Here is a 57,671-nt window from a genome sequence, read left to right on the forward strand (position 1 = left end):
AAATCCCTGCAGACTCGGATATTCCACCAGCAGGACGTCGTCCCAGGACTCGGATTCGGGTCCGATCAGCGCAGCGCCGGAGGCACCGGCAAACACCACGCGTCCGCCGCAGGCTTGCAGGTAGGGGATGACCAGTGAGCCGTAGCGTCGGTAGGCCTCGCGGCCGCTGCAGGGGGCCTCATCCGGATGATCGGCGTAGTCGGCGCGCTCGCGGTAGCGCAGCAGGTTGAGCATGGTCACCGGTCCGGATGCACCAAACTGCCGGGTGAAGGTTTCCCATTGCATCTGACTAGGCCACAGATGGCTCATGGACACGTCTCCTGATCAGGTCTCGACCGGCACGGCTGGTACCGGCGGCTGGCATCGTAGCGCGACAGGCCCACGCGGAGGCTTCGCCTGAACGCGATCAATGAACGCGATCAAGCGCGATCAAAACTCGGCCGCCACGGACAGGCGCAGCGCGCGCGGCTCCACCGGATGGAAGTGAAAGTCGCTCACCCCGCCGGCGTTCGCCTCGCCCGACCCGCAGGCCTCATCGGCCAGGCAGGATTCGTAGAAGTAGGTGATGTCGTTGTCGCCGGAATCGAAGACGTTGAGCACGGTCAGGGTCGCGGTGTAGCGCTGCCACAGGCGGTAGCCGAGCTGCGCGTTGACCACGGTGGTGGCCTCCGAACGCGCGCTGTTGTCTTCGATCAGCGGGCCGCCGCCGAGGTGACGCAGGCGCAGACCAGCGCTCCAGCCACCCGTCTCCGGGACAGTCAGGCCCAAGGAGAACGTGTTCTCGATGGAGTTGGGAATGCGATCTTCGGGACCGGGCACGTCCAGCCGTGCATGGGCGTAGGCGTAATCGGCATCGAGGATCAGCCAGTTCAGCGGCGCCCAGTACGCCGACAGCTCGACGCCGCGGCGCTTGCTGGCAGCGCCCGCTTCGTTGTTGCCGGCGTCGCCGACATAGACCAGTTCGGAATCGAAATCCAGCCACCACAGCGCGGCGCTCAGGTGCAGGTTCGGTACCAAGGCGTTGTGCAGGCCCAGCTCGCCGCCACGCGCACGCACCAGCGGATCGACCGGGTCGGTGGGTGTCACGCCGTCGGCGGGATCGATGCGGGTCAGCACGCCGCGTGCGTCGTTGCTGTGAAAACCCTGTCCGTAGTTGAGGAACAGGCGGGTGTCGGCCCAGGGCCCGAAGATCAGCGCTGCCTTGGGGCTGAAGATGGCGTCATCGTCGTCACCGGAATTGGCGTCGAGGCCGGCGTCGACGTCGAAGCGGTAGACGTCGCCACGCACGCCGACCTCGGATCGCAGCCAATCGGTCCAGCGCTGGGTGCTGCTCAGATACACGCCGACGCTGGATTCGCGCACCGCGTCCTCGCGCACGGTGTCCAGCGGCGCGCGCGCGCGGGTCAGGTACAGGCCGACGCGGTCGATGTCGTCGTGGCGCAGCTGCACGCCCAGGCGCAGGTCGGCCTGCACGGCGGTGGGCAGCGCCCAGTGCCGGTGCGCGTTGAGGCCGTACACCCGGCGGTCGTCGAACTGGCGGAACTGATCGCCGTTGACCGCGTCGGCCAGGAAGTAGGTGAAGTTGGAATACAGGTCCATGCGGTAATCCAGCGCATAGGCCTGCGCCTGCCAGTGCGCGCCGTCGCTGGCGCCGCGCCATTCCAGATTGGCGCTGTAACGGTGGACCTCGCCACCATCGCTGGGATCGACGAAACCCAATCGGCCGATGCTGCCATCCTGCACCGCACGCAGCGGAATCTGGTCGGGGGCGGTGTAGTCGATGTCGTAGCCCATCAGCGACGCAGTGAATCCGCTGGCGGCATCTCCTTGGTTGTAGCGCAGGATGCCGGCGTACTTCTTCTGGTCGGATTCCAAGTCGTAGGGGCCATCGTAGCGGGTGGCCTGCAGGCCCATCAGCAGGCGTCCGTCGCCGAGCGTGGGCGAACCCGCGATCAGCCCGCTACGATAACCATTCTCGCCACCGGTGGCGCGCACCAGCGTGTGCGGCAGCTCGTCGACATAGCGCAGGTTCGCCGAACCGGCCGCCCCGAAGTCACCGACCTCGGCGTAGTACGGCCCCTTGCGATAATCCAGCGAGCCGATCAGCTCAGGGATGATGAAGTTGATGTCGGCATAGCCCTGGCCGTGACCATGGCTGCGCATGTTCACCGGCATGCCGTCGACCTCGGTGTAGAAGTCGGTGCCGTGATCGAGGTTGAAGCCGCGCAGGAAATACTGGTTGGCCTTGCCCTCGCCGCTGTGCTGGGTGGCGATCAGGCCGGGCACGAACTCCAACAGTTCACCGGAACGTGCGATCGGGCGCTGCGCCAACTGTTCGGCCTGCACCCGGCCCTGGGTGGCCGACGTCGGCAGTTCGTGCACGCCCAGACGTCCTTCCACCAACACCGGCTCCACCGTCACCGTCGGCAATCCGCCCGCGTGCGCGTCACTCACATGAGCCAACACGCTCAAGACGCTGGCCACGCAGATTGCGAATCGACGGCGTTGCATACGGGATCCCCGGTTCATGAAAATCCTGTGTACAGGTCGCGTCGTTGCGACGTCGGGGACGATCCGCTCATTCCGCCGCCGCCGCACCTGCAAACTGCTTGTCCCACGCCCGACGCTGCGCCTGTATACGTCGAATGACTTAGGCTCGGGGTTTGGTCCAAACCGGCGCTCACTTCAGACGATGCAGCCATGAAAGCAATCGAGATCATCCATCCCGGCGGCCCCGAGGTCCTGCGGCTTTGCGAGCGACCGCAGCCGGATCCGCGACCCGGCGAGGTGCTGATCCGCGTGACTGCCGCGGGCGTCAACCGACCCGACGTACTGCAGCGCGCCGGCCGTTACCCGCCGCCGCCCGACGCCTCGGACCTGCCCGGTCTGGAGGTGGCCGGCGAGATCGTCGGTGGTGACGTAGGCGACTCCGGCTTCGCCGTCGGCGACACCGTGTGTGCGCTGGTCAACGGCGGCGGCTACGCGCAGTTCTGCGCCGCCCCCATCGGCCAGTGCCTGCCGGTTCCTGCCGGGCTGAGCGCGGTGGAGGCGGCGTCGTTGCCGGAGACCTGCTTCACCGTGTGGAGCAACGTGTTCGACCGCGGGCAACTCGCAGCCGGCGAAACCCTGCTGGTGCAGGGCGGCAGCAGCGGCATCGGCGTCACCGCAATCCAGATGGCGCGCGCGCTCGGTCATCGCGTGTTCGCCACCGCCGGCAGCGCCGACAAGACACGCGCCTGCGAGGCGCTGGGCGCCGAGCGCGGCATCGACTACCGGCGCGAGGACTTCGCCGCAGTGGTCAAGCAACTGACCGAAGGCCGCGGCGTGGACGTGATTCTGGACATGGTCGCGGGCCCTTACGTGCCGCGCGAGCTGAGCTGCCTGGCCAACGACGGGCGCTTGGTGTTGATAGCCCTGCTCGGCGGCGCTCAGGCCGAGATTCCGCTCGGCGAGGTACTGGTGCGGCGCCTGCACCTGACCGGCTCGACGCTGCGACCGCGAAGCGCGGCCTTCAAGGCCGACATCGCCCGCCAGTTGCGGGCGCGCATCTGGCCACTCATCGAGTCGGGCGCGATCCGCCCGGTCATCCATCGCCAGTTCGCGCTGGAACACGCATCCGACGCCCACCGGTTGATGGAAAGCAGCACGCATATCGGCAAGATTGTGTTGAACGTGGAGCATTGATGAAAACGGTTTTCGATTTCCGACAGCGTTCGGTGCTGGTGGTGGGCGGCTCCAGCGGCATCGGCAACGGCATCGCCCAGGCGTTCCGCGCCGCCGGTGCCGACGTACAGGTCTGGGGCACACGCGCCAGCGCCGCGGACTACGCCGGCGAGGAGGGCTCGAATCTGGAGGGCCTGTCCTACACGCAGGTGAACCTGGCGCAGCCGGGGGCGGTGGAGACCGCGCCGGCCCCCGCGACGCTGGACGTGCTGGTGCAGGCGCAGGGCACGGTGTTGTACCGCCGCGGCGAGTTCGAGATGGACGGCTTTCGCAAGGTGATCGAGGTCAACCTCAACAGCGTCATGGCCTGCGCCATGAAGTTCCGGCCGTTGCTGGCGGCCAGCCAGGGCTCGATGATCGTGCTGGGTTCGCTGGCCTCGTTTCGTTCGGCTTTCGGCAACCCCGGCTACAGCGCCACCAAGTCAGGCGTGCTGGGTCTGGTGCGCAGCCTCGGCGAGGGCCTGATCCGTGAAGGCGTCCGCGTCAACGGCATTGCGCCGGGCTTCGTCGAAACCAAGATGACCGCCGTGACCATGGAAAACCCCAAGCGTCGCGATGCCGCGCTGGCCGCCATCCCTGCCGGCCGTTTCGGCAGCGCCGACGACATGGCCGGCGCCGCGCTGTTCCTGGCCTCGCCGCTGGCGTCCTACATCGTCGGCCAGATGCTGGTGGTGGATGGCGGGATGAGCTTGTCGGTGTAGCGCGACCTCAGGCCAGCGCCAGCGCCGAACCCGAGTGCGACAGGCGGCGCATGGCGTGATCCAGGCCTTCCAGGGTCATCGGGAACATGCGGTCCGCGCCGACCAGTTCCTGCACGATGCGTACGCTGGGCGAATACTCCCAGCGGTCCTCGTGGTCCGGATTGAGCCAGATGGTGCGCGGGAAGACGTTGAGCAGGCGCTTGAACCACACCGCGCCCGCCTCCTCGTTCCAGTGCTCGATGCTGCCGCCGGGCTGCAGGATCTCGTAGGGGCTCATGGACGCATCGCCGACGAAGATCACCTTGTAGTCGGGCGTGTACTTGTGCAGCACGTCGAACAGCGGGATGCGCTCGTTGTTGCGGCGCAGGTTGTCCTTCCACACGCTTTCGTAGAGGAAGTTGTGGAAGTAGAAATACTCGAGGTGCTTGAACTCGGTCTTGCAGGCGCTGAACAGCTCTTCGCAAACCTTGACGTGCGGATCCATGGAGCCGCCGACATCGAGGAACAGCAGCACCTTCACCGTGTTGCGCTTCTCGGCCACCATCTTCAGGTCCAGCCAGCCCGCATTGCGGGCGGTGCTGGCGATGGTGTCGTCGATGTCGAGCTGATCCTGCGCGCCCTCGCGTGCGAACTTGCGCAGCCGGCGCAGCGCGATCTTGATGTTGCGGGTGCCCAGTTCGATGGTGTCGTCGAGATTGCGGAATTCGCGCTTCTCCCAGATCTTCACCGCCTTCTTGTTGCCGCCCGCACCGCCGATGCGCACGCCTTCGGGGTTGTAGCCGCCGTGGCCGAAGGGGCTGGTGCCGCCGGTACCGATCCACTTGTTGCCGCCCTGATGGCGTTCTTTCTGCTCTTCAAGCCGTTTCTTGAGGGTCTCCATCAATTCGTCGAGCCCGCCGAGCGCCTTGATCTTTTCCTTTTCCTCGTCGGTGAGCAGCTTGTCGGCCTGCTTGCGCAGCCATTCTTCCGGAATGGACCCGAACAGCTCGCCGGTAACCGCCTCGATGCCCTTGAAGTAGGCCGCGAAGGCGCGGTCGAAACGATCATACTGAGACTCGTCCTTGACCAGGGTGGTGCGCGCCAGGTGATAGAAATCGTCCAGCGAGAACACCGCGACATGCTTGCTCAAGGCTTCGAGCAGCATCAGGAATTCCGACAGCGAGGTCTTGACCCCGGCTTCGCGGACGGTGAGAAAAAAGGTGAACAGCATGGGCAAACTCCGTCGATTGCCCCTTGATTCTACCCGCGCCGCCGGCTCGTCCACGCTCAGCGCACCGCCGTACCTGTCGGTGCTGCGTGGTTCGCGCACCCGGACGGTGGTGCGAAACCCTACGGATTCGGCAAGCTCGATGCCGCGCTGCCCCTGAGGCCGGCGGGCGCCAGCCGGTTCAGGGCGTCAGACCCAGATTCCGCCACAGGCGTCGGGTCGGCTCGCTCTGATTCAAGGTGTAGATGTGCAGGCCGGGTGCGCCGCCCGCGCGCAGGGATTCGCACAGTCGGGTCACCGTCTCGGTGCCGAAGTCCAGCAGCGCCGCCTTGTCGTCCTTGAGCTGTTCCAGACGCAGGCGGATCCAGCGCGGAATCTCCGCCCCGCAGGCCGCGGAAAAGCGCGTGAGCTGGGCGTGGTTGGTGATCGGCATGATGCCCGGCACGACGGGAAGAGTCAGGTTCGCGCGCACGCAGCGATCGACGAAATCGAAATAGGCGTCGGCGTTGAAAAAGTACTGCGTGATCGCCGCGTCTGCGCCGGCCTCGGCCTTGCGTCTGAACGCCTCGAAATCCGCCTCCGGACTGGCCGCCTGCGGATGCATTTCCGGATAGGCCGCCACCTCGATCCGGAAGTGATCGCCGTGCTGCTCGCGGACAAATGCGACCAGTTCGTTGGCATATCGAAAGGCGCCGGGCGCGTCGGAGCCCATTGACGTTGCCGGCAGATCGCCGCGCAGGGCGACGATGCGGCGCACACCCGCCTCGCGGTATTGCGTCAGCAGCGCCGCGATCCGCGCCCGCGTGGAGCCAACGCAGGTGAGGTGTGGCGCGGCCTCGATGCCGGTCTGATCCACGACTTTCATCAGCGTGTCGTAGGTGCCGTTCTGGTCCGAACCGCCGGCGCCGTAGGTGACGCTGAAGAACGAGGGCCGAAGCGTGGCCAGTTCGCCCAGCAACGCCGGCAGCTTGTCCCAGCCCGCGGGGGTGCGGGGGGGGAACAGTTCGAGGGAGCAGACGGGAGACGGGAGACGGGAGACGGGAGACGGCATTGTTAGACCTGGCTCGGATCCGAAAGCGACAATTTTTTGATCAGGGCGTTGAGGCGCGCAAACACTCTCTGGACGTGATCATCGAGCGCTTCATCGGCCGGTGCGAGGCCGAGTCGGACTGCAATGATGAGCTGGGTCTCGACTTCCGACACCGATCCCCGCGCAATGCTTAGAAAGTGCAGGTACTCCTTGCGCCGCGAGGTGCGCGCCGCGCCTTCCGCGATATTCGACGGCACGCTGACCGCGGCGCGACGCAACTGAGCCGTCAGGCCAAATCTTTCATCGGGCGGGAATCGAGCGGAGAAACGGTAAATCGCCTCGACCAAAGAAATCGCGTCGTGCCAAACGTCCAGCTGATGGTGGCCGCGGCCCACGTCTCCCGTCTCCCCGCTCTCGTCTCCCAGCCGGCTCAGTAGCGGTAATGATCCGGCTTGTACGGCCCTTCCACCGGCACGCCGAGGTACTCGGCCTGCTCGGCAGTGAGCGTGGTCAGCTTCACGCCGATCTGCTCCAGATGCAGCGCGGCGACTTCCTCATCCAGCTTCTTGGGCAGGCGGTACACGGTCTTCTCATAAGTGTCCTTGTTCTTCCACAGGTCCAGCGCGGCAAGGGTCTGGTTGGAGAAGCTGTTGGACATCACGAACGCCGGGTGACCGTGCGCACAGCCGAGGTTGATCAGGCGGCCCTCGGCCAGGATGTAGATGCTCCTGCCCGTGTCCTTGAACGTGTAGCGATCCACCTGCGGCTTGATCTGGTCGCGCTCGGCCTTACCGGCGGTGACCAGCGCGTTGAGGCGATCCATCTGGATCTCGTTGTCGAAGTGGCCGATGTTGCAGACCAGCGCGTTGTTCTTCATCGCGCGCATGTGTTCGAGCGTGATGATGTCGCGATTGCCGGTGGCGCTGACATAGATGTCGGCGAACGGCAGCGCGTCTTCGATGCGCTTGACCTCGAAGCCTTCCATCGCCGCCTGCAGGGCGTTGATGGGGTCGACCTCGGAGACAACCACGCGGGCGCCCAGGCCGCGCAGGCTGTGCGAGGAGCCCTTGCCCACATCGCCGTAGCCGGCCACGAACGCGACCTTGCCGGCGATCATCAGGTCGGTGGCACGCTTGATGCCGTCGGCCAGCGATTCGCGACAGCCGTAGAGGTTGTCGAACTTGGATTTGGTGACCGAGTCGTTGACGTTGATGGCCGGCACCAGCAGCTTGCCCTGCTCGAACATCTGGTACAGGCGGTGCACGCCGGTGGTGGTTTCTTCCGCCACCCCGCGCCACCCGGCCACCACGCGGGTCCAGAAGCCGGGGCGCTCTTTGGCGACTTTCTTGAGCAGGTCTTTGATGACCTTGACCTCATGATTGTCAGACGGCGTGTTGACCCAGGTGTCGCCCTGTTCCAGTTCGTAACCCTTGTGGATCAGCAGGGTCACGTCGCCGCCATCGTCGATCACGATCTCGGGACCGCTGAGGGTGCCGTCGGCCAGGGTGTGGGTGACCGCATCCAGGGTGCAGTCCCAGTACTCCTCCAGCGTCTCGCCTTTCCAGGCGAACACCGGCGTGCCGGCGGCGGCCACCGCGGCGGCGGCGTCGTCCTGGGTGGAAAAGATATTGCACGAGGCCCAGCGCACGCTGGCCCCCAGCGCGACCATCGTCTCCAGCAGCACCGCGGTTTCCTTGGTCATGTGCAGGGAACCGGTCAGGCGCACGTTCTTCAGCGGCTTGGACGGCGCGTACTTGGCGCGAATGCTCATCAGGCCGGGCATTTCCTCCTCGGCCATGCGCACGCGCTTGCGCCCGAATTCGGCCAGCGACAGGTCGCGGACTTTGTAGTCGGTAAAGGTTTGCGGTTTGAGGACGGCGTTCATGGGAATTTCTCGGTCGCGGTCGAAAAGAAGCGCCGGCAGCGGGCGCGAGCCACGAGTATATCCGCTTATGCGGATAAGAGGATAAGGGCACATCGGCGGCGCAAACCTGCTTTTGGCTGCGTCTTCACTGCATCGCCGTCGAGAGCTTCGCGCCATCTCCGCGCGGCGCGCCCTTGGCAGACCGCAGCGTCCGGCGTCCCTGCAGGAATAGGCAAAAGACGTCGAGGTTTCGGCAAGGGCTTGCCGGTCCTGGGCCCGCATCATGGGGTCCCAACCAGAGGAGTTCGAACATGGCCAAGATCGCCATCGTCACCGGTGCCAGCCGCGGTCTCGGCCGCAATACCGCCCTGAGCATTGCCCGCCGCGGCGGCGATGTCATCCTGACGTACCAGCAGCGCAGCGAGGAGGCCGAGTCCGCCGTTGCCGAAATCAAGGCCATGGGTCGCAAAGCGGTCGCCTTTCAGCTCGACGCCGGCAAGATCGCCGACTTCAAGCCCTTCGCCGAGCGCTTGCGCAAGGCGCTGCAGCAGACCTGGCAGCGTGACACCTTCGACCATCTGGTGAACAACGCCGGCCATGGCGATTACGCGCTGATCGAGAGCACGACCGAAGCGCAGTTCGACGGCTTGATCAACGTCCACTTCAAGGGCGTCTACTTTCTCACCCAGACGCTGCTGCCGCTGATCGCGGACGGCGGTCGCATCGTGAACCTGTCGTCTGGACTGACCCGGGTGTCGTATCCCGGTTACGCCGCCTATGCCTGCGCGAAGGCCGCGGTCGAATTGCTCAGCGTCTACATGGCCAAGGAGCTGGGTTCCCGCGGGATTGCGGTCAACACCGTCGCGCCTGGAGCCATCGAGACCGATTTCGGTGGCGGCGTGGTGCGCGACGACCCCGAGGTCAACCAGATCTTCGCCGGCATGACCGCGCTGGGCCGCGTCGGTTTGCCCGATGACATCGGGCCGATGATCGCGAGCCTGCTGTCGGAGGACAATCGTTGGATCAATGCCCAGCGGATCGAGGTGTCGGGCGGACAGGGCATCTGATCGGAACACCGGAATCGCGCCGCCGCGTCGCCAGCATGGCGGCGGCGCGAACTTGATGGGTTGATGCCGACGGGCGCGTCACTTCAGCGAGCAGTGAGATGGAAGGATATGCGAGCCGAAATTTCGCGCTCCTGCGGTATGGGGCGCTGTCGCCAGCGGCGGGCAGCGCTGGAGCGGGTCATGCGCGACGGAACTTCGAGACGACCCACGGCGAATCGCATGACACCATCGTATTTTGCGTATTCGGTGTGACCCCTTTGGCACTTGTACGCGATTTGCGGACGCCGTGCTGCAACAGCGTGGATAGACTCGAAGCCCTGAATGACAGTCAAGCCGACTGCTCTTTTGGGACATTCACAGCGAGGACTTCACCATGCCAAATCCCACGAACTTCATCGGCCAATGTATCCGGTACCGCGTCGATCCGGGCCAAGCCAATCTGGGTAACGGGCCGCTGGCGCCGATCACCGGTCAGACCACTGCTGCCAACGTGATGATTGGCAACGACCCGCGCAACCCGGCGGCGGGTGGAACCCCGTGGAGTTTCACCTTCCTCAAATACAACGCTGGCGAAGTCACCACTTGCGCCTTGAACGGCAACGTCATGACCGGCCCGTTCAGCGGTTGCTACGCCTTCACCTACAACGAAGCGGGCCAGCAAAAACTGGCCCACGTCGGGACCGCGCACAACGCGGAGGATCCAGGTTCAATCCGCGCCAAGCAGATTTGGCAGGGCATCGTCAGCGGCGGCGCCTCCAACATCAAGGGCGAGTCGCCGTTCAAGCACTTCCCGCACGCTGAGCAGGAGCGGGTCTCCCGAGAAAACCGCAGCCAGTTGCCCATCGTCTGCAGCTATTACGAAGGGGGTAATGCCTGGGCGATTCTGTTCGTGCCGGCCGTCGCCGGGGTGACCGTGATCCCCGGCGCATTGCGGATTGTAGCGGCTAAGCCGCTGCCACAACTGGCCTGGAATCTGGTCAAGGCGATGCGCGAGTTTCGCTAGCGGGCGGCGGCGCATTCCGCACCTCCCCGTTGCGTGCATCCAAGCGGCGTCGCCTGTCCTGGGCGGAGCCGCGAGCCGCAGCGCAATGGCTCTAAATCGTTCGCCGCTCGCCGTGGCAGGTGAACTACCACACCAGCGGCAGCTCCAGGATCTTGGCCACCGTGCCGCCGATCACCGGGACCCGCGCGTCAGCCGGTACGGAAAAATCGGGGTTGCGCTGCAGCCACTCCTGCAGCCCGATCACCGACAACGTCGAGGCCATGCAGGTCAGGTTCCGGCACAAGCGCTCGCTCGATGTTCGAGATGACGCCGAAGGTAGGCCGCGGTGTGGCTGTCGTCCGACTGCGCAAGCTGCTCGGGGGTCCCCGTCGCGACGATGGTGCCGCCCGCCTCACCGGCCCCCGGCCCGACATCGATGACCCAGTCGGCGCGCGCGATCACGCGCAGGTCGTGCTCGACGACGACGACGGTGTTGCCGCTCTCGACCAGCCCATCGAGCTGCGCGAACAGCCGATCGGCATCCACCGGATGCAGGCCAGTGGTGGGTTCGTCGAGCACGTAGAGCGTGTCGCCGCGCTGCGCGCGCTGCAGCTCGGTGGCGAGCTTGATGCGCTGGGCCTCGCCGCCGGAGAACTCCGTCGCGGGCTGCCCGAGGCGCAGATAGCCCAGTCCCAGATCGCGCAGCAGCGCCAGCGGCTTGCGCACGACCGGCTGGTCGGAGAACACCGATAGCGCCTCATCCACGGTCAGACGCAACACGTCGGCGATGGAGCGATCCTTCCAGCGCACCGACAGCGTGGCCTCGTTGTAGCGCGCGCCCTTGCAGGTGGGGCACGGCGCGAAGACGGAGGGCATGAACATCATCTCGACGCTCACGAAGCCTTCGCCCTCGCAGGTCGCACAGCGTCCCTTGCCGACGTTGAACGAGAATCGCCCGGCGTCGAAGCGCCTTGCGCGCGCCGCCGGTGTGGCCGCGAACAGGCGGCGCACCGGGTCGAGCAGGCCGGTGTAGGTCGCGAGGTTCGATCGCGGGGTGCGTCCGATCGGCTTCTGGTCCACCACGACGAGTCGGCGGATGCGGTCGATATCGCCGTCCAGTCGCCCGCGCGTGCGCTGCGCCGCCATGGCGGGGCCCTCGCCAGAATCAGCTCCCGTCTCCGCGTCCGCCGCCACGTCTTCGTGACCCAGATGATCGCGCACCAGGTCCACCAGCGCCCGGCTCACCAGGCGCGACTTGCCGGACCCCGACAGGCCGGTGACCACCGTGAAGACGCCGAGCGGAAACTGCACGTCGACATCGTGCAGGTTGTGGCGGGACACACCATGCAGTCCGAGGTGATGGGTCGCGCGGCGCCGCCCACCTGCCACGTCCGGTTGCACATCGAAGAGCACGCGCGCGGTCTGCGAGTCGGCAACGGCCCGCAGTCCTTCGGGCGGCCCGCTGTACAGCACGCGGCCGCCGTTCTCGCCGGCGCCGGGGCCGACATCGACGATCCAGTCGGCGCGCCGCATCGTGTCGAGGTCGTGCTCCACCACGAAGACGGAGTTGCCCCGTCCGCGCAACTGCTGCAGCGCTTCGATCAGCGCCTCGCCGTCGGCGGGGTGCAGGCCCGCGGACGGCTCGTCGAGCACGTAGACGACGCCGAAGAGTTGTGACTGGATCTGCGTGGCCAGTCGCAGGCGCTGCAGTTCTCCGGCGGAAAGGCTGGGCGTGGCGCGGTCCATCGAAAGATACCCGAGCCCGAGGCGTTCGAGCACCGCGATGCGGTCCACGACATTGCGTGCGATGCGCTGCGCCGCGACCCGCTTTTCCTCGGACAAGGCGGGCGTGCGATTCGAATCGAAAGCCTTCGTGTGGCCGGCGTGCCCGGCGGCCACTCGATCGTCGCGATCCCGGCGAGTGGCGGCGCGATCGACTTGGGAGCGACGGCCTTGCGCGGCGTCGTCGAAGCGGCCCTCGGCCGCGGGCGCGAGCAAGGTTGCGATCTCGTGCAGCGAGCGCTGGCTCAGGTCCCCGATGTCGAGACCCGCGAAGCGCACCGAAAGCGCCTCGGGCTTGAGACGCTTGCCCTCGCAGGACACGCAGCGCGTGCCACGCAGGAAGCGCGCGACGCGCCGCTTCATCAGCGCGCTCTGCGTGGTCGCAAAGGTGTGCAGCACGTACGCACGTGCGCCGGTGAACGTGCCCTGGTAGCTGGGCTCCATTTTCTGGCGGCGCGCGGTACGCACCTCGGCGAGCGTGAACCCGGCCCACACCGGCACGGTCGGCTGCTCGTCGGTGTACAGGATCCAGTCGCGGGTTTCCTTCGGCAGGCGATGCCAGGGAATCTCGATGTCCACGCCGCGCGAGGTGAGGATGTCGCGCAGATTCCCGCCGTGCCATCCCGGCGGCCACGCGGCGACCGCGCCGTCTGCGATCGAGCGCGACGGGTCCGGCACCAGCAGCGCCTCGCTCGTCTCGTAGACGTGGCCCAGGCCGTGGCACACCGGGCACGCGCCCTGGGGCGTGTTGGGCGAGAAGTCCTCCGCATACAGCATCGGCTGGTGCGGCGGGTACGTCCCGGCGCGTGAATACAGCATGCGGATGAGGCTCGACAGCGTGGTCACGCTGCCCACCGACGAGCGCACGCTCGGCGTGCCCCGCTGCTGTTGCAGGGCGACCGCGGGCGGAAGGCCCGTGATCGAATCGACGTCGGGAACACCGACCTGGTGGATCAGGCGGCGCGCGTAGGGCGATACCGAGTCGAAGTAGCGGCGTTGGGCTTCCGCGTAGATCGTCGAGAAGGCCAGCGAGGATTTGCCCGAACCCGAAACCCCGGAGAAGACGACGAGCGCCTCGCGCGGGATGTCCACGTCCACATCGCGCAGGTTGTGCTCGCGTGCGCCGCGAACCCTTACGAACCGGTCACTGGCGTCGTCGGTGCCCTTCACGATGGACACTGCACCCTCCTGCGATTTCACTGGCCGTTCGACAGTCCACGACGGCTGGTCTCGAACAAGAACCAGCTCCGCTTCTCGGTCTCGTCGATCCAGTTCTCGATCAGGCTCGCGGTGGCGATGTCGCGGTGCTCATCGCAGACTTCGTGCACTGCCCGCAAACGCGCCGCAAGAGTCAGGTTGTCGTCTCGCAGCTCGGCCAGCATATCGAGTGGTTCAACGAAGTCGGCATCGTTGTCCTGGATCCGCTGGAGCCGTCCGATGTGCCCGATCGACCGCAAGGTCGTACCGCCGACTTTCCGGATGCGCTCGGCAACGGGATCGGTCATCGAATAGAGCTGGTCCGCATGCTCGTCGAGCAGCAGATGGTAGTCGCGAAAATGCGGACCGCTCATATGCCAGTGGAAGTTCTTCGTCTTCAGATAAAGCGCGAATACATCGGCCAGGATGGCGTTCATGGCGCCGGCGATGTCCTTCGATGCTGCCGCTCCAAGGTCCGTTGGAGTGATCAGCGGCGCTTTCCTACGCTGCACGAGTTCGCTGCTCTTTTCTGAATCTCGCTTGGCCAGCAGCTTCAGCAACGCTCCCGCTGCGGGTCCCGAAGCGGCCGGGTTCTGGCCGGTCACCAGCTTGCCGTCCACTTGGACGTAGGGAGCCCAGTTGGCAGCCTTGCTGTAGATGCCACCCCGTTCCTTCAGCCGGTCTTCCAGCAGGAACGGCACGACCGCGGTCAAGCCCACCGCGTCTTCTTCTGCATTCGAGAACCCGGTCACGCGTTTGCCTTTGACCAGATACGCGCCGTCCTCTCCACGCGCGTTGACCAACGCCGCCGATGCGTGACACACCGCAGCGACGAGCTTGTCGGCCTTCACGAAGGCTTCAATCAGCGCGATGGACATTGCGTTGTCGGGCATGTCCCACATCGGGCCATGTCCGCCGGGATAGAAGACGGCGTCGAAATCGTCCGCAGACACGTCGGCCAGCTTTTTCGTGTTGGCCAGTTGAGCCCGAGCAGCGGTGTCTGTGCGGAAGCGCGTCGTTGATTCGGTCTGGTTTTCGGGTAGATCGCTTTTTGGATCGAGCGGCGGCTGGCCGCCCTTCGGCGAGGCGAGCGTGATCGTTGCGCCAGCATCCTTCAGCACGTAATAGGGAGCAGCGAACTCTTCCAGCCAGAAACCCGTTTTCTTTCCTGTGTCGCCGAGTTGGTCATGAGATGTGAGAACAATGAGAATCCTCATGGCAATGCTCCTTCATGTCTGAAAACCCAGCTTGAAAGGGCCGCATGCCGCCACCCCACGAGCTGACTCATTCGCATCTTGCTGCGCCGAACGCCTGAACCCGGCTGCCGTTTTGCCGTAGCGTTCAATCTCTAGACCCCGCGCACGTTCTGCTCGGCCGCGGCTTCCAGTGCTCCCATCAGCGGCTCGAACTCGGGACGTCCGTCGTAACGGATTCCCTGGATGAAAAAGGTCGGCGTGCCGTTCACGCCACTGCGGGCACCGCTGATGAAATCCTCGCGCACGCGGTCAAGGTAGAGGTCCTCGGCCAGAGCCCGGCGGACCCGCATGGGATCAACGCCGAGCGCGATGGCATACCTGACGAGGTGCGCCTCGTCGAGGGCGTGCTGGTGCGTGTATAGCGTGTCGTGCATTTCCCAGAACTTGTCCTGCGCGGCGGCGGCCTCGGCTGCCTCGGCGGCGTCCTGGGCGTGGGGGTGCATCTGCGCCAGCGGAAAGTGGCGAAAGACAACCCGCAGGCGATTCCCGAGCGCCCGCCGAAGCGCCTCTACGACCGGGTGCGCCATACCGCAATAGGGGCACTCGTAGTCGCCGTATTCCACCAGGGTCACGAGCGCCGTCGCCGGCCCCCGGATGTGATCGCGCTCAGTGACCGGCAGGGTGAGCCGGGGTGTGGGTAGTGTTCGCATTTGCCTTTTCCTCCTAGTGTGGGGTGAGGTCTTCCAGGGCCGCGAGAACGCCATCGGCCCCAGGGTTGATGCCGATCGGAGATACGTGGCTCCAGCGGATCGTTCCTGCCGCATCGATCACGAACAAGGCGCGTTCACAGATACCCTCGTGCGGGCGGTACACGCCGTAAGTGCGGGCGATGGCCCCTTTCGGCTCGAAGTCCGCGAGGAGCGGAAACCGCAGCTTGCGATCCTTCGCGAACGCGAGGTGGCACCAGACGCCATCCACCGAAATACCGAGTACCTCGGCGTGAAGACGGCGAAACTCGGGCAGCACCTCGTTGTACAGCACCATCTGGTCACCGCAGACAGGGCTCCAGTCGGCGGGGTAAAAAGCAAGGATGAGCGGCCGGCCGCGAAACTCTTTGAGGGAGACGAACTGATCGGGTGTGGTCGGCAACCGGAAATCAGGTGCGGGCGTTCCGGGCGCTAGGGCTTCGGCTGGATGTGTTGCGGCAAGACTGGCGTCGTCGTTACTCATGAGGGAATCCTCCTGGCTGTGAACGCGTTGGCCTTAGAGAGCGGCCAGAGAGGATCTTCCCGAGACCGGGATTCCTCGCTGGCCAGGGGCCTTTAGAACGCCGCCGCGCCAGCCTGCGCGACGTTCTGATCCTGCTCGCCCGAACCGCCGCTGACGCCGACGGCGCCGACCACGTGGCCGTTCTTCTTCAGCGGAATGCCGCCGGCAAAAATCATGATGCGGCCGTGATTGGAACCGTGGATGCCGAAGAACTGCTGGCCCGGCTGCGAGTTGTCCGCCAGATCCTTGGTGGCGATGTTGAAGGCGCGCGCGGTGAACGCCTTGTTGATCGAGATATCGACACTGCCGATCCACGCGCCGTCCATGCGCTCGTGCGCGATGAGATTGCCGCCGGCATCGACGACGGCGATGTTCATAGGCTGGCCGATTTCCGCGGCACGTTTTTCGGCGGCGGCCAGGATGTTCCTCGCGTCCTTCAGGGTGACCAGTGAGATTTCCATGAAATGAGACTCTGTGTGGTGTGGTCGTGAGATTCAGCCGGGAAGCTTGGAAGCGAGCACGTCGATCTTCTCGATGCTCGGCGGCTGCGAGAACAGATCGGGCGCCTGGGCCATCAGCGCCGCGGCGACTTTTCCGGACAGATGCGCCTGCCGGCCGGCGTCGTTGGGAAAGACATCGAAGATGGCGTAGCTCGAAGGTCCGAGCTTCACGCCGAACCAGGCGATGGTCGCCGGCTCTTCCATCACCAGCGGACGGCCCGCGAGCAGAAATTCCTCGACTTCCTTTTCCTTGCCGGGCTTGGCTTCCATGCGAACCCACAGTGCGGTCGTGACCATGATTGAACTCCAGTTGCGAGAGAGGGGATGAAACATTTTTGAAGCGCGCCGCGAGCGCGTCGTCGGCAACGGGGTGATTGCAGCGGACGTGCCACGCGGCGCCCACCTGAAATCAAGCACTTGCGACTTGGGCCGGCGCCGGGATTTCGCGAGCCAGCGATATCTCGTTGCCGTCCGCAACGAGATTTGGCGAGGACGCGCCGAACACGATCGCATCGGCGCGCTCGAACCAGACGAGCGCGTTCGCATCGACATCGGCGACCTGCACTTTTCGCGCGCGTACACAAAAAATTGACGCGGCACCCTCATGCACCGCCGCGGCCTGCCGCGCGGTTTGTCCGTATCCGCCGTGGTACACAATCAGAACATCGACGATCAGAACGTCAGCAATCGGAACATCAGCGACGATGAGTTCGGTCATGGCAACTCCTGTGTGCGCGGGCGTTCCTCGGCGCGGGTGGTGGACGAACGCGGCACTCGGCCGCTCGGCGCAGACAACCAGGGCTCGAGCAGCCGCGTCATGATCACCTAGCCGAGTATCGGCACCGCGATGCCGGTGGTGATCAGAATGAAAATCGGCGGCGGCAGGCTCACCGGGAGCTGCCGCAGCAGCCAGGACAGCAGCAGGACCTGGGGGTAGATCGCGAGCCAGGTCAGCAGCACCATGCGGTGCCGCGAAGGCGCTCGGGCGGGGTCGTGGTGGAAGTCCATGCGCAGTGCTACTGCACTGCGCATGCCAGTGGCCGCCTCGCGCCGAATCAAACACTGCAGCCACTTGCGCGCTCGGGCCGCTGCGAATTTTCGCGGACCTCGCGAAACCTCGTCGCGGATTCTCACTCAGTTGAGCGATGGTTCTCGTACTTCGTGATCAGCAAGTGGCATGAAGTGATCAACGGGCAGCTGGCTGAGTCGCCGGAGTAGGACCGGTGTGTGCCAGAAGCGGACGCTTAGAGACAGGTCTTCCGTCTATTCGCGTCCATTCTTCGTCGCAACTAGAGGCCGATTGGGATCACTACCGCTACCGGTGTTTGGATTATCTGCTGGACTGCGGTGTAGAGATCGACGTCGATTGGAAGATCGGGGGCTTGGATGGAGACGACCAGCGCATAACGGGCCTCACGCTCGAACCGCTGCTGTGCTTCCCGCGTCTTCCACCAACCACCGGTGGGGAATATCGCGATGTGTCCACGCGAGGCTAGGTCCACTGCACTGCATGTCAGCCGATCATGGTGGATTGAGCCGCGGAATCGCTTTCGCGATCCGAGTATCCATCCGCGATCGCCGCCGCCCGCCGGCTCGATGCCGGCCTCCGCGTCTGCTGCAAGCTGATTGATGCGCGCGCGGAAAGCTTGCAGCTTCTCGGTCGGTTTCTGGACCGCGAAGCGCAGGCCGTGGGAGGCATAGATGAAACGGCTGCTGCGGCCGCGCTCGCCAGGGTTTGGCTCGATGAAGTACGAGAGCGTGACTCTCAGTTCAACGTCCTGCTCCAGAAGGTCTTGCAGCGCATCCTGCGGCCAGGGCAGCTTGTGCAAGTGCATGTCGCGCGCGGTGATGTTGCCGCCTTTGGTCTTGCCATCTTCCTTGCGCTTTTCTTTGCGCCCGAAGGGTTGGAGCGTGCCCTGCACCAGCAGCGTCAGTGAATCCGCGCCGCTGTGGAGTGCGAGGTCGAGGTCCGGTTCACCCCAGCCGCAATGCCTGAGCCGGTGCTCCGTATCAGCCGGTGCGTCGCCTGGGTACTGCGCGAGAAGTTGCGGGGTCCACTTCGCGCTATGCACGGTGAGGGCGCGGACGGTCTCCGGCCACAGGTCCGGATAGCGCGCCATGACCTGCGCCGAGAAGCGCGAAGCGACGGCGGTCGCGGCACTGGTGGCACCGCTGGTGCTCAGGAGCCGCTGCGCTGGCTTGTGATGTGCGGTGAGCAGGCTGAGGCTGTCGAAGCGGCTGACCAGCGCCCCGTCATGGGCCAGATTGCCCCCTTCGAAAACGACGTCCGGTTTGAACGGCCTCTCTCGATGCCAGACGCTGGACGTGCTGCTGTACGGGCTGAGGCCTCCGGTGCTGGCGATCGGCGTGAACGCGGCGGTGTTCGGCTCGGTGATTTGGGTCTTGTGCGTGAGCGCACCCACGGTCAACGCGTTCCAGGCTTGAGCGGGGTCCTCGATGGATGTCGTCGAGTTGCACGCCGAGTATTCGTTGGGCTTCTGCTCCGGCACGTTGCCGCCGCTGACGATCATCAGGCGCGGCGATTCTCCGTTGCCTGACCAGTCGGAAGTCAGGGCATCGACCTCGGCCGACCACGCGGTAGGCCGGCCGCGCATGGTCGTTTTGGTGCTGGTGACAGCCAGCGAAAACAGGCGACGTCGGAACGGTGCATGAATCTCGGGGCGGCTGACGGCTTCAGCCGTCAAAGGCCCGAAGTGTTCCTCGCGATTGGCGTCGTCGTGTGGCATCAGCTTCACCGATTCGAGTCGGTGCCTCAACGCTACGGGTGCGCCGCTTTCCATCGGCACCGCGAGATCGCCCCACAGGGCAATCGCCGATTGCTCCGTGCCGTGACCATTCTCGTCCGCGGTTCCCCACGCCGGGTTGACGCTGTGCAGATCCGCTGGCGCCAGCGCCGGTGCCAGAAGCGGGTGAGCTTGCGTGCTGCCCGTGTCCAGCACGCAGACGTACGGGACCGTGTCATCCGGCGGAGGAAACTGGGTTCGCCCCAGCAGTTCCGTGGCCCACTCTCGCTGCTCGTCGGGCGCCAGGTGCATGAAGAAGTGCGGTGTCTCCGGGGCTCGTCGGAGTTCGGCGACCTGACCGAGCAGATGAACTGAACCACGAAGCTGCGCGATGGTTCCGCGAACCTGCAACACCGCGCGCTCGGGAAACTGCAGAGCCTTCTCACCGACCTGGAGTTGAGCGAGCCTAGCAATACGTTTGAATCGCTCGATGCGCGCATTCAAAACCGCGGCTCCAATCTGAGACGCGTCTCCCTTTGCTTCCGCGCGCGGCGTGCTGATCCAAGCCTCGAAGCGCGCGATCTCGTTATCCGGCGGCACCGGCGAGTCGTCGATCCACAGGTCCTCGATGACAGCCGTTCGAATTTCGCGGATAGCGTCGACCAGCTTGCGGTTGTCCCGAGGGTTGCCGTTCTTATCCGTCTTCTGGGCAACGTAGTCAGCGATTTTGCGCTCGAACAATTCGAGCTTGCCCTCGGGCACCCAGACAGCGGCCAAGGTCTCGGTACCTGACTGCCGGACGTTCAGCAGCTCGATGCCGGCCTGCCTCTGGTCGAGGCTATCGATGGCCAGTTCCACATCGGGGAAGCTGGCAAAACGCACCGTGAGGCCGAAGCCGCTTTCCCATCCCGCGGCCTGCTGCTCGGTTTTAATCTGGGCGAAGCTGGTAGCGGCCTGCTCGAGGCCAGCGCGGAGCTGCAAGGCCTGTCTGCCGCGCGGTTGCGCCGGGATCTCAATGTTTCGAGAGCCCGCGTTGTTGGCGCGGTAGGGCTCGGTCTTGGTGAGATTGTCAGGAAGGAGAAGGTGCGGCCGTGGATTCCTGGGCAGGGTCATGCCAGATCAGCCTTTGGCGCTGTTCTGTTTCCAGCCTGCGCGCATAACGCGACGCTCTTCCAACATGGCGATGACCTGCTTGATATCGACCTGAGCTTCCTCATTCATCAGCGCCTCTTTGAGCGCGTCCTCTGACGCCTTTGCAATTTCTGCATAGCTGAGGCCGGAGGCCTGGGTCGCCAGGCCTTTCCAAGCGACTCGCTTCGGTAGATGTCCCGCGAGGCGATGCCGCAGCAACGTCTGAGCTTGCTCGGTATCCGGTAGCCGGTAGTGCAACACGTCGTCGAAACGGCGCAGCAAGGCGGGGTCAAGGATGTCTGGATGGTTCGTTGCAGCCAGAACCAGACTCTGCGAGTGGTCCTGTTCCAGCATCTGGAGGAAGCTGTTGAGGATGCGCCGCGCCTCGCCCACATCATTGGGCATAGCGCGCTGAGAACCGATTGCGTCGAACTCGTCGAAGAAATAGACGCCGCGGGTCGCGGCAATGGCCTCAAAAACCTGCCGCAGCCTAGCGGCGGTCTCGCCCATGAATTTCGTAATCAGGATATCGAGCCGGATCAGGAACAGGGGCAGCCCCAGCTCACCGGCCAGGGCAGAGGCGGTCAGGGTCTTGCCGGTGCCAGGTGGGCCGACCAGCAGCAATTTCCGCCGCGGAGATAGACCGTGAGCGGCTATGCGGGTGATGTGACGCTGCTCTCGTACGACGCGATCAAGCTGCTTCCGCAGAGCGGCGTCGGCGACAAGATCCGCGAGACGATTCGCAGGGTACGATGCCAGCAACAATGCCGCGAGATCGCCGCGCGGCTGGTGCAGGGCAACGGTCTTGGAGGTGGACGGCGGACGCGACTTGGCAGCATCCACCAACGAGCGGATTTCTTCTGCGATCTTGCCGTGGCCCCGACGCGCCTCGACAGCGGCGAGCTGAAGCGCCACTGCGTAGAAGTGGGCGTCGTCGCCATCGCGATGGGACTGGACCAGGGCCTTAAATTGTTCAGCGTTCGACATGGGACTGAGGCCTTGAGACTGTGGGCACTATAGGCAGATGAACGCCTCGCTGCCATCGTAATCCGTAGCGGTTGAAAGTCGGGACTCGTCGTTGGAGAGCGATCAGCAATAACCGCAGTGTCATGAGGACTCTCCGCAGGTCCTTGCGGTACGAAAATAGTCACGGCGAGCCCTCTATGCGACTGATCTCCCGTGGATTGGACAACCAAGGACCGCAGACCCTAGATCGAGCGTTGCCGAAAAGTGAATGCCCGCTCGGGCTAGTATTGGCCTGTAACGACTTGAGCGGCGTCTGATCAGATCAGGATCGACGAAAGCCGGTGATCACGAACCACGACCGCGCGGATTCCTCGCCCAGCCCGCGGAACCACCCGCGGCTCAGGGCTCGATCCGGAGTTTCAGCGCCTTGACGCGCGACGCGAGCGTGGACGGCTTGAGCCCGAGCAATTCCGCGGCGCCGTCCGGGCCGTGGATGCGGCCCTTGGCGCGCTTGAGCGCGGCGCGGATATTGGCCCGCTCGCGGTCGCGCCATTCGGTTTCCGTGACGATGGTCTCGGCGTCCGGCTCGGGCCGTGCGCGCGGCGCGTCCGTCAGCGTCGCGCGCGCATCCGGCAGCACCTGATCCAGCCGCAGCGGGCCCGGTCCGCTGAGGATCACGGCACGCTCGACCAGATTGCCGAGTTCGCGGATGTTGCCGGGCCAACGGTAGCGCTGAAGCGCGGCGCACTGCGCAGCGCCGAGTCTGGGTTCCGGCATACCCAGGCGCCGCGCGGCCTGTTCGGCGAAGTGAGCGGCGAGCAGCGGGATGTCCTCGCTGCGCTCGCGGAGCGGTGGGATGGTGATGGGAAAAACGTTGAGCCGGTAATAAAGGTCTTCGCGAAACAGTCCCGCCTCGATCGCGGCGGGCAGATCGCGGTTGGTCGCGGCGATCACGCGCACGTTGACCTCGCGTGTCACGTCATCGCCCACGCGCTCGTACTGGCCTTCCTGCAGCACGCGCAGCAGTTTCGGCTGGAGTTCCAGCGGCAGATCGCCGACTTCATCGAGAAAGATCGTGCCGCCATGCGCGGCCTGGAAGCGCCCGAGCCGGTCGCGCAGCGCGCCAGTGAACGCGCCGCGCACGTGGCCGAAGAACTCGCTCTCGAACATGTCCTTGGGGATCGCGCTGCAATTGACCTTGATCAGCGCGCGGCCGGCACGCGCGCTGCGTTCGTGGATTTCCCGCGCGAGCAGTTCCTTGCCAGTGCCAGACTCGCCAAAGATCAGCACCGTGGCCTCGGTGCGCGCGACCTGCGCGATCTGCCCCAAAACCTTCCTGAGCGCCGCGGAACGGCCGATCGTGCCGCTCTGCGAAATCGCGGATTGGATCTCTTCGCGCAGGTAGAGGTTCTCGACTTCCAGTTCGCGCTTCTGGCGCTCGCGCTCCGCCAGCGCCGCGGTCGCGCGCTCGCGTTCCAGGTGCAGGCGCTCGCCGCGCAGCCAGATGCTGAGCTGCGTGCAGGCGGCGGAGAGCAGGAGATTGTCGGTATCGCAGGGAAAATCGTCGCGCTGCGAGGCCGCGATCACCACGCCCTGTTCGTCGATGGTCAGCGGGACCACACGCAGGTTGAGCGAACGCCCGTCCAGCGGACTGGCCGCGCGAACCCGGCCCTGCGCGTTCAGGATCGGCGCGAAGGCGATTCCGATTTCCCCCGCGCGGTCCGCAGCGTCGGCCTGCTCGGGTGCGCGCGCCGACTGCAACTCCGTACCGTCGGGATCGACAACCGATGCGAACGCAAGGTCGAGCCTGAGCGCAGAGACAATTAGTTCAAGGAAACTGCCGATCACCTTCGGCGGCGACGCGCCCACCCAGACCAGCGGCACCGCGCCGAGCGCGACCAAATCGCGCAGCGTATTGCGCAGACGCAGCAGCTCTGCGTCAGTCGCGCTCACGTTCCTCCTGCCGCTGCGCGCGCAGTTCGCGCAGGAACTGCTCGGGCGGCACGAAGAACGGATTGACCTGGAGCACGCCGCCCAGAATCACCATCGGGTGCGTGCGCAGCACGTCCATGATCAGACCGGCGCTGAACTTTGCGAGGTCGTAGCAGCACACCACCACGTCCCGGCCCGGTCGCAGCACGGTGTTGAAACGGCTTTCGTACTCGAGCAGCGCCTCGGTGCCGGGACGGTCCTGCAGCGCCCACTGCATGTCGCAGACCAGGCGCTGCAGCGGTTGCTCTGGCGCGTCGTTGAGCGCCGCGTCGAGCAGCGCGAGCATCCGCTCCTGATCGAACCCGCCGTCGGCAAAGTAGACCTCGTTCCAGTCGCCCAGGCGGAACTGACCCGAGTGCTGCGCCGACTCGGTCGGAATGGCCGCATCTTCCAGACGGTGCAGGTGGTCGTCGCGCAGCGCGGGATCGACGACGTGAAACGCGCGATCACCGCACTCGAAGCCGTCCTTCACGAAGGGCATCAGCACGCGATACGCCTCGTCGCGGCTGTTGTAGAACGCGCAGATGTGACGGTTCTCGCCGAGCGCGGTGCCGGCAATCCGTATGGTGTTTGCCTGCATGGAAGAGTTACCCCGCGTTGCCGGTGCGGGGACTATACGCCCGCTGTCCGGAGGCGTCCGTGAACGCCCGGCCGGGGGCCGAAAGCGATTTTTTTTACCTGGGCTGGTGGGCGCTCAGTGCCGTCGCCTTACTTACTGACTTCTGAGTAATGCCACTTACCTTCGGCCACGCTCACCACACCAGCGGCAGCTCCAGGATCTTGGCCACCGTGCCGCCGATCACCGGGACCCGCGCGTCAACGGGTACGGAAAAGTCCGGGATGCGTTGCAACCATTCCTGCAGCCCGATCACCAGTTCGTTGCGCCCCAGTACCTGGCCGGGGCAGCGGTGCGGGCCATTGCCGAAGGTCAGCACCTTGCCCACCTTGCGGTTCCAGTCCACGTCCATCGGCCGCTCGTAGATCGTCTCGTCCAGGTTGTAGAGCGCACTGGGCAGGGCCACCATCTGGCCGGCGCGCAGGCGCACGCCCAGGTAGTCCATGTCCATGCGCACCTGCCGCGCCATGGTCACCACCGGGAAGCGGCGGATCAGTTCCATCGCCGCGGTCGGGATCAGCTCGGGGTGGTCGACCAGCGCGCGGCGGTGTTCGGGGTGGCGGGCCAGGAACAGCATCACGAAGCTGAACAGGGACGACACCGTGTCGAGCCCCGCACCCAGGATATGAATGCAGGCACCCAGTGCCTCGGCGTCGGTGATCGGCCGTCCACCGATGTCGGCGTTGACCGCGCGGCTCAGCAGGTCTTCGCCCGGCTTGCCCTTGCGTGCCGCCAGGTGCGGCTGCAGGTAGGCGGCGATGCCGTTGATCGCCTGCACGCGGTGTGCCGGGTCCGGATCTCGGGTGGCGGCATCGGCCAGCGCGCCCAAATGTTCGCGATCCGTCAACGGCAGTTCCACCAGGTCCAGGAACACCGTCAGCGGCAGCACGTCGGCGAACTCGGTAATGAACTCGCAGCTCCCGCGTTCAACCAGCCCGCCCGCAAGGTCCGCGGCCAGTTGCTGCACCAGCGGCGTCTTGCCGCTGACGGTCTTGAATGCGAACCCGTGATTGAGAAACGTGCGGAACGGCTGGTGCTGCGGTGGGTCCAGCGTGAACGCACCCATCGGCACCTGGTCCGGCGCCGCCGGCACAAAGAAATGCCGAGAGCTGAAATGTTCGTGATCGGCGTAGAGATCGAACACGTCCTGCCCGCGCACTGCAATCCAGTGCCCGCCGTGGTGATGCGTCCACACCAGCGGATGCGGGGTGGTGCGCTGAAAATCCACGAACGCCTGGTGGTAGCGCTCGGCATCCGGCGTGGGGTTGTAGACGTCAAAGTCCACCACCCGCTCGGAAGGGACGTTGTCCGGCACCATCGTGTGTGCAAGGCCCATGTTCGGTTCTCCTCTTGTTGGTTTGGTCGTGCGTGCGGCTCCGAGTACGACCAGCCTGCACCGGCGCCGCTTCGATGAGTTGTTGTTTCGCGCAGAATAGTTGTCGAAACGCGCAAGCCGGCGCGAGCGACACCACGACGCGAGGAGTACGCACTTCACATGGCAGGGGCCCTGGTCAGAAGCATCATCCTGAGCGGTGCCGCCGAGAAGATCCGTGCCTGCGGCCGCCAGCCGGCGGCGGTTGCGCGCAAGGCCGGCATTCCAGCGGCGGCGCTGCAGGACCCGGATCTGCTGGTGAGCGGCCGCGCGGTGATGCGCTTCTTCGAGGCTGCCGCGCGGACCTGCCGCAACCGCAAATGGGGCCTGGAGCTGGCGCTGGATGCGCGCTTCGCCGCCATCGTCGGACCGCTATGGGTGCTGCTACGCAATGCCCGCAGCGTGCGCGAACTGTGCCGGGACATGGCGCGCCACTACGACCTCTACACCAACGCCGCACTGATGATCTGGGAGCCCGGTGTCCGCGGCGGCGTGCTCGGCTGGTCTCCCGCCAGCGGCCAGGCGGAAAGCGAAGTGCAGGTCGCGGAATTCGCCCTCGGCGTCATCCTCAATGAAATCCGTCTGCACGGCCCGCCCGGCTGGACCCCGCCCGCCGTCTGGTTCCGCCACGACGCACCGGACGATCTGCACCTGCACCGACGCCTGTTCGGCCCGCACCTGCACTTCAACGGCACCACCAACGCCCTGGAGATCGACGAGCCCATGCTGCAACGCCCGCTGCACGACGGCGTCGCCCGCAGTCGCGCCCTGGTGTTGGGGGTGCTGCGCCAGCAGGAGGACGTCGCCGCCACGCCGGTCACCCTGCAGGTGGAAAGCATCGTGCGCGCCCTGCTGCCCTTTGCCCCTTGCACCATCGCCAATGTCAGCCGTGCCCTGGGTCTGCCCACCCGCACCCTGCAGGCAAGGCTGAAAGCCGCCGACACCAGCTTCCGCGCCATCAAGGATGCCGTGCGCAGTGACCTTGCCGGCAAGTACGCAAGGCACTCCGAAATGAGCGCGACGCAGATCGCGGGCCTGCTCGGCTATGTGGAACTCGCATCCTTCAGCCGCGCGTTTCGGCGGTGGCAGGGGGAGGGATTTCGGAGCAGAAAGCGGGCCGGGCATTAGCGGGGCACGAGGGGGCCGAGCGTAGGTTGGCCGGACCTTCTCGCAGCAAATCCGTACGTGGCCGATGGAAAGGGGTCGCTTGCCGAATGCTTCGAGCCGATGGCGGTCGATGATCCCGGCAAGAAAGTGGAATTCAATCGCTCCATCGCGGAGGACAACGACTTCGTTTTTTCATCAGTACCGGCCGACCGACGTCAACGAGGCGTGGGCGGGCATCGGTCCCATCGGCTCTTGCGCCCCACGCGACCTGCCAATTAGCAGGTACCCGCGGCGCGGCGATCGCACTAGCTTGTCTGCGATCGCTGGGTCGAGGGGTGAGACATGCAACGGCGGCGTTCTCGAAAAACCCGCGCACGCGGGGACCGGACCGCGGTGCGGCCCGTGGCCCGGGTCAGCATTACGGTTCTGCTGGCGCCGGTGTTCGTATTGGCGGGTACCGACCAGGCCCGTGCCGCGCCCGCCGGCGGGCAGGTGCAGCACGGTGACGTGACGTGGTCTCAGAGCGGCGGCGAGTTCCAGATCGATCAGCAGTCGCACCTCGGCGTCGTCGACTGGCAGAGCTTTTCCATCGGACTCGATGAGCGGGTCCGTGTCCTGCAGCCGGATGCCGCGAGCGCGCTGCTCAGCCGGGTTCGCGGTGCCGATCCATCGGAACTGCTGGGCAGTCTGCAGGCCAACGGCCGTTTCTACCTGATCAACCCCAACGGCGTGGTCGTCGGCGCCGACGCGACGATCGACGTCGGCGAGTTTCTGGCCTCGACCCGCGACGTCACCGACCAGGACTTTCTTGACGGCGGCACGCTGCTGGTCGAGGGCGGCGGCAACGGCGCGGTGATCAACCTAGGCACCATCCGCGCCGCCAATGGCGACGTGGTGCTGGTCGGACACAGCGTCAGCAATCAAGGCGAGGTGTCCGCTGCCGAAGGCACGGCGGCATTCGCGGCCGGTGATCGCGTTCTGTTGAGCCCCGCCGGCACGGACCGCGTCACCGTGGAGCTGGCGATGCCCGAAGGCACCGCGGTCGGCGTGGATCAGGCCGGCGTGGTCGCAGCCGCCCAGGTGGAACTCGAAGCTGCCGGCGGCGACGTGTACGCGCTGGCGATCAATCATTCCGGCTTCACCCGTTCGACCGGCGTCGAGCACCGCGACGGCCGCGTGTTGCTTGTCGCCGACGGCGGCCGCATAGCGGTCGACGGCAGCATCCAGGCGCACGACGCGGACGGCGCGGGTGGCGATGTCCGCATCGGTGGTGGCGCGCGTGGCCGTGACCCCGACCTTCCAAACGCCGCCGAGGTTGAGGTCGTGGAGGGTGCGCGGATCGACACGGCCGCGCGCCGTGACGACGGCGACGCCGGCTCGCTGGTGGTGTGGTCCGAACAGCACACCGACTTCGCCGGCCAGGTCGATGGGCGTGCCACCGCGGGCCGCGGCGCGCAGGTCGAGGTCTCTTCCGCCAATGCCCTGCGCTATACCGGCCGCGCCGACCTGCGGGCGCCCGCGGGCGAGGCGGGCCGGCTGCTGCTGGACCCGCCGGACACCGAGATCTGCGACTGCCAGACACCGGGCGACAACCAGTTCCATTTCGCCGACATCGATGAGGCGCTGAGCCTGGGCGACCTCGAGATCGACGCCAGCATGGGTGGCGCCAACTTCGACGCGGACAGCATCCAGGTCAACGCGCCGCTGAGCTGGGCCACCGCCAGTACGCTGACCTTGCGGTCGGGTTTCGATATCGATGTCAATGCCGACATCTCCGGTGCCGACGGCGCGGTGGAATTCCTGCCGCGTGTGGCGCCGATGACGCCGGAAAGCGGCACCTTGCGGATCGATACCGCGGCCACGGTCTCGACCGGCACGCTGCGAATCGCCGCGAATGATCTGGACGCACAGCTCCCTCCATCGCTGGGGCCGCTGAGGATCGAAGGCGTCGTCGACACCGACACGCTGATCATCGACCGTGGCGACGGCCCCGGCGGTATCGGCAACATCTTCGACGGCGTCGACGCCATCGCGATCCAGAATGCCGGCAACGACATCGGCACCCTGGAACTCACCGGCAGCGGCGACATCGACGGACCGGTCCGCATCGTCGACGGCGCCGGCGGTCTGGTGCTGGCGGGCAATCTGGCCGAGGTGCGCGGCGCGATCGAAATCCTCACGCCCGGCACCCTGACCTTGAACGACGGCTTCGTGGCCAGCACGGCGGGCGACGCGGGACTGCCGGAGACGTTCGATCTGATCCTCGCTTCCGCAGGCGGAAGCTTCGTCAACCTGGCCGGTGCGGGTGCCCTGTCCACCCGCGATGCCGAGTCCGACCTCGACGGCCGCATCCTGGTGTACGCCGACGATCCGGCAACCAGCACGCTGGACGGCCTGGCGCTGCGGCCGGTGTACGACCGCGACCTGGCCGCCAACCCGCCGGCCGGGGTGACGGAAGCCGGAGACCGGGTGCTCTACGACCTGGCCCCGACCCTGACCATCACCTCCAACCTGGAACGAGCCATCGGCGAGTCCAATCCCGACCCGCTGCCGTTTCAGGTCAGCGGACTGGTCGGTGGCGATACGCTGGCCGACGCCATCACCGGCACGCCGCAGCTCGAGACCACCGCCGACGAGGGCTCCGCGGCAGGGCAATACCCCATCACCGTGACCCCGGGCACGGTGCAGGCCACCGATCTGAACTACGGGCTGAGCTTTACCAACGGCGTCCTCAACGTGGTGTCGGAACTGCTGGACGTCACCGCGGACGACTTCACCCGGTTCTTCGGCGACCCCAATCCCGCATTCACCGCCACCATCACCGGCTTCAACGACGGTGACGACGAAAGCCTGGTGTCCGGCCTGGAATTCATGGTTGCCGCCGACGCCACCAGCAACGTCGGCACCTACCAGATCACGCCTTTCGGGGCCACGGCCGCCGGCTATTCGGTGCAGTTCTTCCCCGGCACGCTGACCATCGATCCGCGCCTGCTGACCATCTCCGCCGACAGCGCAACGATGGTCTTTGGCGATGCCACGCCGTCGCTGGGCCTGAACTTCGACAACCTGGCGCCATTCCACTCTTCGGCCGCCATTGCCGGCGTGAGTCTGTCGGCGCCGAGCCACGGCGGTTTCCCGCTCGATCTCTCGCCGCCACCCGATGCGGGCCGGTACGCGGTGACCGTCACCGGCGGGGTCAATCCCAACTACGACATCACGCGCGTCGGCGGGACGCTGATCATCAACCCGCGGCCGGTCACCGCCATCGCCACCGATCGCACACGTGAATACGGCCTGGGCAACCCGACGCTGCTGTTCGGTATCGACAATGAGATCGGGACCGCGCCGCTCGACCGCAGCGGCATCGGGATCCAGACCGCGGCGGTGGCCGTTTCCGACGTCGGCACCTACCCGATCCAACTCACCGGCATGGCGGCGGATCCGAACTACCTGGTGAGTTTCCGGCCGGGCACGCTGACGGTCACGCCGGCGCCGCTGAGAGTCGACGTCGATGACGTCGAGCGCCAGTACGGCCTGGACAATCCAACCTTCACCGCCGACATCGACGGCCTGCGGGTCGGCGATTCGGCGGCAGAGGCGCTTGCCGGAATCACGTTCGACACGACGGCGGACCTTGGCTCCGGCGTGGGCTTCTACCCCATCACGGCCAGCACCGCGGCCACGTCCAATTATTCGCTCGATGTCCTCGGCGGCGTGCTGCGCATCCGGCCGGCGCCGCTGAGCTTCGTCGGCATCGCCCTGACCGAACGGCCTTACGGCGACCCCAACCCGGAAGCGTTCGACCTGGTCGTGGACGGCCTGCGCAATAACGATTTCGCCGACGAGGTGATCTTCGGAACCTTCTTCACCCTGGCCAATATCCGCTCGCCGGTCGGCAGCTACACGGTCACCCTGCGCGGAGCATCGGCCAGCAGCAACTATGTCCTGCCGCCGACCGGAGTCGCCAACGGCACGCTCAACGTGGTTCCGCGACCGGTCACGATCACGGCGCCGGACTTCACCCGCGAGTACGGCACGCCGAATCCGGTCGTCACCGTGACCGGCGACAACTTCCCGGATTTCGAAGACCTGGACCAAGCGTTCCCGAACCTGGAGGTGAGCGTCCCGGCGCTGGACAGCCCGGCCGATACGCGGCCGGTGGTGCCCTCCGATCCGGTGGGCAACCCCAACTACGACCCGACCTTCGTATCCGGCCTGGCCCACATCACGCCGGCGCCGATCTCCGTCTTCAGCGGCGAGTTTTCGCTGTTGTTCGGTGAGGCCGTGCCGTTTCTCGATGGCGCGGTGGGCGCTGAACAGATGCGGCTGGGCGAGGATCCGGCGATCCTGGGCCTGCGTTCGGAGTTGTCCGGCAGCGTGCCCGATGCCGGCACCTACAGCCTGGATTTCACCCTCACCAATCCCAACTACCGGATCGACAACGAAGCCCAGACGCTGACCGTCCTGCCGCGTCCGGTCACCGTCAGTTTCGGCCCGGACCTGGTGCGGCCCTACGGCGACGCCAACGACGAGCTCGCGGTGTTCGTCGACGCCCCGCAACGCGGCGACGCGGTGTTCGACATCATCGAGGTCTTCAGCGAAGGCGGACAATTCTCGCCGCCCGGGGACTACCCGGTCCGCGCCGAGGTGATCAATCCCAACTACGTGCTCGGGGAACAGGCCCTCGGTCAGATGACCATCGTGCCGCGCGTGATCGCACTCAAGCCCGAGAATTTCATCCGCACCTACGGCGACCTGTCCCGTCCCCTGCAGATCCTGATCGGCGAAAACGGCCTGGCGCCGGGCGACAGCATCGAGGACCTGGTCGGCGATGTGCGCATCATCACCGATGACGGCACGGCGAATCTTTCGGAGCTGCTGTCCAACCCCGGTGTCGACCGCGGCCTGGGCGCCGGCATCAACCTGTCCCTGGTCCAGCTCGATGGGCCGCTGATCGACAACTACGCCGTCAACAGCCTGCCCGGCTGGTTCGAGGTGCAGCCGCGGCCGGTGACGCTGACCGTCCTGGACGAAGTCAGCCGCAACGACTTCATCCCCACGTTCACGATCGGCGTGGACAATCTGGCGCCGGGCGACCTGCCGGGCCTGGCCTACCCGGACCTGGATTTCGAGATCATCACCCGTGATGGCGCCGCCGAGATCCAGTCGCTGGAGCCGGTGGAGATCCCCGACTTCCTCACCGACGCGCGCTTTCTTTCGACCTATCCGATCCGCACCACGGTCGACCTGACCGGGGCCGACGGCACGCTCAATTGCGATACGGGATGCACGCAGGTGTTCGATCAGGAAGCCACGCTTGCGACGCAGGCGCCGGAGAACCTGCCGGTGGCCATCACCGAGACCGCGAGCGAATCCGGGACGGGTCGGCCGACGACGGAGATCGAAACCACCTACCTGGCCCTGGCCGACGTCGAGACCGTGCAGCTGGCGATTCCCGCCGATGCCGAGGCCATCGGTCTGCTCGACACCATCGAGATCGGCGAATCGCTGGAACTGGAGTTCGATGACTCGGACCTGGTCCTGCTTCCCGACGGCAGCCTGGCCGTGCGCGACGAACTGCCCGACGACGACTTTCCGGCCTTCGAGGAAGTGCGCATCGTGGACAGCCAGCTGTTCTACGTGCGCCCGTCGGGCTACGACAACCCGAACTATGTGGTGACCGCGGTCAACAACGGCCGCATGACCGTCATCGAGGATCCCAACGTGGTCGCGGCCCTGCGCGAGGCCCAGGACGAGGCGCGCAGGCAGCACGAGATGCGACGCGCCTTCTACCGGCCCGAAGGCGGTGTCGGCGCCTATGGCATGCGCGAAGAAGAGCTGCCGGTGATGATCGATGCGATCAAGTGGTTTCTCCAGCGCGAGAGCGCCACCGCCGACATCATCAACGACACCCTCGGCACCGATCTCGATGGCGAGAGCTGGCTGTCGGTGACCTTGCGCCAGTCCTCCCTGTACGAGGAGGACCGCGAAAACATCACCGACGCCGACTGGGCGTACTTCCTGAGCGACGTCCATAGCGATCCCCTGAAGCAGGCGGCGATCGGGCCGGTGCTGATGGATTACTCGATGACCCTGCTGCAGAAAGACGCCGCCGACATGAACGCATCCGAGCTGGCCTATGCCCAGCGCTTCCAGGACGCCGCGCAGGTGACGACGCGGCGCTTCACGGAGAATCTGGAAGCCGCGTATGAGCGCGACGAAGCCGAACGCATCCGCAACCAGGAGCTGGCCGGCAACGTGCCGGTCTGGGAGTTGCCGGACTATCGCCAGATGATCCGCGAGGCCAGCCAGGACACCGTGACCCAGACTGTGGACACGGCCCTGATCGCCACGGTGACCACCTCGGGCGTCGTCGCCGGCACCGCCGCGTTCGCCACCATCGCGGCGACCGCGGGAACCATCCTGCCCTTTGCCACCGTGAGCATCGCCGCGACCAAGGCGGGCGCCATGATCGCGTCGGCCGCGATGATGACCGCCGGGACGGCCGTTGCCGGCGTCGCCGGCGCCGCGCTCGGTGTCGTCGCCGGGGCGGCCGCGATCGGCTACCAGATCTACGGCCTGGTCGACGACAACTACATGCGCCAGAAATTCAGCGCGCTCAAGGAAGGCGGTGGCGACGCCGCGCAGTTCACGGATCCGACGCCCGGCGGGATCCACGTCGAAGCGGACAACCCGGTGCAGGAACACCTGATGATGGCGACCCTGACCGAGATGTTCTACGGCCAGGGCGCGCAAATGGGTCCGGCGGCACTGGACTGGCGGCCATGAGGTCGCGGCGCGCATGGATTTGTGGGGTTGCCCTGACGCTGGTGGCGGTGGGCTTCGCCCCGTCATCGCCAGCGCAAGTCGCGAACGAACCCGATGTCTCCGCGCCGGCGCCTGCACCCGGGGCCCCGCCGGCGAGCGTTCCCGCGACCGAACCGCCGGAGCCGGTGGTGCTGTTGCCGGCCCTGCGGGGCATCCGGTTTCTGAGTGACGAGGCCGGCCTGGTCGAGGCATTGCCGACGCTGGACGACCCGCTGGACCGGACACGGGTCCCGGTTCTGGATCACCCGGAATTCGAGCTGGCCATGCAGGCCCACCTCGGCCAGGCGGTGACCGAGGCTTCGCTCGATGGCCTGCAACGGCAGGTGCAGGTCTTCCTGGCCGCGCAGGGGCTGCCGTTTTCCGTCGTCTATCTTCCGCCGCAGGACATCACCGGCGGGTTTCTTCAGGTGGTGGTGACCACCTCGGTGACCGATGACGAAGTGGCCGTCGAGGGTGCCCGCCATTTCGATGCCGGTAACTACCTTCGCTGGGTACGCCAGCGCCCGGGCGTGCCGCCGGACATCGCGGCGTTCAAGCAGGACATTGCCTGGATCAGCCGCAATCCCTACCGCGTGGCCGAACCGCGCATCCGCCCCGGGACACAGCCGGGAACCACGCAGCTGATGATGGCGGTGCGCGATCGCACCCCCTGGCGGGTCTACACGGCCTTCAGCAACACCGGAACCCGGGCCACCGACCGCGAGCGCTGGGCCGCCGGCTTCAATTGGGGCAACGCCTTCGGACGGGATCACGAGCTCAGCGTGAACCTTGCCGGATCGGTCGACGTCCACCGTTCGCGCAGCATCGCGCTGAGCTATCTGGTGCCACTGCCCTGGCGTCATCTGTTGCACCTGGACTGGTCCCTGTCCGAGTCCGCCGGCAAGGTGCCGGCGGGACTCGACCAGGAGGGAGGTGGCCGTCAGCTCGGGCTGAAATACGAGGTGCCGCTCGGCGGCGTCGCGTCCGGACACAGCCTGAGCGCCGGCGTCGAATTCAAGCGCAGCGACAACCTGCTGCTGCTGAACCTGGGCGCCGAAAACATTCCGCTGGTCGATGGCAGCACCGAGGTGTATCAGCTGCGCCTGGGTTATGACGGCCGCGCGGTTCACACCGCGAAGGGGGCGACCACCGATTTCGGCGTCAGTGCGGTCTACTCGCCAGGCGGACTGTCGGACCGCAATGAAGACCGCGCCTTCGCCAACAGCCGGGCCTTTGCCGCCGCCGACTACGAGTACGTCACGGCCAGGGCGCGGCACGTCAGGCCGTTCTGGCGCAACCGCTGGGAGTATTCCCTGCGCGGCAACCTGCAATGGACCGAGGACACGCTGATCGGCATCGAGCAGATGGTCGTCGGCGGGATGTCCACGGTCCGGGGTTACGAGGAGAACGAGGCCTTCGGCGACCGTGGCATCGTGCTCGGACAGGAGCTCGCGTTCCCCGCCGTTCGCCTTGCCGGGCTGGGCAGGGACGAATTGCGCCCATTCGCGTTCCACGAAGGCGGATGGACCGAGAGCGTGCGCAGGCTGCCGGGGGAACACAGCATGGCGCTGCACGCGGTCGGCCTGGGCTTGCGTTACCGCTACGGCCAGAATGTTTCGCTCAACGTCGCCGGCGGCTGGCCGTTGCGCAGGGCCGAGTCGGGAGCGGACACGGATGCCAAGGCGCACCTTTCACTCCAGCTCGGCTTTTGAGGGCGTCCCCAGCCGAGCGCACCGGCGATCTCGCTGCGGCCACGAGCGCACGAATCGCTCGACGGGTGTTGGGATTGGCACGGAGACCGGCGGGTGTCCGTGCCCCTAGACCAATCCCGTTCGCGATCATCCGGTGGGAAGCAGGGAGATTCGCCCGTACCACCGATTCCGGCTGTCGCTGTTTCGCGGCGCGATCTTTCAACGTTGCACGCCTTGCTGGCCCGCTGCGCACGCGCTGCGGTGGCGGACGTGACCGCCTCGAATGCCCTCATGCTGAGCGATCTGGGTCGGCTGATGCGCGCCGACAGCACGCTGTGGTTCGGCAGCACGCGAGTGTCGGGCGCGAACAAGGTTCGGCGGATCACGTCGGTGTATCGGCACGGCCGGATACTTGGGGACTCGACATTGCAATGTCTGTTGGAAGCGGTGGCGCAGGACGCGGGCGGGCCTCGGCGCGACGCGCGCTGTGGCGAGATCTGGATCGCACCCTTGCAACGACCGCTCCACGCCCCGGATGGCGACAATCTCCGCGGACCGCTGTTGCCGGACGGCTTGGCGCACGGGTTGACTGCAAGTCTGCGGGTCGCGCCCGGCTGCGCGGCGCACCTGCTGCTCGCGCGTCGCAAGGGCGCCCGGGCTTTTTCCGCGCGCGACATCGACCTGCTGTATCTGTTCATGGCGGGGACCATGCATTGGCATCGCGAACAGCTGCTCTGCGGCGGCTGGATAGAAGCGGACAAGCCGTTGACGGCGCGCCAACGCGATGTGCTGTCGCGCCTGCTGAGCGATGCCACCGAGCCCGAGATCGCTGCCAGCCTCGGCCTGACGCCAAGAACGACGCATCAGTACGCAACGGAGATCTTCCGGCGTTTCGGCGTTTCCGGGCGACGTGGACTGATGGCCCTGTTCCTGCGCTACCGGGAGCCGCCAGCACCACGCCCGGGTTGAGCTTGTCGCCTACGGCCCCTGCTAAAGTTCAGGCCACAGGCGCAAGGCAGGAGGGGGCGCTGCGCCGTCGGCGCGCACTGCGAGATGAGCATCCGCGACAGCGATCCCGGCTGCGGCTTGCGGGCTCCGCGCGCCGGCCATGTGCGGGTCGTGCTGCTCTGTGCTGCGCTGGCACCGGGCGGGGCGACCGGGCAGGACATGGCGCTCGACATCATCGAGCTGCCGCCGCGGGTACTGGAAACCTCGACCGCGCCACCGGTCATCGAGCCTGCGCCGACGCAGACCATCGTCGTCACCGCCCGCAAGCGCCCGGAACGCCTGCAGGAGGTGCCGATCTCGATGACCGTGCTGTCGGCATCGGATATCGCCGAGCGCCAGATCGACGACATCGACGACATCGCGGCGCAGGTCCCCGGGCTTGAGTTCGGCGAATTTTCGGGTAGCGGCCAGGTTTCGATCCGGGGCGTCGGATTCAACCTGATTTCAGGTATCGGCGAGAATTCGGTCGCAATCCACACCGACGGGGTCTACCTGCCGCGCCCCAGCGCCAGCAACCTGATGCACGACGATCTGGTCCGAATCGAGGTGCTGCGCGGGCCGCAGGGCACGCTGTACGGGCGCAACGCGACCGGCGGAGTCCTGAACCTGATTTCCAGGCCACCACCGGCCACGACCGAGCTGTCGGCCGGCATCCTGCACGGAAACTACGACCGCCGACGGGTCAAGCTGTCCGCAGGTTCGGGCATTGCCGACGGCCGGCTGCGCCTGCGCGCTTCGGCAACCTGGGATGACCAGCTCGACGATGTCTTCATCAATCTGGAGTTTCCCGGCCGGGATCTGGGTGCGCGGGAGCGGCGCGGCCTGCGCCTCAATGCTGATCTCGCACTGAGTGATGCCCTGCACATGAAGCTGCGCAGCTTTCGGATCGACGAGACCTCCAACGGCTACCACATCGAAGCCTACCGGCCGCCAGCGGGATCCTTGCTGGCACCGCCCGGCAGCTTTACCGCCGACCCCTACACCCATCGCAACAACGACCGCGGATTGACGCGCAAGACACTCACCGGGGGCTCCCTGAATCTGACCTACGATCTCTCCGAACAATGGTCGTTGACCGCGCTGAGCGGTTACACCCGTTTCGTCTTCGACAGCGACGGCGCGGACGCCGACGGAACGTCCCTCGACCTGTTCAGGACCGAGCGGCTGAACCGGGATCGCACCTTGTCGCAGGAGTTGATGCTGGCCTTCACCGGGCGCCGGCTGCAGTGGAGCGCGGGCGTTTTCTATCTTGACGAAGCCTTCGACCCGATCACGGACGCGCTGCTCGATCCGGTGGGTCTGACCGGGCTGGTTCCGGGTCCGCTTTCCGACCGGCTGGGTGCCGGGGTGGCCGAACTGGTGGAGTCCGCGCTGGCCCTGGAGCCCCTGGCGGGCCGGCTCGAGCTACGGTTGAACAATGCCGCGCTGGAGGACACCCGCAGCTTGGCTGTCTACAGCGACATGACCTACCTGGTGGTGGAGGGGTTGCGGCTCTACGCCGGCCTGCGATTCGTCGACGAACGCAAGGATCAGGTGCTGACCGTGCGGCAGGTGGTCGACGGCACCGACCTGGGCATCACCAACTGCCGGCAGCAGCGCAGCCAGCTCCACGCCAGACCGGTGACCGGCCGCTTCGGCGTGCAGTTTCTGCTCCATCCCGAAGTGATGACCTACGCGCATTACGCGCGCGGCTTCAAGGCCGGGGGCTTTGCGATCGCCTCCTGCGACGATCGCTATGCACCAGAGGAACTCGATGCCATCGAGCTCGGTTTCAAGATCACGTGGTTCGATCAGCGCCTGCGCGCCAACGGCGCGCTCTTTCACTACCGGTACACCAACCTGCAGGTCGAGGAAGTCAGCCTGCCCTTTGTCTTCGTCAACAACGCGCAGGCCCGCGTCAACGGCGCGGAACTCGAACTGCTGCTGATGCCGACACCGGCCTGGACCCTGTCGACGCATCTCGGGTGGCTGGACGCCGTGTATACCGACTTCGCCAACAGCGACAACGCCGAGTCGCTGCTGGGAGCGACGCTCTTGGCCCGGCCCATGGACCTGGCCGGCAACCGGCTCAACCGGTCGCCAGAATGGACGCTGGGTGCCGCAATCGAGCGTCGTCTGCTGCTGGCTTCCGGCGCAAGGCTGTCGCTGCGCCTGGACGCGGTCCACAAGCGCGAATATTTCCTGCGCGAGTTCAACACGCCGACGGATCGCCAGGCGCCGCACATGATCGTCAACGCGTTCATTAACTATCGATTTGCAAATGGCGGCGTGACGATCCGCGGTTTCATCAACAACGCCACCGACGAGGCGGTGCTCGGCGGCTTGCTGGGTGTGGCCGGTTTCAAGGCCGCGTCTTTCGGCACGCCGCGCACCTGGGGCGTTGGGGTGGATTATGCGTTCGGCTCGTGACCGTACACGGCCGCGAGAGCACCTGGAAGCCGTCGCAAGACCGGGCGCTATACTGAATCTGTGTTGGGCGCCTGATCGGGTGGGTCTGACGTGAGCCTGAGCATAACGAGATCGGATCTGGACCAACTGCGCCGGCTCTGGAGCGAGCTGGCCGAGTTCCCGGTTGCACACGCGCCTGCCGCGCTCGATCACGCGTTGTCGCGGCTCGGGTCCCTGGTCGGTGTCGAAAGAATCTGGTGGATCGGCACACAGCACACGCCGATCGATCCGGAAAACCCGTGGCGGGGCTGGAATGTCCTGATGGTTCATTACCTCGACAACACCGACGACGATCAGGCGACGGTGAACCGGCTCGTGGAACGCGCACGTAACAATCAGCCGCCCCGATTCCACGCACTGCGCGCCGGCATCGATGAGCGCTGTCACGTCGAGCGGCCGGGCGACCTGATGCTCGAACGGCAGTGGTATGACGACTGGTACTACAACGAGATTCTCCGCCCTGCCGGGCAGGACGCGCAGATGGTCGGAACCTACAAGGTGGATGCGATGCTCGCCGGTCATGTCGGGATGGATCGCGCTACCGGCGCGAGACACTTCAGCGATCGGGACCGGGACCTGCTGCACGTGTTTCTGGCCGGTGCGCCGGCCCTGCAACAGGATCTTTTCCGCCTGCAGGGTGCCTGCGCCGACCAGGCCGCCCTGGCGCCACGCGTTCGCGAAGTGCTCAGGCTGTTGCTGACCGATTTGAGCGAAAAGCAGATCGCCGCCGAACTCGGCCTGACAGTGCGTACGACCCACCAGTACGTCACCAGCGTATTCCGGCATTTCGGAGTATCGGGCCGGCGCGGGTTGATGTCCCGGTTCCTGCGGCACGATGTGGGCAATCACCATCGCCGATGACGCTGTCGACCTTGCCCACGCCAGGCTTGCAAAGCCTTGGGGCTGGTTGATCCTGACCTCGATGTAACCGGGGCATGGTGCATCGCTCTTCGATTGTTGCCGAGCGTTCTTCGGCGATGACGCTCTCCACCAGTCCGAGCCGAAGTTTTTGCCGCGCCCAGGGCGTCAATGCCGCGGCCCGACCGAAGCGTTGGACGCCACGATGGCCGACTATCGCGACGGCACGGCAAGTCGTGCGGTCGTGGACCACAACGAGTCGGCGCGCAGTCCGGCGATCCGGCGCCGACGCGTGCCATGACCTCAGCAGCCGCCCTGATGCACTTGGCAGCCGTAACGCGCGAAAGTCCGGGGTCACACGTTGGAGCGCTCGTTCGTGTCCCGGACCACACGCCGCCGTCTTCGCTTCGTCATCCTCGGTGCCGGCATGTCCGGCATCCTGGCGGCTATCCGCCTGCGCCAGGCGGGCCATGACGACATCACGCTGTACGAGAAAACCGATCGCCTCGGCGGCACCTGGCGCGAGAACACCTATCCGGGCATTGCCTGTGACGTGCCGGCGCATCTGTACACCTATTCCTTCGAGCCCAACGCTGGCTGGTCGCGCATGCTGGCGCCGGGCAGCGAGATCCTGCAGTACTTCGAGCGCACCGCCGACCGCTACGGCATCCGCCCGCTGATCCGCTTCGGCGAGGAGGTGACGGCCTGCGTCTTCGATGAAGGTCGCTGGCAGCTGCAGACCGCGCGCGGCACGCGCGACGAGGCCGACGTGGTGATCGCCGCCACCGGCGTGCTGCATCACCCGCGCATGCCGGAGTTGCCCGGCATCGAACGTTTCGGCGGGGCATATTTCCACAGCGCGCGCTGGGATCATGGCGTGCCGCTCGATGGGCGGCGCGTCGGCGTGATCGGCACCGGCTCCACCGCCATCCAGATCACCTCGGCGCTGTCGCGGCGCGCATCGAAGTACAGCCTGTTCCAGCGCACCGCGCAGTGGATCTTCCCGATGGAGAATCCCGCTTACAGCACCGAGGAGAAACAGGTGTTCGCCCGAGAACCGGAAAGGCTCGGCGCGCTGCGCGAGGAGCTCAACCGGATGATGATCGACGTCATCGCCGATGCGGTGATCGACGCCGAATCTGCGGGCGTGAAGAATCTTGCCGACGCCTGCCTGCAGAACCTGGAACAGGGCGTGCGCGACCCGCTGCTCCGTGAGAAGCTGCGGCCAACCTACCGCGCCGGCTGCAAGCGCCTGATCCTGTCGCCGGATTTCTACGAGGCGATCCAGCAGCCGATGGCGGAACTGGTCACCGAGTCCATCGAAGGGGTCGAGCCGGCGGGCGTGCGGACCCGGGACGGATGCCTGCACCAACTCGATGTGCTCATCGCCGCGACCGGCTTTGTCGCCGACCGCTTCGTGCGGCCCACCGTGGTGCGGGGCCGCAACGGCGTGGACCTCGATGAAGTCTGGGCCGCCAAGCCTGCCGCCTACCTGTCGGTGGCCATCCCGGACTTTCCCAATTTGTTCCTGCTCAACGGACCCAACGGACCGGTGGGCAATTTCTCGTTGATCCAGGTCGCCGAGTTTCAGCTCGACTACATCCTGCAACTGGTCGAACACCTGCGCGACGGCAGCCTGCGCGAAATCCGCGTCAGGCCGGAAGTCGCCACCGCTTACGAGGAACGTCGTGTGGAAGCGGCGCGCAAGACCATCTGGTCGACCGGCTGCAACAGTTGGTATCTCGATGCCCAGGGCGTGCCTGCGAGCTGGCCGTGGACGTTTTCGAAGTTCGCGCAAACCATGGCGCGGCCCGAGATGACCGCGTTCGAAGACGTTGCCTGAGGCGTAGGTTTATTGATTGAGCGTGTCGGAACCGAAACAGAATTCACGTATTGCCCGCGCGCGATATTGGTCGGTCCATCCGGCGCGCAGACCTCACTACCGGAGCACAAGATGAAAGACCCCGTCGAGCAATCCAACCAGATCGTCGCCGCCTACAACGCCAAGGACTTCGCCAGGATGCGGACGCTGGTGCATCCGTCGCTGGACTTCTCCCACGTCAATCGGGGCTTCTCCTTCAACAAGAGCGAGGATCTGTTCGGCGTGCTCGAAATGTTCGCGGCGCAACTGATGCCGGACCGGCGCATGAGCGAGCCTGAGCGGGTCATTGCGCATCAGGATACGGTGGTGCGCGTCGCCCGATGGGGCGGAACCGCCCAGGCCGACATCCCCGGCTTCGGCAGTGCCGGCGACAAGGTCGAACTGACCCTGTGCAGCATCATGCGCTTCGATGCGCAAGGGCTGCTGGTGGAGTGGAAGGATTACGGCTGATCGTCCCGTTGCCTGGAAGCACGCTCAGGGTGCGCGCGAACGGAGATCGCATTGAGTTCAGTCCAAGACATTCTCGGCACCTATCTGCATTTTCAGGACGGCGGTCGGGCGGATGCCATACCCGTGTCGGATTCGTTCTGGCAGGAGCTCGCCGCAGGCGCGCATCCGCAACTGGATCGGGGACGGCTGATGTCCGCGTTCACCTTCTCCGAGCCGTGGTCGATGTGGGAGCGGCATCCTGCAGGCGAGGAACTGGTGATGCTGCTCTCCGGTGCCGCGACCGTCGTGCTCGATGAGGCTGGCGAGCAGCGCAGCGTCCTTCTCGACAGCCCGGGTTCTTACGTGCTGGTGCCTCGGAATATCTGGCACACGGCGCACACGGCCGTGCCCACCACGATGCTGTTCCTGACCCCAGGCGCCGGTACCGAACACCGTCCGGTGGAGGCGTGACCGCTGCTGGCGCGATGGTGATGCAGGTGTGTCGTGCGGGGCTATCAATCAAGCGCAGACGGCGGTCGCGGGCCGCCCTACGCCTCGTCCGGTGGACGGATCGTGACCGTCGTCATCGCATTCGCATGCGAACCTCAAATCTCTCACGACCCGTAGGGCGGGCCGTGCCCGCCGAATGCAGGACATGCCGATACATTCCCGGCCCGTTTTGGTGATCTGCGCGTGCAGGATCGACCGGGCGTTCGACCGGCAGTCCGCGTAGCGCTCAGCGCAGCGCTTGCAGCAGATAGGGCTTGAGCAGGGCGACCGCTTCTTTCTCCAGCGCGCCGGAACGCAGCCAGTCGGGCGCCTCGACCACCGCGCGATGCGTGAGCGCCTCGATGCTGGTTTCCAGAACCAGCGCGACGGTGCGCGTCCGTGTTCGTGAAATGCCGGGCAATTTTCTGCGCAGAACGGCTTCGATCATGGCCTGCAGCCGGCTGCTCACGTCCGGCGCCTGGCCGAGAATCTGTTCTGTCGGCACCTGTTCGAACAGGACCTTGTGCAGCGGTGGATTCAGTCGGTGTGCTTCGATGCCCGCGCGGACCAGCGCACGCAGGGTGGTGTCCAGAGGCGAGCCTTCATGTTCGGCGAGTGCGGTCTCGACCAGGTACAGCACCTCGTCGACGTGTTGACGGATGAGCGCGGCGACCAGAGACGCCTTGTTCGGAAAGTATTGATACAGCGTGCCGATGCTGACCCCGGCGCGGGCGGCGATGGCGTCGGTGCTCGCCCGCTCATAGCCACTGGACACCAAAACCTGAGCCGTCGCCTCCAGCAGGGTATCCACGGTCATGCGCGAGCGTTTCTGGACGGGCTGTTTTCTAGGTGCGAAGCGGGCCTGTAGGGCACTCACGGACGGTCTCCTGAAATGCGAGTTCTCAATCTGAGGAATCCCTCGCATTCTACTTGGACCGGAATCGGTTGCAGCAGGCGCTTCGATGAAACGAGTTGACGTGGTGTTCGAGTCTGGCGGCGTGCGCTGCGAGGCCTGGCTGTACCTGCCGCACACGCAAGGCCCGCATCCCTGCGTCGTGGTGGCCCATGGCATCGGCGCCATCCGGCAGGTCCGGCTTTCGGCCTACGCCGAGCGGTTCACCGCCGCCGGCTACGCCATGCTCAGTTTCGACTATCGGCACTGGGGCGCCAGCGCTGGAAGTCCCCGTTTTCTGTGCTCGGTACGCAAGCAGTTGCAGGACATCAGCGCGGCCATCGCGTGTGCCGCCGCACGGCCCGAGATCGATGACGGCCGGATCGCATTGTTCGGGACCTCGTTCGGCGGTGGGCATGCCATCGTGATTGGTGCACGTCATCGGGGGCTTGCCGCGGTGGTGTCGCAGTGCACGGTATCGGATTGCCTGGCCGTGGCGATGCACACACCTTTCACGCAGATCATGCAATGGGTGGCTGCAGCGCTGCTCGATCAGGCTCGCGCGGTTCTGGGCATGTCGCCGAAGTACATCAAGCTCGCCGGCGCGCCGGGCGAGACGGCGATGATGACCCGGCTCGGTGCCGAGGAAGCCTATGGGCGCATGCTCGACGGCCCGTCGCCGTGGCGCAATCAGATCGCCGCTAGGCTGATGCTCACCTTGCCGCTCTATCGGCCGATCCGCTACGCAAGAAAAGTCAGGTCGCCCCTGCTGATGGTGGTGTGCGAGCGCGACGAGATCTGTCCGGCTGCGCTCGCGCACGAGGTGGCAAGGCGGGCACCGAACGGATCTGCCGCGTCGTTCGACGCCAGCCACTTCGAGATCTACTTCGGAGAGCTCTTCGAAGCCGCGACGCGCACCATGCTGCAGTTTTTCGATCAGCACCTCGGCCGGCACAGCGACGCTGAGCGCAGCGGGCCGCTCGCATCTCTCGAGGCGCTTCGTGCGGCGGAGGGAACTCCGGGATGACGACGGCGCAGGTGTACTTCCCGCAGCTCCTGGCGATGGTCGCGCTGTCGTTCGCGGTCGCGCTTTGGATCCTGATCACGCGCGTCAGCGATCTGGTGTCCCGGCGCAAACCCGTCTCCTATTACGAGAACTGGGACGGGGCGGGGGCGTCGGTTGCCGTCATGCGCCCGACGCGGCAGCTTGCCAATCTGTTCGAGTTCCCGGTGCTGTTCTACACCGCCGTCGTTTTCATCATCGTGCTTGGTGTCAGCGACGCATGGCTGCCTGCGCTGAGTACGCTGTACGTGGTGTTCCGGTGGGCGCATGCCCTGGCCCACCTCGGGTTCAATCGCCTGTGGGTGCGCACCCCGATCTTCATGCTCGGGCAGTTCGTGCTGTTGGCGATCTGGCTGCGCCTGGGATGGGTGATTTACAACTGAGAGAGGGTAGGGCGGCGAGTCGGGAGGGCCGCACAGCTCGGAGGGGTGACGCAGACGGCGGGCACGGCCCGCCCTGCGCCTCGTCCGGCGAGCGGACATGACCGCCGCCATCGCTGCTAGCGAATCTCGAACCCCTCGTAGCCCTTGGCTGCAATATCGAAGCACAACTGGCGATAGGTGCCGAAGCCGCCGATGTAGGGCGTGAACACGCGCGGCTTGCCGGGGATGTTGGCGCCCATGTACCAGGAGTCGGTCTTCGGAAACAGCGTGGCGTCGGCCAGTTCCTTGACGTGGGCGCCCCAGTGGTCCTCGGCCTGCGGTGTCGGCTCGATGCTGTGCGCACCGCGCGCCCCCAGGTCCTTCAGGCAGGTGCTGATCCACTCCACGTGCTGCTCGATGGAAGTGGGCATGTTGCCCAGCACCGACGGGCTGCCCGGCCCGGTGATCATGAACAGGTTGGGAAAGCCGACACTGGCGATTCCCAGATACGTCTGCGGACCCTGCGCCCACTTTTCCGCCAGCGCCTGGCCGCCGCGGCCGCGGATGCCCAGCCGGTTGAGCGGGCCGGTCATGGCGTCGAAGCCGGTGGCAAAGACCAGGGCGTCCAGCGCGTGCAGGGTTCCATCCTGCATGCGGATGCCGGCGGCCTCGATGCGTTCGATGGCGATTTCACGCAGGTCCACCAGCGCCACCTTGTCGCGATTGAAGGTCTCGAAGTAGCCCTGGTCCAGCGGCAGGCGCTTGGTGCCGATGGGATAGCCCTGGGGAATCAGTTTGCGCGCGGTGTCGGGGTTGCGGACGATGCTGCGGATCTTGTCGCGCACGAAGTCGGCCGCCATGTCGTTGGCGCGCGCATCGGCGAGCAGATCGTTGTAGCTGCCGAACATCCACTCGAAGCTGCCCTTTTCCCAGTCCGCCTCGAACTGCGCGCGGCGCTCGGCTTCGCTGACCTGTAGCGCGCCGACGTCCTTGAAGTCGTAGGGCTGGCCGATGGCGGCCCAGCGGCAGCGTTCGCGGATCTGCTGGATGTTGGCCTTGAGCTCGGCCACTTCCTGCGACGAGAGCTTGCGGTTGCCGGCCGGCACGCTGAAGTTGGGTGTGCGCTGAAACACCGTCAGATGCTGTGCCTGTCCGGCGATGATGGGAATGGACTGGATGCCCGACGAACCGGTGCCGATCACGCCCACGCGCAGGCCGGAAAAGTCCACGCCTTCGTGTGGCCAGCGGCCGGTGTGATACCAGCGGCCGGCAAAGTCTTCCAGCCCCGCAATCTTCGGCACCTGCGCGGCCGACAGACAGCCGACGGCGGTGATGACATAGCGCGCGCTTACGGACTCGCCGGTGTCGGTTTCAACCTACCAGCGGCCGGCGGTTTCGTCGTAGCGCACGCCGGTGACGCAGGTGTTGAAATCGAAGGCCGGGCGCAGGTCGAAGCGATCCGCCACGTGTTCCAAGTAGCGCAGGATCTCGGCCTGCTCGGGGAAGCGGCAGCTCCATGTCCATTCCTGTTCGAGCTCCGGGGAAAAGGTGAACGAATAGACCCAGCTTTCCGAGTCCGAACTGGCGCCCGGATAGCGGTTCCAGTACCAGGTGCCACCGACGCCGCTGCCCTGCTCGAAGCCGCGATGGCTCAGGCCGAGCTCGCGCAGGCGATAGGTCATGTACAGCCCGGCAAAGCCGGCGCCGATGACCACGGCATCGACCTCGCGCAGTTTGTTGCCGGCAGGCGCCTGGATGCTGGCGGACATGGGCGATCTCCTCGAATGATTGTCGGAAGAATCTATGCTTCAATGTCCTACAAGTAAATTAACAATGTAGGACATTGGGAATCGCCCTCATGGCCTCCACCGTCGCCGCCAAGCGTCGTCCCCAACGCACCGCAACCCCGGCGCCATCGGCGCGCACGCGCCACGCGGCCCGTGGCACGCGGCAGCGCTCGCCGGACGCGGTGGTGCAGACGGTCAAGCAAGGCATCCTCACCGGCCACTATCTGCCGGGTGCCCGGCTCACCGAAGCCGATCTGTGCAGCACCTTCGGTCTCAGCCGTGGCCCGGTGCGAGAAGCGATGACCCGCCTGGCCGCCGAAGGCGTGGTGATGGCCGGCCCAGCCCGCGGGCTCTACATCCGCCGCCTGCGGCGCCAGGAAGCGCTGGACCACATCGAGGTGCTGCAGGCCCTGATCGAACTGGCCGCACGGCTCGCCTGCACACGCTGCAAGTACGAACCCAGTCGCGGCCGGCTGCGCGAGGCCCATGCGCGGCTCGCGGCCAGCCTGGCGCGGGGCGATTCGCAGCGCCGCTCGATCGAGCGCACGCGCTTCTACGAGGTGTTGTTCGAGGTGGCCGGCAACCCCGAACTGGCGCGCCTGCACCCGGCCATCACCGGCCAGATCCTGCGCGCTCAGGTCTATCCCTTCCTGACCGCCGAGGATCGCAGCAGCCAGTACGCCGACTACGCACCGCTGTGCCAGGCGATCTTGGACGGTGATGTGCGCGCCGCGGTGCGCATCGTCGGATCGCACCTCGGTCGCAGCCGCAAGCACGCACTGCATCTGCCGGATGCGGCATTCGAGTCCGCGGCAGTGCTCTGAAAGGCAGGGTGCGGATTCGCCGCCTGTCGACCATTGAATGTCGTCTCAGGCGATCGGCGAATCGCGCCCCTGTGTGCTTACATGCGCGCTCCGCAATGCGGGCGGCGGCAATGAGCCACAGGCGGACATTGAGCCTTGGCCTACTGGCGACGAAATAGTTGGTCCGAGCTTCATTTGAAAGCAAGAAGGCGGACTTGTATCCCTCCGCTTCAGCGCCCAACGTCCGCCAGTAGCGGTTCGTTGTTGGCGGATTACATGTCTAGCGTGTTTAATCAAACATAGGCCGACCGACCGACCCAGAGGCACGCGTGGATTTCGACCGCTATCAGGAACTTAGTTTTCAGACCGACCAGCAGTCAGAGAAGAAGGATGGGCAGAAGGGGCTTTTGATCCCGCTGCTGGGCTTGGCGGGAGAGACTGGGACGCTGCTTGCCGAGTTCAAGAAGAAGCTCCGTGATAAGCAGACCTACGACGGCTTCGATGATCGCGCAGAGGAGGAGCTGGGTGACATCCTTTGGTACGTGAGCAATATCGCCAGCAGGTTGAAGCTATCGATGTCCAAAATTGCCGCGCGCAACCTGCTCAAGACGCAAGAGCGCTGGCCTATCGACCGGGACACCTCGAAGCGGCGCGTGTTCGACCTCGATTACCCCGACGCCGAGCGGCTTCCGCGTCAAGCCGCAATTCGAGTGTTTCAGGACGAGAAGCGCGTCGCCCATTTGGAGTTGGTCTCGAAGCAATGTTTGCTCGGTGACAAGCTCACGGACAACGCTTACGACGACGACGGCTATCGCTTTCACGACGTACTGCACCTCGCTCATTGGGCTGTTCTCGGTTGGTCGCCTGTCGCAAGAAAAATGCTAGGCGCCAAACGGCGGAGCAACCCAGAAGTGGACGAGGTGGAGGACGGCGCCAGAGCAGCGATCATCGAAGAGCTGCTTGTGGCGTTCGTTTATAGCAACGCGAAGCAGCACTCGCTGTACCGAGGTGCTAAGCATCTCGATTCCGAGATGCTTAGCACCATCAAGCGGCTGGTCCTCCATCTCGAAGTGAAAGAGAGACCAGTACGTGATTGGGATCGGGCTATTCAGCAGGGATATGCCGCTTTTCGGTTCCTTCGTGAGCACGGGGAGGCGACGCTGCTGATCGACATGGACAAACGCACGCTGAAGGTTATGCGATGAGCATGGAACCCCGGCTCCTTTCGGGCGACACCATCATCGAGGTCTGGTCAGAAGCGTTTCGCCTTCTCGCCGACGACAGAGCGCGCTTCAATCTGACACTTCATGTGCGCCAACCTCTCGCATACACCCAGCCGCGGTTGGCCGCATTGAATCCGAGAGGGGTAGATCGGAACGCGCGCTCAGTGTTCGATGTCGCTAGCACGATCTTTCCGGCCCGTTGTGCGCGATGGGACTTGCCGGTCGCGGAGTTCACCGAGCATTACCGCGAAGCCTACGAGCGGCTCTTGAGCCGCGGGCCGCGATCTTGGGGCTGCTATTTCAGCCGCCTCGCTGAGTTCGGAGACGAGAAAATCGACCAACTCGAACGTACCGTTGCAGGGCTGAGCACGTGGGGATGGGGGCACAAGGCTGCGTTCGTCGTTCATTTTTCGTCCTCGGCCACGGACAAACTGAAATGGTTCGGTGCGCCATGTCTTCAATATGCGCAATTCTCAGTGGGGCCGGATCGAGCCCTATCTCTCACCGCGGTTTACCGCTCACATGACTACTTTTACAAGACGTTGGGCAATCTCTTAGGTCTTTCTCGCCTGCTCGACTACGTGGCGTGCAAAACTGCGCACCCCGTCGGATCACTGACCTGCTTGTCCGCCTACGCATTCGTTGACGCCTCTCGCGCGAAGGTTACAGCGCTTCTGAACAAGGCAAATGGGAACCGTATCATTGTCTAAATCCGCACAATTTCAGTCCCTTGTAGCCGAGGTGACTGCCTGCACGTCATGTCCGCGGATGGCCGACAGCGCCCGGATGCTGGGGTACTCTGCTGGAAACCTCAGTGCAGACCTAATGTTTGTGGGAGAAGCGCCAGGAAGGCTGGGTGCCGACCAGACTCACATCCCCTTCCACGGCGACACTTCGGGGCAGAATTTCGAAGACCTCATTTCTTTCGCCGGCATCGACAGGGCAGACATCTACGTCACCAACGGCGTGCTGTGTAACCCTCGGGATGAAAAGGGGAATAACTCGACGCCGCTCCCGAGTGAGATTGCGAACTGTAGCGGCTACCTCCGTCGCCAAGTGGAACTCGTGCAGCCCAAGATCGTCGTCTCACTCGGTGCAACCGCTCTGAAAGCACTTTCAATGGTTCAACCGCACGGTCTCTCCCTGAAAGAGCACGTGCGCACGGCGCAGTCTTGGCTCGGCCGCATGCTGATCCCGCTATACCATCCCGGACAGCGCGCGATGATCCATCGCAGTCATGCCAACCAGCGATCCGACTATCAGTTCGTCGCCGAGACCCTAAAAAATCTGACCGCCCCGCGATCACGCACGGGTGGCGCTACGCGCCAAGACTTGCTCGCAGCCTGTCGGTTCATGGTGGAACGACGTTCGGAGGTTTCATATTTCGAGTTGCATAAACTTGCCTACTTGGCCGAGTACGTTCACGTAAAGAGGACAGGCAAGCGATTGACGGGTGCGTTCTTCATTCGTCAGAAGGACGGCCCGTATTGCGTCGATCTGCACATCCAGCGCCTTAAAAAAGCAGACGCGGACTTTGTTGTTACTAGCGATGGCGGGCGTTTGATGATCCGCTTGAGCAAGTCTAGGGCGGGCACTCTGTTCGATGACAGGAGTGACGTTCCGGAATCCGCTCGTCAAACACTCGAAGAGGTCGTCAGTCGGTATCGCTACCCCAGTGATGCCGATTTGAAGCGCGCGGTTTACCTCACTGCTCCGATGAGGATGATGTTGCGTAAGGAAAAGCACGATGGCACGAATCTGTATAACGCCCCGATCGACTTCCTTGCAGCATAAACAGCCTTCGTTGCGATCCCAGTCAGATCCTAATCGGGCGCCTGCGCGCTATCGGCGACCGTCCGCTTCGGGCTCCTCGTGCCAGACAGACCTTTCCCCTTTTAAAGAGGATTCTGTCCATGGACGATACCAATGACGGCTCACGCGACTGGATTGATCGGGGTGACGCGTCACAAGCGCGAATTTCCATCCTACTGGCCGGTCGACCGCGCACACCGATTCTCTGGAGGATGCCGCGATGAGCCCTGCCATACTCGGCGAGGAACATCGTTACACGGTATCCGGCCGGCCGATCCGGAAACCCAGGTGGCAGGCAACCGCAGGTGATGGGCATTCCCGATCTGGATCATCCAGGGCTCCGACAGCCGCGCGTACGCGGCTGGTCACCGCCACTAAATCTGCAGCAGGCTCCGGTCTTCGCCGCAACCGAAAAGGCCGCCTTGCGGCGGCCTCGATGCAATCGACAGGCGCCGCCGGCTTACTTCAGACCGGCGTCGGCTTTGAGCGCTTCGGCCCTGTCGGTGCGCTCCCAGGTAAAGCCGATGAAGGCATGCAGCTTGCCGGTTTCGGCGCAGGTGTATTTGATGGTCTGCGGCTTGCGCCCGAAGTGCCCGTAAGCGGCGGTGGCGCGATAGATCGGGTGCAGCAGGTCGAGCATCTCGATGATGCCGTAGGGTCGCAGGTCGAAGTGCTTGCGCACCAGCTTTTCCAGCTTGACCGGATCGAGCTTGCCGGTGCCGAAGGTCTCGATGGCGATCGAGGTGGGCTCGGCCACGCCGATGGCGTAGCTGACCTGCACCTCGACCTTGTCGGCCAGCCCGGCGGCGACGAGGTTCTTGGCCACGTAGCGCGCGGCATACGCGGCGCTGCGATCGACCTTGGACGGGTCCTTGCCGGAAAACGCGCCGCCACCGTGGCGCGCGTAGCCGCCGTAGGTGTCGACGATGATCTTGCGGCCGGTCAGGCCGGCGTCGCCCATCGGACCGCCGACCACGAAGCGACCGGTCGGGTTGATGTGGAACTTGGTGCCCTTGTGCAGCAGCTTGGCCGGCAGCACCGGCTTGATGACCTGCTCCATCACCGCTTCCACCAGGTCCTTCTGCTTGACCTCGGGCGCGTGCTGGGTGGACAGCACCACCGCGTCGATCGCCACCGGCTTGCCGTCGCGGTAGCGCAGCGTGACCTGGCTCTTGGCATCCGGACGCAGCCAGCCGAGCTTTCCCGACTTGCGCTGCTGCGCCTGCTTTTCCACCAGGCGGTGCGCGTACTGGATCGGCGCCGGCATCAGTTCGGCGGTCTCGCGGGTGGCGAAGCCGAACATCAGGCCCTGGTCGCCGGCGCCCATCTTCTTGCGGTCCTTGCGATCGACGCCGCGGTTGATGTCCAGCGACTGCTTGCCCAGGCCGTTGAGCACGGCGCAGGTCTCGGCGTCGAAGCCATGATCGGAGTGGGTGTAGCCGATGTCGGCGATCACCTTGCGCACGATGGCTTCGGAATCGATGTGCACGCCCTTGATCACCTTGACCTCGCCGGCCAGCATGGCGATGCCGGTCTTGGTCAGCGTCTCGCAGGCGATGCGCGCATCGGCGTCCTGCGCCAGGTAGGCATCGAGGATGGCATCGGAGATCTGGTCGCACATCTTGTCCGGATGGCCTTCGGAGACGGACTCGGACGTGAACAGGGTTTCGGACATCGGGACTCCCAGGGATTCGGTGACGGGGCGGAGCGGGTGCGGAAGGAGCGCTGCAGCATCCGTCTATGCGGATAGCCGAATATGGTAGCTGAAATCGGCGTCGAAACGGCGTCGCTGCCCGGCCCGGATACGGCAGCGGCGGCGACCGCGCCGCAACCGGCTCTGGCAGACTGAAGGCTTGCCCTGCTGCTGTTCGTTATCGCGTCCATGAATCCGGTCGATCTCACCGCCGTGCCGCTCGCCTACGCGCTGGCGGCTGTTGGCGTGGTCGGCGCCCTGCTCATCACGCTGCTGGTGCTGGCGGTGATGTTTGCACGCGCCAGGACACGCGCCGAGGCGGCCCTGCAGGCCTCGCGCGAACTCGAACGCTTGGCGGCCGATCGCGCCACCGTTGCCGAGTCGCGACTGCAGGCGCAGGACGAGCGGTTGCAGGAGCTGCGGGCGCAACAGGATGCGCTCGGGCAGTTGCAGGGCCAGCATGCGCAACTGCAGGAACGCTACGCGCAGGAGCAGCAACGGCTGCGCGAACAGCAGGCCCTCCTGGACGACGCCAAGGCCAAGCTGGCGGAAGCGTTCAAATCCCTGTCCGCCGATGCCTTGCGCGCCAACAACCAGTCTTTCCTGGAACTGGCGCGCGAAAACCTGCAGCGCTTCCAGCAGGGCGCGCAGGAAGACCTGGCGGCGCGGCACAAGTCGATCGAACAACTCACCCAGCCGATCCGCGACAAGCTGGAAAAATTCGAAGGCCATCTCGGTGAGATGGAAAAGACGCGCATCGGCGCCTACGAGGCGCTCAACACCCAGGTTCATGAGCTGGTGGCCACGCATCTGCCGCGCCTGCACGCGGAGACCGCCAACCTGGTCAAAGCCCTGCGCCAACCCAGCGCGCGCGGCCGCTGGGGTGAGGTGCAGTTGCGCCGCGTGGTCGAGATGGCCGGCATGCTCGAACACTGCGATTTCGACGAGCAGGCTTCGCGCAGCACCGAAGAAGGCCGATTGCGTCCGGACCTGATCGTGCGCCTGCCCGGCGGGCGCCAGATCGTGGTTGACGCCAAGGCGCCGGTGGACGCCTATCTGACCGCGGTCGAAGCGCGCGACGACGCGGCACGCGACGCCGCGCTGGTGCTGCACGCGCAGCAGGTGCGTACACATGTCACGCAACTCGGCAAGAAAAGCTACTTCGAGCAGTTCAGCCCGGCGCCGGAGTTCGTGGTGCTGTTCGTGCCGGGCGAGGCGTTCTTCTCCGCCGCGTTGGCGCAGGACCCGCACCTGATCGAGTACGGCGCCGAAGTGCGCGTGATTCCGGCCAGCCCCACCACGCTGATCGCACTGCTCAAGGCGGTCGCCTATGGCTGGCGTCAGGAAGCGCTGGCGCGCAATGCGCAGCAGGTCGCGGCGCTGGGCAAGGAGCTTTACGAACGCCTGTGCACCATGGGCGATCACTGGGCCAAGGTTGGCACCCAGCTCGACAAGGCCGTGGAGAGTTACAACAAGGCCAGCGCCAGTCTGGATACGCGGGTGATGAGCAGCGCGCGAAAATTCGTGGAGCTGCGCGCCGCTGCCGCCGACGAACTGCCGGCGGTCACGCTGATCGATCGGGGTGCGCGTCCGCCGCGCGCGGGCGAACTGGCCGCGCTACTGGAACCGGACGATCAGCCGAAGTGACAGACGTAGTGCAGCGTCTCGGTCACTTCGATATCGAATGCGGAATTTCCCGGTACGTCGAACGACTGTCCGCCGGTGTAGTCGCGGAATGCATCGTCGCTCGCCAGCTTTACTCGGCAGCGGCCCTCGATCAGTTCCATCACTTCCGGCGCGCCGGTGGTGAAGTGCAGGGTCGAGGGCAGGATCACGCCCACACTCTTGCGCGTGCCATCGGCCAGCAGCACGGTGTGGCTCACACACTTGCCGTCAAAGTAAACGTTGGCCTTTTTGAGGACGGAGACGTGGTCGAACTGGGACATGGGGCGGCGCCGCGACGGTAAAAAGGGGCGCGACGATGCGCGTGCGTGCCGGTCGTCGTCAAGCCGGCCGCCGTCCGACCCGTGCGTGCTCAGGCGGCCTGCAGCAGCGCCGCGCTGGCCGCCTGTTCGCGGATGCGGCCGAGCAGGTATTCGGCGTCGCGCCCGACGTCGGCCAGGCGCCCGGAACCCCAGGTGTTCTGCCACGACAGCCCGAGGAAATAGGCGCCCGGCACCGGCGTGACGCCGCGGCTGTGGATGGGCGCGCCGCGGCCGTTGAACACCGGCAGATCGATCCAGGAGTAGTCCGGCGCAAAGCCGATCGCCCACACCACGCTGGTGATGCCGGCGGAGCGCAAGTCCAGCTCGGTGGTTTCGGCCTGCGGCGCCCAGGGCGGCTGGTAAGGCGGCTCGACGGGCGCCTCGATGCCGGCGGATTCGATGTACTGGTCCACCAGTGCGCGGATGCCGTTGTAGGAGCGGTCAGCCTCGTCGAGGTTACGTGCCAGATCCGGCGCGAATTGCAGGCGCGTGCCGTCCACGCCGCGGAAGCTTCCGTGGAGCTGCATCCCTTCTAGCGCGCGGCGGCGCAGGTCGATCTCGCGGCCGCCGTCGCGGCCGGTGAGGTAGTGGTTGGTCTTCTCCCGCACGGTCGCCTTCTGCGGATGGCGGTCGTAGGGAATGTCGTAGTAGCCCGATTCGGTCAGCCAGTCGGTGACCTCGCGGCCGCGATAGACACGCGGTGAGCGCGGCGCGCGGCCGACGCAGAGGTGCACCTTGCGCCCGGCCAGGTGCAGGTCCTCCGCAATCTGGCAACCGGACTGGCCGCTGCCCACCACCAGGATCGCGCCGTCGGGCATCGATTGCGGATTGCGGTAGCGCGATGCGTCGAGCTGCAGCAGCTGCGGCGGCAGGCGTTCGGCTGCGCGCGGTACCACCGGGGTCTGGTAGACGCCGCTGGCAATGACCACCTGGGCGGCGTGCAGGGCACCGGCGCTGGTGTCGAGCTCGAAGCCGCCGCCCTGGGCCTGCGCCAGCCGGGTCGCCGCCACGCCTTCGAGCAGCGGTGGGGCGAAGCTGGCGGTGTAGGCGTCGAGATAGCGCACGATCTCGGCGCGCGGCATGTAGCCCTGCGGGTCGGGGCCCTGGTAGGCAAAGCCCGGCAGCCGGCATTGCCAATTGGGCGTGACCAGGCAGAACGAATCCCAGCGCGCGTGCTTCCACTGGCTGAAGGCGCAGTCGCGCTCGAACACGCGGTGGTCGATGCCGGCCTGCTGGAGATGCCAGCTGATGGACAGGCCGGCCTGGCCGCCGCCGATGACGGCGACCGGTAGCGAACGCGGCAGGGATGGGGCAGGGCTTGTGGCGGGCATGAGGGTCTAGCCGGTGATCGGAAGCTTCAGGGATGGAAGGCCTGCACCACGACCTGCGGGTCGGGCCGGTCGCGGTACTGCGCGGCCTGTCGCTCGATCGTCGCGATCTGGGCCAGCGCCTGGCCGCAGCCGAAGCCGTAGAGCCCGGCGACGCGTGCGCTGGCCTGTTGCAGCGCCTCTCGGGCGCGTAAGACGAACTCGTCCAGGGGATACGGCTGGCCGAGCACGAAGGCTTCGCGGATGCGGCTGGACGGCGAGTAGCAGACGCACTCGGACTGATCCGGCCAGCGCACGGTGAAGCGCAGCTCAGGCATGGATCGCACCGCGGGTGCAGCCGGTGAGCGGGGATTCGCGCAGGTCCCAGGCCGGCAGGCGCTGCTCGCCGTGGACCAGGGTCAGCCGCCGCGTCGCGTCGCAGTGGCCGATCACGGCGCAGGCCAGGTCACGCTGCTGGAAGGTGTCGATGACGGCGGCGACGTGTTGCGGTGTCACCGCCAGGCAGAAGCCGTAGCTGGGAAAGGTCGACAGCAGCCAGGCCCGGGCCTCGACTTCGGGCGGGCGCGGCACCGCGGCGGGCTGCACCACGGCGCCGACGCCGGAACCCTCCAGCAGCATCAGCAGGGTGCCGAGCACGCCGGCCTGACTGATGTCCTTGGCCGCGCGGCAGCGCCCGCTTTCGGCCAGTTGCGGTAGCAGTTCGAGATCGCCGCGCAACCGTTCGGCCGGCGCCTGTTCGGTGCAGTTCCAGTGCGGAAAAGGCTTGCGGTAGGCACCGCGCAGATCGATGGCAACCACCAGCGCATCGCCAGGCCGGGCGTCGAAGCTGGTCAGTAGCCGGCGCGCGCGGCCGAGGATGGCAGCCGCCAGGTACGGCGCCTCGGCGCGCGTGTTGCTGTGGCCGCCGACAATGGGCACGCGGTAGGTCTGTGCCGCGGCGGCCATGCCCGCCAGCATCTGCCGGCAGCTCGGTGCATCGCCGCTCCACAGCGCGTTGACCAGCGCCGTGGGGCGTCCGCCCATGGCGTAGACGTCGGCGAGGTTGACCATCACCGCGCACCAACCGGCGAACCAGGGGTCGCAGGCCACGAACTCGGGCTGGAAACCCTCCATCGCCAGCAGGTTCCAGCCCTCGCCGTCGGGGATGGCGGCACAGTCGTCACCTACCGCGATCGATGAATCCCCCGAGAGACCGAGGTCCTGCACCACCGCCGCGATGTCGCGCTTGTGCTGCACGCCGCGGCTGCTGTGCAGGCCGTCGATCAGGGCCGTGAGGTTCACGCCGCGCGCTCCAGCGGCAGGGGCCCGATCCCGCAGGCGGGGTAGTGCGCCAGCTCGGCCTGCATCAGGCAGTGCGGTCGGCCCTGCAGTTCGATGCGTTCCAACGCGCGCCAGTGCAGGCGTTCGAACAGCGCTACATTCTGCGCCTGTACCTGCGCGGTGAAGCGCTGCGCACCGCGCGCCACCGCGATGCCCACCGCCAGGCGGATCAGCTGCGTGCCAATCTGGCGATGCGCGCGGTAGTCGGCCTGAACCGCCAGTCGCGAGCCCTGCCACTGACCCGGCGCGGTCTGCGCGATACGCACCGTGCCGACCACGTCCTCGGGCATGCCGAACACGCAGTTGAGCACCACCAGCAGCAGCGCCTCGCGGTCCTGCGCGTCGCGGTCGTGATGGCGGAACAGGCCCTGCTCGGTGCAGAACACGGTGCGCCGCAGGCGCATCGCCTGACGCCGCTCCCAGCGCTCGGTGACCGGCTTGTAGCGCAGCTCCGCCGCGCGATAAGGCCCGGCGCCGGCCAGGCCCGCTGGCGTCCAGTCCAGCGACTCAGACGAGGGCGGCATCGGTCTCGTAACTCGCCAGCGCCGAGCAGGCGCCGCACTTGCCGCAGCCGGCCTTGATGTCGGCGGACTTCAGGCCGCCTTCGATCAGCATCCGGCCCAGCGGCTGCAACAGCCCGCGCATGCGCGCCGCGTCCGGTGCCGGGTGGCCCGCCAGTGGCGTGCCGATCAGCGGCACGAAGGGCACCACGAAGGGATACACGCCGAGCGCGATCAAGGTCCGGCACATGGCCAGGATCGCCTCGTCGCTGTCGCCCAGCCCGGCCAGGATGTAGGTGCTGACCTGGCCGCGCCCGAACACCCCGACCGCGGCCTCGAAGGCGCGCAGGTAGTCCTCGACCGAGACGCTGGCCTTGCCCGGCATGATGCGCGCGCGCACCGTCGGCGTAACCGCTTCCAGATGCATGCCCAGGCTGTCGACGCCGGCATCGCGCAGGCGCGCAAACCAGGCCGCGTCGTCGGGGGGTTCGCACTGCGCCTGAATCGGCAGGTTCACCGCCGCCTTGACGCCGAAGGCGCTCTCGCACAGCAGCTCGGCGCCGCGGTCGGTGAAGTTGGGGGTGCCGGTGGTCATCACCATGTGGCGCACGCCGTCGAGCAGCACCGCGGCGCGCGCCACCTCGCCGAGTTGCTCGGGCGTCTTGCGGTTGATGGTGCGGCCGGCCTTGAGCGATTCGCCGATGGCGCAGAACTGGCAGGAGGTGCTGCGTCGCCCGTAGCGGATGCAGGTCTGCAGCACGGTGGTGGCAAGCACGTCGCGCCCGTGCAGCTGCGCGATCATCGAGTAGGGCACGCCGTCGAAAGTTTGCAGCGCGTAGAAGCGC

Annotated in this window: 50 protein-coding genes and 1 pseudogene (2 of these 51 running past the window's edge); 20 read left to right on the forward strand and 31 right to left on the reverse strand. The window is 65.9% G+C overall.

The features are described from left to right. A protein-coding gene (locus ACOOHP_RS00665; protein ID WP_420464539.1) for a DUF1330 domain-containing protein crosses the window boundary here: on the reverse strand, positions 1-309 show its 5' portion. It extends 105 nt beyond the left edge of the window; the window shows 309 of its 414 coding nt (coding positions 1-309); the start codon lies at positions 307-309; the stop codon falls past the left edge of the window. A gap of 120 nt (positions 310-429) precedes the next feature. Further along, positions 430-2,511 carry a TonB-dependent receptor gene (locus ACOOHP_RS00670; protein ID WP_420464540.1) on the reverse strand — a complete coding sequence of 694 codons (2,082 nt, stop codon included), beginning with the start codon at positions 2,509-2,511 and terminating at the stop codon, positions 430-432. 189 nt (positions 2,512-2,700) lie between these two features. Between ACOOHP_RS00670 and ACOOHP_RS00675 the strand changes: the two genes are divergently transcribed. Continuing rightward, a complete protein-coding gene (locus ACOOHP_RS00675) occupies positions 2,701-3,684 on the forward strand; it encodes an NAD(P)H-quinone oxidoreductase (protein ID WP_420464541.1) in 984 nt (327 codons plus the stop codon). Further along, positions 3,684-4,424: an SDR family NAD(P)-dependent oxidoreductase gene (locus tag ACOOHP_RS00680; protein WP_420464542.1), complete on the forward strand. Its 741-nt coding sequence runs from the start codon at positions 3,684-3,686 to the stop codon at positions 4,422-4,424. Before ACOOHP_RS00675 ends, ACOOHP_RS00680 begins: the two co-directional genes overlap by 1 nt. 7 nt (positions 4,425-4,431) lie before the next feature. Here the strand turns inward: ACOOHP_RS00680 and ACOOHP_RS00685 are convergent, their stop codons facing one another. From ACOOHP_RS00685 to ahcY, 4 genes are all read right to left on the reverse strand, one after another. Next, complete coding sequence (locus ACOOHP_RS00685) at positions 4,432-5,634, reverse strand: vWA domain-containing protein (protein WP_420464543.1); 1,203 nt, start codon at positions 5,632-5,634, stop codon at positions 4,432-4,434. A gap of 178 nt (positions 5,635-5,812) precedes the next feature. Then, entirely contained in the window at positions 5,813-6,682 is an 870-nt protein-coding gene (gene metF / locus ACOOHP_RS00690; protein WP_420464544.1) for a methylenetetrahydrofolate reductase [NAD(P)H], read from the reverse strand. A 2-nt stretch (positions 6,683-6,684) separates the two neighbouring features. Further along, a complete protein-coding gene (locus ACOOHP_RS00695) occupies positions 6,685-7,056 on the reverse strand; it encodes a four helix bundle protein (RefSeq protein ID WP_420464545.1) in 372 nt (123 codons plus the stop codon). 35 nt (positions 7,057-7,091) lie between these two features. Beyond that, the gene (gene ahcY, locus ACOOHP_RS00700) at positions 7,092-8,546 is read right to left on the reverse strand and encodes an adenosylhomocysteinase (RefSeq protein ID WP_420464546.1); all 1,455 of its coding nucleotides are present in this window, start codon (positions 8,544-8,546) and stop codon (positions 7,092-7,094) included. 290 nt (positions 8,547-8,836) lie between these two features. Here ahcY and ACOOHP_RS00705 point away from each other — a divergent pair, with 290 nt between their 5' ends. Together ACOOHP_RS00705 and ACOOHP_RS00710 are read left to right on the forward strand one after the other, a co-directional pair. Further along, entirely contained in the window at positions 8,837-9,592 is a 756-nt protein-coding gene (locus tag ACOOHP_RS00705) for an SDR family NAD(P)-dependent oxidoreductase (protein WP_420464547.1), read from the forward strand. A 373-nt stretch (positions 9,593-9,965) separates the two neighbouring features. After that, complete coding sequence (locus ACOOHP_RS00710) at positions 9,966-10,595, forward strand: hypothetical protein (protein WP_420464548.1); 630 nt, start codon at positions 9,966-9,968, stop codon at positions 10,593-10,595. Between the two features lie 124 nt (positions 10,596-10,719). Here ACOOHP_RS00710 and ACOOHP_RS00715 read toward each other — a convergent pair whose 3' ends face one another. From ACOOHP_RS00715 to ACOOHP_RS00785, 15 genes and pseudogenes are all read right to left on the reverse strand, one after another. Beyond that, positions 10,720-10,857: a hypothetical protein gene (locus ACOOHP_RS00715; protein WP_420464549.1), complete on the reverse strand. Its 138-nt coding sequence runs from the start codon at positions 10,855-10,857 to the stop codon at positions 10,720-10,722. A gap of 5 nt (positions 10,858-10,862) precedes the next feature. After that, positions 10,863-13,535 (reverse strand): excinuclease ABC subunit A, encoded by a 2,673-nt coding sequence (locus tag ACOOHP_RS00720; protein WP_420464550.1) that lies wholly within the window; start codon positions 13,533-13,535, stop codon positions 10,863-10,865. Positions 13,536-13,552: 17 nt separating this feature from the next. Continuing rightward, complete coding sequence (locus ACOOHP_RS00725) at positions 13,553-13,990, reverse strand: Dps family protein (protein ID WP_420466922.1); 438 nt, start codon at positions 13,988-13,990, stop codon at positions 13,553-13,555. Positions 13,991-14,098: 108 nt separating this feature from the next. Next, positions 14,099-14,770 (reverse strand): annotated as a pseudogene (locus ACOOHP_RS00730) (type 1 glutamine amidotransferase domain-containing protein); the annotation flags it as partial. A gap of 131 nt (positions 14,771-14,901) precedes the next feature. Continuing rightward, entirely contained in the window at positions 14,902-15,459 is a 558-nt protein-coding gene (locus tag ACOOHP_RS00735; protein ID WP_420464551.1) for a DsbA family protein, read from the reverse strand. A gap of 13 nt (positions 15,460-15,472) precedes the next feature. Continuing rightward, complete coding sequence (locus ACOOHP_RS00740) at positions 15,473-15,979, reverse strand: redoxin domain-containing protein (protein ID WP_420464552.1); 507 nt, start codon at positions 15,977-15,979, stop codon at positions 15,473-15,475. Between the two features lie 92 nt (positions 15,980-16,071). After that, the gene (locus tag ACOOHP_RS00745; protein WP_420464553.1) at positions 16,072-16,479 is read right to left on the reverse strand and encodes a GlcG/HbpS family heme-binding protein; all 408 of its coding nucleotides are present in this window, start codon (positions 16,477-16,479) and stop codon (positions 16,072-16,074) included. Positions 16,480-16,512: 33 nt separating this feature from the next. Continuing rightward, complete coding sequence (locus ACOOHP_RS00750; protein ID WP_420464554.1) at positions 16,513-16,815, reverse strand: putative quinol monooxygenase; 303 nt, start codon at positions 16,813-16,815, stop codon at positions 16,513-16,515. Between the two features lie 112 nt (positions 16,816-16,927). Next, on the reverse strand, positions 16,928-17,236 hold the full coding sequence (locus ACOOHP_RS00755) for a hypothetical protein (protein WP_420464555.1): 309 nt from the start codon (positions 17,234-17,236) through the stop codon (positions 16,928-16,930). Between the two features lie 107 nt (positions 17,237-17,343). After that, positions 17,344-17,550 (reverse strand): hypothetical protein, encoded by a 207-nt coding sequence (locus ACOOHP_RS00760; RefSeq protein ID WP_420464556.1) that lies wholly within the window; start codon positions 17,548-17,550, stop codon positions 17,344-17,346. A gap of 257 nt (positions 17,551-17,807) precedes the next feature. Then, positions 17,808-20,375, reverse strand: coding sequence for a S8 family peptidase (locus tag ACOOHP_RS00765; protein WP_420464557.1), 2,568 nt, complete (start codon positions 20,373-20,375; stop codon positions 17,808-17,810). A 6-nt stretch (positions 20,376-20,381) separates the two neighbouring features. After that, positions 20,382-21,380: an AAA family ATPase gene (locus ACOOHP_RS00770; RefSeq protein ID WP_420464558.1), complete on the reverse strand. Its 999-nt coding sequence runs from the start codon at positions 21,378-21,380 to the stop codon at positions 20,382-20,384. Between the two features lie 378 nt (positions 21,381-21,758). Beyond that, the gene (locus tag ACOOHP_RS00775; RefSeq protein ID WP_420464559.1) at positions 21,759-23,312 is read right to left on the reverse strand and encodes a sigma 54-interacting transcriptional regulator; all 1,554 of its coding nucleotides are present in this window, start codon (positions 23,310-23,312) and stop codon (positions 21,759-21,761) included. Beyond that, positions 23,299-23,931: an MEDS domain-containing protein gene (locus ACOOHP_RS00780; protein WP_420464560.1), complete on the reverse strand. Its 633-nt coding sequence runs from the start codon at positions 23,929-23,931 to the stop codon at positions 23,299-23,301. Before ACOOHP_RS00780 ends, ACOOHP_RS00775 begins: the two co-directional genes overlap by 14 nt. A gap of 172 nt (positions 23,932-24,103) precedes the next feature. After that, positions 24,104-25,303, reverse strand: coding sequence for a cytochrome P450 (locus ACOOHP_RS00785; protein ID WP_420464561.1), 1,200 nt, complete (start codon positions 25,301-25,303; stop codon positions 24,104-24,106). Between the two features lie 159 nt (positions 25,304-25,462). Between ACOOHP_RS00785 and ACOOHP_RS00790 the strand changes: the two genes are divergently transcribed. The 9 genes from ACOOHP_RS00790 (at position 25,463) to ACOOHP_RS00830 (ending at position 42,040) form a co-directional block, all read left to right on the forward strand. After that, positions 25,463-26,467: an AraC family transcriptional regulator gene (locus ACOOHP_RS00790; RefSeq protein WP_420464562.1), complete on the forward strand. Its 1,005-nt coding sequence runs from the start codon at positions 25,463-25,465 to the stop codon at positions 26,465-26,467. 381 nt (positions 26,468-26,848) lie between these two features. Next, complete coding sequence (locus ACOOHP_RS00795) at positions 26,849-33,235, forward strand: MBG domain-containing protein (protein WP_420464563.1); 6,387 nt, start codon at positions 26,849-26,851, stop codon at positions 33,233-33,235. Positions 33,236-33,402: 167 nt separating this feature from the next. Then, a complete protein-coding gene (locus tag ACOOHP_RS00800) occupies positions 33,403-34,965 on the forward strand; it encodes a ShlB/FhaC/HecB family hemolysin secretion/activation protein (protein WP_420464564.1) in 1,563 nt (520 codons plus the stop codon). 294 nt (positions 34,966-35,259) lie between these two features. After that, entirely contained in the window at positions 35,260-35,913 is a 654-nt protein-coding gene (locus ACOOHP_RS00805; RefSeq protein WP_420464565.1) for a helix-turn-helix transcriptional regulator, read from the forward strand. Between the two features lie 84 nt (positions 35,914-35,997). Further along, positions 35,998-38,361: a TonB-dependent receptor gene (locus ACOOHP_RS00810; protein WP_420464566.1), complete on the forward strand. Its 2,364-nt coding sequence runs from the start codon at positions 35,998-36,000 to the stop codon at positions 38,359-38,361. 90 nt (positions 38,362-38,451) lie between these two features. After that, entirely contained in the window at positions 38,452-39,261 is an 810-nt protein-coding gene (locus ACOOHP_RS00815) for a helix-turn-helix transcriptional regulator (protein ID WP_420464567.1), read from the forward strand. Between the two features lie 373 nt (positions 39,262-39,634). Further along, on the forward strand, positions 39,635-41,101 hold the full coding sequence (locus tag ACOOHP_RS00820; RefSeq protein WP_420464568.1) for a flavin-containing monooxygenase: 1,467 nt from the start codon (positions 39,635-39,637) through the stop codon (positions 41,099-41,101). Between the two features lie 111 nt (positions 41,102-41,212). After that, the gene (locus ACOOHP_RS00825; RefSeq protein ID WP_420464569.1) at positions 41,213-41,590 is read left to right on the forward strand and encodes a nuclear transport factor 2 family protein; all 378 of its coding nucleotides are present in this window, start codon (positions 41,213-41,215) and stop codon (positions 41,588-41,590) included. A 51-nt stretch (positions 41,591-41,641) separates the two neighbouring features. Next, positions 41,642-42,040, forward strand: coding sequence for a WxcM-like domain-containing protein (locus tag ACOOHP_RS00830; protein WP_420464570.1), 399 nt, complete (start codon positions 41,642-41,644; stop codon positions 42,038-42,040). Between the two features lie 265 nt (positions 42,041-42,305). Here ACOOHP_RS00830 and ACOOHP_RS00835 read toward each other — a convergent pair whose 3' ends face one another. Then, complete coding sequence (locus ACOOHP_RS00835) at positions 42,306-42,875, reverse strand: TetR/AcrR family transcriptional regulator (RefSeq protein WP_420464571.1); 570 nt, start codon at positions 42,873-42,875, stop codon at positions 42,306-42,308. Between the two features lie 145 nt (positions 42,876-43,020). Between ACOOHP_RS00835 and ACOOHP_RS00840 the strand changes: the two genes are divergently transcribed. Together ACOOHP_RS00840 and ACOOHP_RS00845 are read left to right on the forward strand one after the other, a co-directional pair. Beyond that, positions 43,021-43,977 carry an alpha/beta hydrolase gene (locus ACOOHP_RS00840; RefSeq protein ID WP_420464572.1) on the forward strand — a complete coding sequence of 319 codons (957 nt, stop codon included), beginning with the start codon at positions 43,021-43,023 and terminating at the stop codon, positions 43,975-43,977. Further along, positions 43,974-44,396: an MAPEG family protein gene (locus ACOOHP_RS00845; protein ID WP_420464573.1), complete on the forward strand. Its 423-nt coding sequence runs from the start codon at positions 43,974-43,976 to the stop codon at positions 44,394-44,396. The genes ACOOHP_RS00840 and ACOOHP_RS00845 overlap by 4 nt, the downstream gene beginning before the upstream one ends. Before the next feature lie 116 nt (positions 44,397-44,512). On the opposite strand, the gene ACOOHP_RS00850 is transcribed toward ACOOHP_RS00845, so the two are convergent. Together ACOOHP_RS00850 and ACOOHP_RS00855 are read right to left on the reverse strand one after the other, a co-directional pair. Continuing rightward, positions 44,513-45,676: a flavin-containing monooxygenase gene (locus ACOOHP_RS00850; protein WP_420464574.1), complete on the reverse strand. Its 1,164-nt coding sequence runs from the start codon at positions 45,674-45,676 to the stop codon at positions 44,513-44,515. A gap of 75 nt (positions 45,677-45,751) precedes the next feature. After that, on the reverse strand, positions 45,752-46,144 hold the full coding sequence (locus tag ACOOHP_RS00855; protein WP_420464575.1) for an NAD(P)-binding protein: 393 nt from the start codon (positions 46,142-46,144) through the stop codon (positions 45,752-45,754). 89 nt (positions 46,145-46,233) lie between these two features. Here ACOOHP_RS00855 and ACOOHP_RS00860 point away from each other — a divergent pair, with 89 nt between their 5' ends. From ACOOHP_RS00860 to ACOOHP_RS00875, 4 genes are all read left to right on the forward strand, one after another. After that, positions 46,234-46,986 carry a GntR family transcriptional regulator gene (locus ACOOHP_RS00860; RefSeq protein ID WP_420464576.1) on the forward strand — a complete coding sequence of 251 codons (753 nt, stop codon included), beginning with the start codon at positions 46,234-46,236 and terminating at the stop codon, positions 46,984-46,986. A 308-nt stretch (positions 46,987-47,294) separates the two neighbouring features. Then, entirely contained in the window at positions 47,295-48,170 is an 876-nt protein-coding gene (locus tag ACOOHP_RS00865) for a MazG nucleotide pyrophosphohydrolase domain-containing protein (RefSeq protein ID WP_420464577.1), read from the forward strand. Continuing rightward, positions 48,167-48,898 (forward strand): hypothetical protein, encoded by a 732-nt coding sequence (locus ACOOHP_RS00870; protein WP_420464578.1) that lies wholly within the window; start codon positions 48,167-48,169, stop codon positions 48,896-48,898. The genes ACOOHP_RS00865 and ACOOHP_RS00870 overlap by 4 nt, the downstream gene beginning before the upstream one ends. Positions 48,899-48,956: 58 nt before the next feature. Further along, positions 48,957-49,982, forward strand: a complete 1,026-nt coding sequence (locus ACOOHP_RS00875) for a uracil-DNA glycosylase family protein (protein WP_420464579.1) — start codon at positions 48,957-48,959, stop codon at positions 49,980-49,982. A gap of 478 nt (positions 49,983-50,460) precedes the next feature. Here ACOOHP_RS00875 and metK read toward each other — a convergent pair whose 3' ends face one another. Beyond that, positions 50,461-51,675 (reverse strand): methionine adenosyltransferase, encoded by a 1,215-nt coding sequence (gene metK / locus ACOOHP_RS00880; protein WP_420464580.1) that lies wholly within the window; start codon positions 51,673-51,675, stop codon positions 50,461-50,463. 207 nt (positions 51,676-51,882) lie between these two features. Here metK and rmuC point away from each other — a divergent pair, with 207 nt between their 5' ends. Then, a complete protein-coding gene (rmuC, locus tag ACOOHP_RS00885; protein WP_420464581.1) occupies positions 51,883-53,340 on the forward strand; it encodes a DNA recombination protein RmuC in 1,458 nt (485 codons plus the stop codon). On the opposite strand, the gene ACOOHP_RS00890 is transcribed toward rmuC, so the two are convergent. From ACOOHP_RS00890 to ACOOHP_RS00915, 6 genes are all read right to left on the reverse strand, one after another. Further along, positions 53,328-53,639: a pyrimidine/purine nucleoside phosphorylase gene (locus ACOOHP_RS00890; protein ID WP_420464582.1), complete on the reverse strand. Its 312-nt coding sequence runs from the start codon at positions 53,637-53,639 to the stop codon at positions 53,328-53,330. The genes rmuC and ACOOHP_RS00890 overlap by 13 nt on opposite strands. A gap of 89 nt (positions 53,640-53,728) precedes the next feature. Then, positions 53,729-55,009: an MSMEG_0569 family flavin-dependent oxidoreductase gene (locus tag ACOOHP_RS00895; RefSeq protein ID WP_420464583.1), complete on the reverse strand. Its 1,281-nt coding sequence runs from the start codon at positions 55,007-55,009 to the stop codon at positions 53,729-53,731. Positions 55,010-55,035: 26 nt separating this feature from the next. Continuing rightward, positions 55,036-55,323, reverse strand: coding sequence for an MSMEG_0570 family nitrogen starvation response protein (locus tag ACOOHP_RS00900; RefSeq protein ID WP_420464584.1), 288 nt, complete (start codon positions 55,321-55,323; stop codon positions 55,036-55,038). Continuing rightward, positions 55,316-56,287 carry a sll0787 family AIR synthase-like protein gene (locus tag ACOOHP_RS00905; protein WP_420464585.1) on the reverse strand — a complete coding sequence of 324 codons (972 nt, stop codon included), beginning with the start codon at positions 56,285-56,287 and terminating at the stop codon, positions 55,316-55,318. Before ACOOHP_RS00905 ends, ACOOHP_RS00900 begins: the two co-directional genes overlap by 8 nt. Next, positions 56,284-56,850: an MSMEG_0567/Sll0786 family nitrogen starvation N-acetyltransferase gene (locus ACOOHP_RS00910; RefSeq protein ID WP_420464586.1), complete on the reverse strand. Its 567-nt coding sequence runs from the start codon at positions 56,848-56,850 to the stop codon at positions 56,284-56,286. The genes ACOOHP_RS00905 and ACOOHP_RS00910 overlap by 4 nt, the downstream gene beginning before the upstream one ends. Further along, positions 56,834-57,671, reverse strand: the 3' portion of a protein-coding gene (locus tag ACOOHP_RS00915; protein WP_420464587.1) for an MSMEG_0568 family radical SAM protein. 293 nt of this gene lie beyond the right edge of the window; 838 of the gene's 1,131 nt are visible here — the last part of the coding sequence; the start codon falls outside the window, past its right edge; the stop codon is at positions 56,834-56,836. The genes ACOOHP_RS00910 and ACOOHP_RS00915 overlap by 17 nt, the downstream gene beginning before the upstream one ends.

Source organism: Panacagrimonas sp., assembly GCF_965216805.1.
GTDB lineage: Bacteria > Pseudomonadota > Gammaproteobacteria > Nevskiales > Nevskiaceae > Panacagrimonas.

Coding starts and splice junctions, on each gene's coding strand:
- ACOOHP_RS00685 (WP_420464543.1), bottom strand. CDS start 5,634: ATGCTGTTCACCTTTTTTCTCACCGTCCGCGAAGCCGGGGTCAAGACC.
- ACOOHP_RS00740 (WP_420464552.1), bottom strand. CDS start 15,979: ATGAGTAACGACGACGCCAGTCTTGCCGCAACACATCCAGCCGAAGCC.
- ACOOHP_RS00825 (WP_420464569.1), top strand. CDS start 41,213: ATGAAAGACCCCGTCGAGCAATCCAACCAGATCGTCGCCGCCTACAAC.
- ACOOHP_RS00760 (WP_420464556.1), bottom strand. CDS start 17,550: ATGCGCAGTGCAGTAGCACTGCGCATGGACTTCCACCACGACCCCGCC.
- ACOOHP_RS00840 (WP_420464572.1), top strand. CDS start 43,021: ATGAAACGAGTTGACGTGGTGTTCGAGTCTGGCGGCGTGCGCTGCGAG.
- ACOOHP_RS00855 (WP_420464575.1), bottom strand. CDS start 46,144: ATGTCCGCCAGCATCCAGGCGCCTGCCGGCAACAAACTGCGCGAGGTC.
- ACOOHP_RS00705 (WP_420464547.1), top strand. CDS start 8,837: ATGGCCAAGATCGCCATCGTCACCGGTGCCAGCCGCGGTCTCGGCCGC.
- rmuC (WP_420464581.1), top strand. CDS start 51,883: ATGAATCCGGTCGATCTCACCGCCGTGCCGCTCGCCTACGCGCTGGCG.
- ACOOHP_RS00745 (WP_420464553.1), bottom strand. CDS start 16,479: ATGGAAATCTCACTGGTCACCCTGAAGGACGCGAGGAACATCCTGGCC.
- ACOOHP_RS00875 (WP_420464579.1), top strand. CDS start 48,957: ATGGCCGACAGCGCCCGGATGCTGGGGTACTCTGCTGGAAACCTCAGT.
- ACOOHP_RS00780 (WP_420464560.1), bottom strand. CDS start 23,931: ATGCAGGCAAACACCATACGGATTGCCGGCACCGCGCTCGGCGAGAAC.
- ACOOHP_RS00860 (WP_420464576.1), top strand. CDS start 46,234: ATGGCCTCCACCGTCGCCGCCAAGCGTCGTCCCCAACGCACCGCAACC.
- ACOOHP_RS00765 (WP_420464557.1), bottom strand. CDS start 20,375: ATGACCCTGCCCAGGAATCCACGGCCGCACCTTCTCCTTCCTGACAAT.
- ACOOHP_RS00750 (WP_420464554.1), bottom strand. CDS start 16,815: ATGGTCACGACCGCACTGTGGGTTCGCATGGAAGCCAAGCCCGGCAAG.
- ACOOHP_RS00770 (WP_420464558.1), bottom strand. CDS start 21,380: ATGTCGAACGCTGAACAATTTAAGGCCCTGGTCCAGTCCCATCGCGAT.
- ahcY (WP_420464546.1), bottom strand. CDS start 8,546: ATGAACGCCGTCCTCAAACCGCAAACCTTTACCGACTACAAAGTCCGC.
- ACOOHP_RS00790 (WP_420464562.1), top strand. CDS start 25,463: ATGGCAGGGGCCCTGGTCAGAAGCATCATCCTGAGCGGTGCCGCCGAG.
- ACOOHP_RS00870 (WP_420464578.1), top strand. CDS start 48,167: ATGAGCATGGAACCCCGGCTCCTTTCGGGCGACACCATCATCGAGGTC.
- ACOOHP_RS00805 (WP_420464565.1), top strand. CDS start 35,260: ATGCGCGCCGACAGCACGCTGTGGTTCGGCAGCACGCGAGTGTCGGGC.
- ACOOHP_RS00895 (WP_420464583.1), bottom strand. CDS start 55,009: ATGCCCGCCACAAGCCCTGCCCCATCCCTGCCGCGTTCGCTACCGGTC.
- ACOOHP_RS00785 (WP_420464561.1), bottom strand. CDS start 25,303: ATGGGCCTTGCACACACGATGGTGCCGGACAACGTCCCTTCCGAGCGG.
- ACOOHP_RS00900 (WP_420464584.1), bottom strand. CDS start 55,323: ATGCCTGAGCTGCGCTTCACCGTGCGCTGGCCGGATCAGTCCGAGTGC.
- ACOOHP_RS00725 (WP_420466922.1), bottom strand. CDS start 13,990: ATGAACGCCATCCTGGCCGATGTATTCGCGCTTTATCTGAAGACGAAG.
- ACOOHP_RS00735 (WP_420464551.1), bottom strand. CDS start 15,459: ATGCGAACACTACCCACACCCCGGCTCACCCTGCCGGTCACTGAGCGC.
- metF (WP_420464544.1), bottom strand. CDS start 6,682: ATGCCGTCTCCCGTCTCCCGTCTCCCGTCTCCCGTCTGCTCCCTCGAA.
- ACOOHP_RS00890 (WP_420464582.1), bottom strand. CDS start 53,639: ATGTCCCAGTTCGACCACGTCTCCGTCCTCAAAAAGGCCAACGTTTAC.
- metK (WP_420464580.1), bottom strand. CDS start 51,675: ATGTCCGAAACCCTGTTCACGTCCGAGTCCGTCTCCGAAGGCCATCCG.
- ACOOHP_RS00910 (WP_420464586.1), bottom strand. CDS start 56,850: ATGCCGCCCTCGTCTGAGTCGCTGGACTGGACGCCAGCGGGCCTGGCC.
- ACOOHP_RS00680 (WP_420464542.1), top strand. CDS start 3,684: ATGAAAACGGTTTTCGATTTCCGACAGCGTTCGGTGCTGGTGGTGGGC.
- ACOOHP_RS00715 (WP_420464549.1), bottom strand. CDS start 10,857: ATGGCCTCGACGTTGTCGGTGATCGGGCTGCAGGAGTGGCTGCAGCGC.
- ACOOHP_RS00675 (WP_420464541.1), top strand. CDS start 2,701: ATGAAAGCAATCGAGATCATCCATCCCGGCGGCCCCGAGGTCCTGCGG.
- ACOOHP_RS00710 (WP_420464548.1), top strand. CDS start 9,966: ATGCCAAATCCCACGAACTTCATCGGCCAATGTATCCGGTACCGCGTC.
- ACOOHP_RS00810 (WP_420464566.1), top strand. CDS start 35,998: ATGAGCATCCGCGACAGCGATCCCGGCTGCGGCTTGCGGGCTCCGCGC.
- ACOOHP_RS00845 (WP_420464573.1), top strand. CDS start 43,974: ATGACGACGGCGCAGGTGTACTTCCCGCAGCTCCTGGCGATGGTCGCG.
- ACOOHP_RS00670 (WP_420464540.1), bottom strand. CDS start 2,511: ATGCAACGCCGTCGATTCGCAATCTGCGTGGCCAGCGTCTTGAGCGTG.
- ACOOHP_RS00835 (WP_420464571.1), bottom strand. CDS start 42,875: ATGACCGTGGATACCCTGCTGGAGGCGACGGCTCAGGTTTTGGTGTCC.
- ACOOHP_RS00755 (WP_420464555.1), bottom strand. CDS start 17,236: ATGACCGAACTCATCGTCGCTGATGTTCCGATTGCTGACGTTCTGATC.